47 protein-coding genes (2 of these 47 running past the window's edge) are annotated in these 57,671 nt (G+C 54.0%); 21 read left to right on the top strand and 26 right to left on the bottom strand.

What is annotated here, in order from left to right:
* From L1F30_RS12200 to L1F30_RS12210, 3 genes are all read right to left on the bottom strand, one after another.
* A protein-coding gene (locus tag L1F30_RS12200) for a FecR domain-containing protein (protein ID WP_253356437.1) crosses the window boundary here: on the bottom strand, positions 1-519 show its 5' portion. It extends 468 nt beyond the left edge of the window; the window shows 519 of its 987 coding nt (coding positions 1-519); the start codon lies at positions 517-519; the stop codon falls past the left edge of the window.
* A 34-nt stretch (positions 520-553) separates the two neighbouring features.
* A complete protein-coding gene (locus L1F30_RS12205) occupies positions 554-1,084 on the bottom strand; it encodes an RNA polymerase sigma factor (RefSeq protein ID WP_253356439.1) in 531 nt (176 codons plus the stop codon).
* A gap of 175 nt (positions 1,085-1,259) precedes the next feature.
* On the bottom strand, positions 1,260-2,159 hold the full coding sequence (locus tag L1F30_RS12210; RefSeq protein ID WP_253356440.1) for a LysR substrate-binding domain-containing protein: 900 nt from the start codon (positions 2,157-2,159) through the stop codon (positions 1,260-1,262).
* Positions 2,160-2,350: 191 nt separating this feature from the next.
* Between L1F30_RS12210 and L1F30_RS12215 the strand changes: the two genes are divergently transcribed.
* The 6 genes from L1F30_RS12215 to L1F30_RS12240 all read left to right on the top strand — a co-directional run bounded on the left by L1F30_RS12215 (position 2,351) and on the right by L1F30_RS12240 (position 10,474).
* A complete protein-coding gene (locus tag L1F30_RS12215; RefSeq protein WP_253356442.1) occupies positions 2,351-3,763 on the top strand; it encodes an aldehyde dehydrogenase family protein in 1,413 nt (470 codons plus the stop codon).
* 631 nt (positions 3,764-4,394) lie between these two features.
* Positions 4,395-4,913, top strand: a complete 519-nt coding sequence (locus tag L1F30_RS12220) for a hemerythrin domain-containing protein (RefSeq protein WP_253356443.1) — start codon at positions 4,395-4,397, stop codon at positions 4,911-4,913.
* A gap of 228 nt (positions 4,914-5,141) precedes the next feature.
* On the top strand, positions 5,142-7,148 hold the full coding sequence (locus tag L1F30_RS12225; RefSeq protein WP_253356444.1) for an FAD-dependent oxidoreductase: 2,007 nt from the start codon (positions 5,142-5,144) through the stop codon (positions 7,146-7,148).
* Between the two features lies 1 nt (position 7,149).
* On the top strand, positions 7,150-8,487 hold the full coding sequence (locus L1F30_RS12230; RefSeq protein WP_253356446.1) for an ammonia-forming cytochrome c nitrite reductase subunit c552: 1,338 nt from the start codon (positions 7,150-7,152) through the stop codon (positions 8,485-8,487).
* Between the two features lie 32 nt (positions 8,488-8,519).
* Entirely contained in the window at positions 8,520-9,071 is a 552-nt protein-coding gene (locus tag L1F30_RS12235) for a DUF3365 domain-containing protein (protein ID WP_253356448.1), read from the top strand.
* 221 nt (positions 9,072-9,292) lie between these two features.
* Positions 9,293-10,474 (top strand): GGDEF domain-containing protein, encoded by a 1,182-nt coding sequence (locus L1F30_RS12240; RefSeq protein WP_253356450.1) that lies wholly within the window; start codon positions 9,293-9,295, stop codon positions 10,472-10,474.
* On the opposite strand, the gene L1F30_RS12245 is transcribed toward L1F30_RS12240, so the two are convergent.
* The 4 genes from L1F30_RS12245 to L1F30_RS12260 form a co-directional block, all read right to left on the bottom strand.
* The gene (locus L1F30_RS12245; RefSeq protein ID WP_253356452.1) at positions 10,452-11,636 is read right to left on the bottom strand and encodes a glycine C-acetyltransferase; all 1,185 of its coding nucleotides are present in this window, start codon (positions 11,634-11,636) and stop codon (positions 10,452-10,454) included. The two genes, L1F30_RS12240 and L1F30_RS12245, sit on opposite strands and share 23 nt — an antisense overlap.
* Positions 11,637-11,746: 110 nt before the next feature.
* Positions 11,747-12,772 (bottom strand): L-threonine 3-dehydrogenase, encoded by a 1,026-nt coding sequence (gene tdh / locus L1F30_RS12250; protein WP_253356454.1) that lies wholly within the window; start codon positions 12,770-12,772, stop codon positions 11,747-11,749.
* Between the two features lie 228 nt (positions 12,773-13,000).
* Entirely contained in the window at positions 13,001-13,933 is a 933-nt protein-coding gene (locus L1F30_RS12255; protein WP_253356456.1) for a CvpA family protein, read from the bottom strand.
* A gap of 168 nt (positions 13,934-14,101) precedes the next feature.
* Positions 14,102-14,737: a helix-turn-helix domain-containing protein gene (locus L1F30_RS12260; RefSeq protein WP_253356458.1), complete on the bottom strand. Its 636-nt coding sequence runs from the start codon at positions 14,735-14,737 to the stop codon at positions 14,102-14,104.
* A gap of 267 nt (positions 14,738-15,004) precedes the next feature.
* Here L1F30_RS12260 and gcvP point away from each other — a divergent pair, with 267 nt between their 5' ends.
* The 6 genes from gcvP (at position 15,005) to L1F30_RS12290 (ending at position 22,187) form a co-directional block, all read left to right on the top strand.
* Positions 15,005-17,878 (top strand): aminomethyl-transferring glycine dehydrogenase, encoded by a 2,874-nt coding sequence (gene gcvP / locus L1F30_RS12265; protein ID WP_253356460.1) that lies wholly within the window; start codon positions 15,005-15,007, stop codon positions 17,876-17,878.
* Between the two features lie 256 nt (positions 17,879-18,134).
* The gene (locus L1F30_RS12270; RefSeq protein WP_253356462.1) at positions 18,135-18,920 is read left to right on the top strand and encodes a hypothetical protein; all 786 of its coding nucleotides are present in this window, start codon (positions 18,135-18,137) and stop codon (positions 18,918-18,920) included.
* A gap of 7 nt (positions 18,921-18,927) precedes the next feature.
* Positions 18,928-19,323, top strand: a complete 396-nt coding sequence (locus tag L1F30_RS12275) for a hypothetical protein (RefSeq protein ID WP_253356464.1) — start codon at positions 18,928-18,930, stop codon at positions 19,321-19,323.
* Between the two features lie 25 nt (positions 19,324-19,348).
* Complete coding sequence (locus L1F30_RS12280) at positions 19,349-19,735, top strand: hypothetical protein (protein ID WP_253356465.1); 387 nt, start codon at positions 19,349-19,351, stop codon at positions 19,733-19,735.
* 407 nt (positions 19,736-20,142) lie between these two features.
* Positions 20,143-21,351, top strand: a complete 1,209-nt coding sequence (locus L1F30_RS12285) for a hypothetical protein (RefSeq protein ID WP_253356467.1) — start codon at positions 20,143-20,145, stop codon at positions 21,349-21,351.
* A complete protein-coding gene (locus L1F30_RS12290) occupies positions 21,351-22,187 on the top strand; it encodes a hypothetical protein (RefSeq protein WP_253356468.1) in 837 nt (278 codons plus the stop codon). Before L1F30_RS12285 ends, L1F30_RS12290 begins: the two co-directional genes overlap by 1 nt.
* A gap of 398 nt (positions 22,188-22,585) precedes the next feature.
* Here L1F30_RS12290 and L1F30_RS12295 read toward each other — a convergent pair whose 3' ends face one another.
* Together L1F30_RS12295 and L1F30_RS12300 are read right to left on the bottom strand one after the other, a co-directional pair.
* Positions 22,586-25,105 carry an EAL domain-containing protein gene (locus tag L1F30_RS12295; protein ID WP_253356470.1) on the bottom strand — a complete coding sequence of 840 codons (2,520 nt, stop codon included), beginning with the start codon at positions 25,103-25,105 and terminating at the stop codon, positions 22,586-22,588.
* A gap of 142 nt (positions 25,106-25,247) precedes the next feature.
* The gene (locus L1F30_RS12300; RefSeq protein ID WP_253356471.1) at positions 25,248-25,742 is read right to left on the bottom strand and encodes a hypothetical protein; all 495 of its coding nucleotides are present in this window, start codon (positions 25,740-25,742) and stop codon (positions 25,248-25,250) included.
* Between the two features lie 316 nt (positions 25,743-26,058).
* On the opposite strand from L1F30_RS12300, the gene L1F30_RS12305 reads away from it, so the two are divergent.
* Positions 26,059-29,037 carry a DUF3857 domain-containing transglutaminase family protein gene (locus tag L1F30_RS12305; protein WP_253356473.1) on the top strand — a complete coding sequence of 993 codons (2,979 nt, stop codon included), beginning with the start codon at positions 26,059-26,061 and terminating at the stop codon, positions 29,035-29,037.
* 197 nt (positions 29,038-29,234) lie between these two features.
* On the opposite strand, the gene L1F30_RS12310 is transcribed toward L1F30_RS12305, so the two are convergent.
* Positions 29,235-30,935 carry a hypothetical protein gene (locus L1F30_RS12310; protein ID WP_253356475.1) on the bottom strand — a complete coding sequence of 567 codons (1,701 nt, stop codon included), beginning with the start codon at positions 30,933-30,935 and terminating at the stop codon, positions 29,235-29,237.
* A gap of 370 nt (positions 30,936-31,305) precedes the next feature.
* Here L1F30_RS12310 and L1F30_RS12315 point away from each other — a divergent pair, with 370 nt between their 5' ends.
* A complete protein-coding gene (locus L1F30_RS12315) occupies positions 31,306-31,881 on the top strand; it encodes a peroxiredoxin (RefSeq protein ID WP_253356477.1) in 576 nt (191 codons plus the stop codon).
* Between the two features lie 126 nt (positions 31,882-32,007).
* Here the strand turns inward: L1F30_RS12315 and L1F30_RS12320 are convergent, their stop codons facing one another.
* Both L1F30_RS12320 and L1F30_RS12325 read right to left on the bottom strand, forming a co-directional pair.
* Positions 32,008-32,385 (bottom strand): PilZ domain-containing protein, encoded by a 378-nt coding sequence (locus tag L1F30_RS12320; RefSeq protein ID WP_253356479.1) that lies wholly within the window; start codon positions 32,383-32,385, stop codon positions 32,008-32,010.
* A 90-nt stretch (positions 32,386-32,475) separates the two neighbouring features.
* Positions 32,476-34,173 (bottom strand): DUF1631 family protein, encoded by a 1,698-nt coding sequence (locus L1F30_RS12325; protein WP_253356481.1) that lies wholly within the window; start codon positions 34,171-34,173, stop codon positions 32,476-32,478.
* Between the two features lie 123 nt (positions 34,174-34,296).
* On the opposite strand from L1F30_RS12325, the gene L1F30_RS12330 reads away from it, so the two are divergent.
* Positions 34,297-35,211, top strand: a complete 915-nt coding sequence (locus L1F30_RS12330; RefSeq protein ID WP_253356483.1) for a pirin family protein — start codon at positions 34,297-34,299, stop codon at positions 35,209-35,211.
* Between the two features lie 14 nt (positions 35,212-35,225).
* Here L1F30_RS12330 and L1F30_RS12335 read toward each other — a convergent pair whose 3' ends face one another.
* A complete protein-coding gene (locus L1F30_RS12335; RefSeq protein WP_253356485.1) occupies positions 35,226-35,567 on the bottom strand; it encodes an FKBP-type peptidyl-prolyl cis-trans isomerase in 342 nt (113 codons plus the stop codon).
* Positions 35,568-35,766: 199 nt separating this feature from the next.
* Between L1F30_RS12335 and L1F30_RS12340 the strand changes: the two genes are divergently transcribed.
* The 4 genes from L1F30_RS12340 to L1F30_RS12355 are packed head-to-tail and all read left to right on the top strand — an operon-like array spanning position 35,767 to position 38,957.
* Positions 35,767-36,258, top strand: coding sequence for a DUF4389 domain-containing protein (locus L1F30_RS12340; RefSeq protein ID WP_253356487.1), 492 nt, complete (start codon positions 35,767-35,769; stop codon positions 36,256-36,258).
* 33 nt (positions 36,259-36,291) lie between these two features.
* On the top strand, positions 36,292-37,080 hold the full coding sequence (locus L1F30_RS12345) for a cell wall-active antibiotics response protein (protein WP_253356489.1): 789 nt from the start codon (positions 36,292-36,294) through the stop codon (positions 37,078-37,080).
* 9 nt (positions 37,081-37,089) lie between these two features.
* Positions 37,090-38,190 (top strand): sensor histidine kinase, encoded by a 1,101-nt coding sequence (locus L1F30_RS12350; RefSeq protein ID WP_253356491.1) that lies wholly within the window; start codon positions 37,090-37,092, stop codon positions 38,188-38,190.
* Entirely contained in the window at positions 38,187-38,957 is a 771-nt protein-coding gene (locus L1F30_RS12355; protein ID WP_253356493.1) for a LytTR family DNA-binding domain-containing protein, read from the top strand. Before L1F30_RS12350 ends, L1F30_RS12355 begins: the two co-directional genes overlap by 4 nt.
* Positions 38,958-38,985: 28 nt before the next feature.
* Here L1F30_RS12355 and L1F30_RS12360 read toward each other — a convergent pair whose 3' ends face one another.
* The 3 genes from L1F30_RS12360 to L1F30_RS12370 all read right to left on the bottom strand — a co-directional run bounded on the left by L1F30_RS12360 (position 38,986) and on the right by L1F30_RS12370 (position 40,793).
* Positions 38,986-39,234 carry a VF530 family DNA-binding protein gene (locus L1F30_RS12360; RefSeq protein ID WP_253356495.1) on the bottom strand — a complete coding sequence of 83 codons (249 nt, stop codon included), beginning with the start codon at positions 39,232-39,234 and terminating at the stop codon, positions 38,986-38,988.
* A gap of 130 nt (positions 39,235-39,364) precedes the next feature.
* Entirely contained in the window at positions 39,365-39,829 is a 465-nt protein-coding gene (locus L1F30_RS12365; protein ID WP_253356497.1) for an NfeD family protein, read from the bottom strand.
* 13 nt (positions 39,830-39,842) lie between these two features.
* Positions 39,843-40,793, bottom strand: a complete 951-nt coding sequence (locus tag L1F30_RS12370) for an SPFH domain-containing protein (protein WP_253356499.1) — start codon at positions 40,791-40,793, stop codon at positions 39,843-39,845.
* A 237-nt stretch (positions 40,794-41,030) separates the two neighbouring features.
* Here L1F30_RS12370 and L1F30_RS12375 point away from each other — a divergent pair, with 237 nt between their 5' ends.
* A complete protein-coding gene (locus tag L1F30_RS12375; RefSeq protein WP_253356501.1) occupies positions 41,031-42,524 on the top strand; it encodes a VCBS repeat-containing protein in 1,494 nt (497 codons plus the stop codon).
* Between the two features lie 146 nt (positions 42,525-42,670).
* Entirely contained in the window at positions 42,671-46,399 is a 3,729-nt protein-coding gene (locus L1F30_RS12380) for an ATP-binding protein (protein ID WP_253356503.1), read from the top strand.
* Positions 46,400-46,439: 40 nt separating this feature from the next.
* Here the strand turns inward: L1F30_RS12380 and L1F30_RS12385 are convergent, their stop codons facing one another.
* The 10 genes from L1F30_RS12385 to L1F30_RS12430 form a co-directional block, all read right to left on the bottom strand.
* Positions 46,440-47,495, bottom strand: a complete 1,056-nt coding sequence (locus L1F30_RS12385; RefSeq protein WP_253356505.1) for a GGDEF domain-containing protein — start codon at positions 47,493-47,495, stop codon at positions 46,440-46,442.
* 86 nt (positions 47,496-47,581) lie between these two features.
* On the bottom strand, positions 47,582-48,790 hold the full coding sequence (locus L1F30_RS12390) for an Nramp family divalent metal transporter (RefSeq protein ID WP_253356507.1): 1,209 nt from the start codon (positions 48,788-48,790) through the stop codon (positions 47,582-47,584).
* A gap of 66 nt (positions 48,791-48,856) precedes the next feature.
* Positions 48,857-51,349, bottom strand: a complete 2,493-nt coding sequence (hrpB, locus tag L1F30_RS12395) for an ATP-dependent helicase HrpB (RefSeq protein WP_253356508.1) — start codon at positions 51,347-51,349, stop codon at positions 48,857-48,859.
* Between the two features lie 109 nt (positions 51,350-51,458).
* A complete protein-coding gene (locus L1F30_RS12400; protein WP_253356510.1) occupies positions 51,459-52,865 on the bottom strand; it encodes an alpha-amylase family protein in 1,407 nt (468 codons plus the stop codon).
* Positions 52,866-53,211: 346 nt separating this feature from the next.
* Positions 53,212-53,655 (bottom strand): NUDIX hydrolase, encoded by a 444-nt coding sequence (locus L1F30_RS12405; RefSeq protein WP_253356511.1) that lies wholly within the window; start codon positions 53,653-53,655, stop codon positions 53,212-53,214.
* A 568-nt stretch (positions 53,656-54,223) separates the two neighbouring features.
* Positions 54,224-54,586, bottom strand: a complete 363-nt coding sequence (locus L1F30_RS12410) for a hypothetical protein (protein WP_253356512.1) — start codon at positions 54,584-54,586, stop codon at positions 54,224-54,226.
* 211 nt (positions 54,587-54,797) lie between these two features.
* A complete protein-coding gene (locus tag L1F30_RS12415; protein ID WP_253356513.1) occupies positions 54,798-55,412 on the bottom strand; it encodes a YigZ family protein in 615 nt (204 codons plus the stop codon).
* Positions 55,413-55,425: 13 nt separating this feature from the next.
* Positions 55,426-56,001 carry a hypothetical protein gene (locus L1F30_RS12420; RefSeq protein WP_253356514.1) on the bottom strand — a complete coding sequence of 192 codons (576 nt, stop codon included), beginning with the start codon at positions 55,999-56,001 and terminating at the stop codon, positions 55,426-55,428.
* A 123-nt stretch (positions 56,002-56,124) separates the two neighbouring features.
* Positions 56,125-57,306 (bottom strand): methyltransferase, encoded by a 1,182-nt coding sequence (locus tag L1F30_RS12425; RefSeq protein ID WP_253356515.1) that lies wholly within the window; start codon positions 57,304-57,306, stop codon positions 56,125-56,127.
* A gap of 247 nt (positions 57,307-57,553) precedes the next feature.
* Positions 57,554-57,671 carry the end of a TonB-dependent receptor domain-containing protein gene (locus L1F30_RS12430; protein WP_253356516.1) on the bottom strand. Its footprint extends 2,585 nt past the window's final position, so the window shows 118 of its 2,703 coding nt (coding positions 2,586-2,703); the start codon falls outside the window, past its right edge; it ends in the stop codon at positions 57,554-57,556.

Consider the following 57,671-nt stretch of genomic DNA (forward strand, 5'->3'; position numbering starts at 1 on the left):
AATAAATGGGCGCGCAGGATTCTTGGCCACTTCAACAAACAACTCACCACTCAAGAGCTCTACACGCCGCTCCTGTTCAGTGAATACAAGGTTTACGCGGGTCGCTGAATTGAGTGTCAGCCGGCTGCCATCGGCCAACAGGTGGGTTTGCTGCTCGCCCACACCGGTGCGTAAATCGGGCTGCATCAACAACATCATGAGCGCCGCACCCGCCACCAACAGGCTGGCCACCCGCGCCAAGGGCGCGCGCCGCCACAGGGGCTGCTGCGGTGCATCCAGAGCAATGGCGGCACGCACAGGCAAACTCTGCCCAGCAGCCTTAGCCTGCAGCGCCTCTACCACCTGTGCGAGCTGCTGGCACCGGGCACGCGCTTGGGCAAACGCGCTTCTGTGCGCGGGGCTTGCCCTTAACCATTGGCGCAATAAATGGGCTTGCTCTTCGCTTAAACCATCGAGCTGGCGCTCGGCCCAAATACTGGCTTGCTGGTCGATGTCGGCGCTGTGTACTAACTGGATCATAGTGGCTACTGCATTATTTTTGGATTGGGCACTGTTAGTCTTGCAACAGGCTCCGGCACTGGCGCATTCCTGCGGCCACGTGCTTCTCAACAGTACTTACGGATATGCCAAGCTTTTCCGCAATAGCCTTTTGAGAAAACTGGTGAATTTTGCGCATCACAAACACCCGCCGGCACTGGGGCGGCAAAGCTTCAATCACGCGGTTTAATTGGTCGATGGCCTCTTGGTCGATGGCGCGCTGCTCGGGCGTAGGCAGCGGATCCATGAGCGACTCGACATCCACGCCGGCATCCACCTCGCTCACCTTTTGATGGCGGGCGCGATCGATCACCAGGTTGCGGGCGATGGTAAACAGCAGGCTACGCGCACGGCTAAGGTCTACCCGCTCACCGTGGCGCTGCAAGCGCTCGTAGGTTTCGTGCAACAGGTCTGCTACGTCGTCATCGTGGTGCACCCGCGCCCACAGAAATCGCTTGAGCAGCGGCGTATATTCCTGAAACAAGGCAGCCAACGCCGGATCATGGGCATTCGCTGCCCCACCTTCCGGATGAAGATCACCGGGCAAGGGCACACCTGAGTTTATATATGTGGGCTGTGGCAAAGCACACTCTCTCGTTATTTTGTTAGGTGAATGCTCTGTTCTACCGTGAAAGCCTGTTTCTGGCCAGCATCATTTTTAAAACGAGCGTACCACAGTCGCGCCGCTAACTGAACGCAGCCGCTTAGGCGCGATAAACCCGCTAAGCGGCACCGGCCTTGGCCAACCCCAACAACCACGCACGGCAGGTGGCCGCTGCGGTATTGGCCGGTAAATCCTGATCGGCCACCAGGTAATAGCCCCCCTCGCAAGGCAAGCGCTCACCCAACTGGCACAGGTCGCCCTGGGCAATGCGATCGGCCACAAAGTACCAGGGCAAAACCGTCGCCCCCAGGCCCTGCTGGGCGGCCTGCAGCAATAGCGGGAATGTTTCCAGCCGCTGGCCGGGCAAACGGCTGATCTCGGTGGTACCCAGGCCCGCGGCCCGCCACCAGTAAGCGGTAGAGGATTCCGGGCTTGTGTGGTGCAACAAGGGGTAGCGCACAAGCTCGCCCGGGGTACCCAGGTTGCCGTATTTCGCCAACAAAGCGCCCGTGGCCACTGCCACCAGCTCATCGCCCATTAAAAAGTCTGCCTGCATGCCCGGCCAGTGGCCCTGGCCAAATAAAATGGTGAGGTCGCACGCCACCTGGCGCTGGTAGAGTTTATGAATATCTGTCATTAAATGCAGCGAGATATCCGGATGCTCATCGGTGAAGCCTGCCAGTGCCGGCAGCAGCCAGTGGCTGGCCAGCGCCGGCTCAATACCCAGCACTATGTGGTGGCCCGGGCGAAACTGGCGAATTTCATCGGTGGCCTGGGCCAGCAGCTGCAATACCGGCGCGATTTGCGAGTAGTAACGCTGGCCAGCCGCCGTGAGCTCCATGCGCTGGCGCACCCGCTCGAACAGCGCCTGGCCCAGCAGCTCTTCGAGCTGTTTGATTTGCCGGCTCACTGCACTCTGGGTTAAACACAGGCGCTCGGCGGCTTTGGTGACATTGCCGGTTTCAACCGAGGTGGCAAAGCACTGCAGGCTGGCGGTAGATGGCAATTGACCTTTCATGGTGCACTTCATGCGCTTTTGGAATGGGTTGTTCAGACTAAATCGTTTTCCCCGCCCTGGCTAGGGCGTTTATGCTGAGGGTTTTGGGGCATAGCGTGTTCTATAGCGAACCGCTAGGCTGCACGCACTGGTGGCAGCGGCTTAGCAAGTGCCGGCAACGGCCACCCCGTTGAATGATGAGAGGATCAAGCATGAAAACCTACGACAGCTTCTATATAAACGGCCAATGGGTAAAAGCCCAAGGGCGTGAGACCTTCGACGTGATCAACCCGGCCACCGAAGCCCCCGTGGCGCGTGTGCCCATGGGTTCACCCGCTGACGTAGACGCCGCCGTTGCCGCAGCACGGGCCGCCTTCGACAGCTGGTCTGCCACTTCGGCCCAAACCCGGTGCGATTTGATCAACAAAGTGGCCGAGCTTATGAAAGCACGGGAAGCAGATTTGGTAGAGGCGGTAAGCAGCGCCATGGGCTGCCCGCGCCACCTCACACCGGATTTACAGGTAAAAGGCCCCACTTTTGCCATGGCAAGCTTTGCCGAGCGCGCCTTTGTAATGGAGCAAAGCCGAGAGGCCGGCAATTCGCTGGTGGTAAAAGAACCCGTGGGCGTGTGCGGCTTTATTAACCCCTGGAACTACCCGCTGCACCAGTTTGTGGGCAAAGTGGCACCGGCGCTGGCCGCCGGCTGCACCATGGTAATCAAGCCCTCTGAGCAAACGCCGCTGCAAGATTTGATTATGGCGGAAATCATGCACGAGGCAGGCATACCCGCGGGTGTATTTAACCTGGTGATTGGCGCAGGCCCTGTGGTGGGTGCGGCGATCAGCAGCCATCCGCAAGTTGACATGGTGTCTTTTACCGGCAGCACCCGTGCCGGCAAAATGATCGCCCAAGCAGCCGCTGAAACCGTCAAGCGCGTCACCCAGGAGCTGGGCGGTAAATCGCCTTACATCATCACCGAGGATGCCGACCTTGAAGCCGCCGTTAAATACGGCGTAGAAGACGTGATGATCAACTCCGGCCAAACCTGTACAGCGCTTACCCGCATGCTGGTGCCCGCCAGCCGCTATGAAGAAGCCGTGGCCATCGCCAAGGCGCACACAGAATCTTTGGTAGTGGGCGCCGGCGATGACGCTTTTGTTGGCCCCATGTCGTCTGCGCGCCAATTGGCTGTGGTGCAAAGCTATATTGACAAAGGTTTGGCCGAAGGCGCCCGCCTGGTTACCGGCGGGCCGGGTAAACCCGAGCACCTGGGCGCAGGCTTTTATGCAAAGCCCACCATCTTTGCCGATGTCACCAATAACATGGCCATTGCGCGCGAAGAAATTTTTGGCCCGGTGCTGTGCATGATCGCCTACCACACTGAAGCCGAAGCCATCGCCATTGCCAACGACACACCCTACGGCTTATCGAGCGGTGTTTACGCAAAAAATAAAGAAGCCGGCATCGCCATTGCCCGTAAAATTCGCGCGGGCCAATGCTACGTAAACGGCGGCTCATTCAACTATTTGGCACCCTTTGGTGGTTACAAACAGTCGGGCAACGGCCGCGAGTTTGGCGAGGAAGGCATGCATGAATTTATCGAAACCAAAGCTATGCAACTTTAGGCGCCACTATCCGCCCGAAGTTTGAAGAAACTTTGCTCACACGAAAGCATTAAAGCGGCTCACCAAAGCCGCTTTTTTTGCACCAACATGTTGCAAAAAAATCACACGCGCCTCACGGGCACCGCTTCTTTTTTAAAAAGCCTTAATAAGCTTCCCTTTAATAACCAGATAGCACTATAGTCTGACAGCTTAATCCTTATGCATGCCGTTAATAAGTTGCCAATATACCTTTGCGGTTTATGTCAACAAAACAGCCTAAAAATTAACCACGGCGTCAACGGTTAAGGATTATAGTTAAATCGAGCTGCGAACCAATTGGCACGAAATTATCTTTCTTGTCGCTTAAATCATTTTGCTTTGCTGCGCGCTTGGGTTTTAACACGTAGATAGGCAAATTGCGGGGAAACATCTCCAAAAAAGATTGACGTAAACTTAGAGCCAAGTCACATTTTTTAATTTGTGGCGTTATACTTCGCTATTGCGCAGATCACCGTCAGGGGCATAATGCCCCAAAACGCCCGATGTAGTACGTGGGCACTAAGCAGGGATACCAATGTGAGGGCTTGCCAGGGTGGCAACGAATAGGTTTGTGCGAAGTAGCTCATAACAAAGACACACAAGGTAGCCGTATATGTTTGGATTCATATCCGATTTCTTTTCTGGTCGCGACAACAACCAGAAAGAAGCCCCAAAACTCGCAGAGGCCCCCAAGGCCGGTGCCAACACCATTGCCTACGATCCGAACCTGATTGCAGCGCTCGAGGCAGACCACTCCAAGCTCGTCGAACTTTATGGCAAGATGTGGGACGAAGGTTTTGAGAAGAAGAACTACGTAAAACTGACTCGTATTCTGGGTGAGTTTAAATCGCTGTTTCAAGGCCACCTGCTGAAAGAGAACGTGCGCTTTTACGTTTATCTTGAACAATCGCTCGGTAACGACAAGCACACGCTGGCCGTGGTAAAAGAATTTAGATCCGATATGAACGACATCGCCAATGCGGTTATCGGTTTCTGCAAGCGCTATGGCAAGGGCCAGTTTACGCCCGCCATGGAGCTTCAGTTTAAAAAGGACTACACCGCAATTGGCGAGGCGCTAACCCGCCGCGTTCAATCTGAAGAGCGGGATTTGTACTCTCTCTACCAAGCCTAAAAGGTGGCCCGGCATTAGCCGGGCACAACCTGGCCACTGTGAAGAAGAATAAAAAAAGAAGGGAATCACACAAGCCACTCTAGCAACGTGCAGGCTAACGCGTTGTTGCCTTTGAGTTGCTTGTGACCGTTACAGCCGCACTGGATCTTAAGTTATGGAGCACTTTTTTAAGCGCCCCTGCTTTGTCGCGTTAGCACTTAAAGTTAAACCCACGATCCAGTGAGGAAAATGAATAACACCGCTCGCACCACGCATATGGATGAAGTCAGTTCACCTGCGTCGTCTCTTCGCACCAACTCCGGGCTTAATATCATTGTCATCGGCACAGGGCCCGTTGGCATTCGTGCTGCGCGCATGCTGATGGGCCAAAACCCAAGCCATAAGATCATGGTGTTTGGAGAGGAGCCGGTTACGCCCTACAACCGTGTCCAGCTTTCGCTTTATCTTTTAGGTGAAGTGCCGCGCGATGCGCTCGACACCTTGCCTGCCGTCACATCCGAGCAAGTAGCGCCCGGATTTGAAACCCACTTCGGCCGCAAAATCACCCACATTGACCGAAAGTCCAGAAGCGTAAAAGACGACACAGGCGCCGAGTACCAATACGACAAATTGATTCTCGCCACCGGCTCCCGCGCGCGCTTGCCGGATTTGCCGGGCAATACGCTGCCCAACACCTTTACCTTCCGCACCCTTGAAGACACCGAATCTTTATTAGCGCGCAAAAAAAATAGCCGCTCGGTGTATATCGTGGGCTCCGGGCCACTGGGTATAGAGGCAGCACTGGGCATGAAAACCCGCGACAACCGCGTGTACCTGCAGGCCCGCAACTACCTGCTGGATGCCGCACTGGATGAACGCGCCCAGGAAATTCTGGGCGACAGCTTGCAAACCGCCGGCATAAACGTCATCAACAACGACAACACCCGCGCCATACTCGGGCACGATCACGTCATTGGCGTAGAGCTTGAAAGCGGCCGCATCATCGAATGCGACACCGTAGTATTTTGTACAGGCGTTGCCGCCAACACCCTGCTTGCCCAAAGCTGCGGGCTGGAGGTGGCACGCGGCGTACTGGTGAACGATGTAATGCAAACCAGCGACCCGCACATTTACGCCGTGGGCGAATGCTCTGAGCACCGCGGCCAAACCTACGGGGTAGTAGCACCCGGGTTTGAGCAAGTGAGCTCCATGGTTACGCATATGAGCGGCCAACAAATGCCCTACACCGGCAGCGCTGCCAACATCCAGCTGAAATTCGGCAGCCAGTCCAGCGGTTTGATTGGGCAAGTACGCGATATCAATTGTGAAACCTTGGTGTACGCCAACCGCCTGAAAGGCATTTATCGCAAACTGTTTTTGAAAGATCAAAAGCTTGTGGGCTACATCCATATTGGTAGCTGGAGCGAACTGCCCATGCTGCAGCAAGCACAAAGTACACAGGCGCGCTTAAAACCAAAGCAGCTCCAGCAGTTTGCAGATACCGGATTTCTTTGGGAGGCCGACAAACCGCTGCACATCAAAGACCAGCCCGAAGATTACATTGTGTGCCTGTGTGAAAACGTCACCCGCGGCACCCTTTCAAAGGCCATGGAAAGCGGTAACCGCACCATAGACACCCTTTGCACGGCAACGCGTGCGGGCGTTACTTGCGGTTCATGCAAGCCGCTACTGGCTGAAATGCTGGACGCACCGGCACCCAATCTTGTGATGCGTCATTACAAGTCCATTTACTGGTTTTCCATAGTGGCCATTGCGCTCATGCTTGCCACGGTATTTTTGCGCCCCATTGGCATTGGCGAAAGCGCACAGCTTAACTGGCAACTGGAGAAGCTCTGGTTCGATAATTTCTGGAAGCAAGTCAGCGGCTACACATTGCTGTTTTTGAGCATGCTGGCAGCAGGCCTAGGCATTCGCAAACGCTGGAAAAAACTAAACTACGGCCACCTGGACGACTGGCGCTATGTGCACTCGGTTATTGGCGTAATAGCACTGGTGGTGTTAATGATTCACACGGGCCTGCGCCTTGGCCACAATTTAAACTTTGCGCTTATGATTGTGTTTCTGGCGGCCACACTTACCGGCTCGCTGGTTGGCGTATTCATGGCCCGCAACCACCACTGGACAGATCTAAAACTGCGCCGCCACCGCGCCTGGTGGTCTCGCGTTCACTACACCTTGCTGTGGATGCTACCCGCCCTGCTTACTTATCACATAATCGCTGTGTATTTTTTCTAGCATGACTCAATATAATTTTAAATTCTGGCACTACGGCCTGGTCATTACCGCTGTACTCACAGGCCTGCTTGGCTACAACCTGCTCGCGGGTGACAAAACCTTTTATATTTCAGGCCCGCCCACACACGGTCACCACCAAATTGAGCTGGCCTGTACCAGCTGCCACGGTGACCCCTTTGACGAGCGCACGGTAATGCAAAATGCCTGCGAGTCGTGTCACCTGAAAGCGCTTGAGAAAAAAAGCGACACCCACCCCAAGGCCAAGTTTACCGACCCACGCAACGCTGAGTTGCTGCAACATTTAGACGCCACACAATGTGTGACGTGCCACCGTGAGCACAAGCCGGAAATCACTCGCGATTACGGCGTAACCCTGGCGAAAGATTTTTGTGCGCACTGCCATCAAGACATCGCAACCGAGCGTGAAAATCATGCAGACTTCGGTTTTGAGACTTGCAGCAACTCAGGCTGCCACAATTACCACGACAATACGGCCTTGTATGAAAACTTTTTACGTAAACACGTAAAAGACCCGGAACTTAAAAAGCGCGCATCGGTACCCGCGCTCACAGGCATGGAGCGCTGGCTAAAGGCGAACAAACATCCACAGCCATTAACAGCTGCAGACCAAGATGCGCCCAACGCCACAGAAGCACACATCATGCAGTGGGCAGCCAGCCATCACGCGCAGGCACAAGTCAATTGCACAGACTGCCACGGCACTGAACACTGGCAAGATAAAGGCCTGGATGTGAGTATAAGCAGCTGCCAAAGCTGCCACAAAAAGCAAACGGAAGGATTTTTTAACGGCAAACACGGCATGCGGCTCAATCCGATGCTGGGCGATCAGTTTGGCCCCATGAGCCCGGCACTCGCCACGCTGCCAATGGATGCCGACGCAAAACACAAAACGCTCACCTGTGCCAGCTGCCATGCACCACACGAGCCGGACCTAACCCACGCCGCCACCGAGGCCTGCCTGGGCTGCCACAAAGATGAGCACAGCGTGAACTTTAAAAACTCAAGCCACGGTAAACTTTGGCACGGAGTAACACTTGGGGAAGTAAAGCAGGAAGATGCCGTAAGTTGCGCCACCTGCCATATGCCGCGAGTTAAAAAAGGTCGCAAGGTACACGTTGAGCACAATCAAAGTGAAACCTTACAACCCAACAGCAAAATGATCCGAAGCGTGTGCACACAGTGCCACGGTGTAGAGTTCACCCTCTCGGCTTTAGCAGATGAGTCACTGATACAAAGCAACTTTTCCAGCAAGCCTGCCAACCACCACACCAGCATGGATTTGGTACGCGAGCGAATAGAGCAACGCAAAAAGAAATAATACGCATCATTCAATCGAAAGGAGGCAAGACCATGAAACCTACACTCATCGCAACCGCCCTGTTGGCCGCCGGCCTAAGCAGCTTGGCCAATGCCGAAATCACACCGCAAAAAATGGCCGACGCCATTTACGCCGTGATTGAGTCAGACCGCACGGTTTATACCCGTCAGGTGGTAAACCGCTTGCAGAATGAAGAAGAAGTGATCACCGCCGAAGAGCATTGGAAGGAAGAACAGGCACTGCCACTGCCGGCACAAATGCTGCGCATGGGGGCCGAAGGTGTGGCCAAGAAAAACGCAGGCTTCACCTATGCACTGCTGTCTGAATGGCCTATCAACAAGCAAAACGCCCCTAAAACCCCTATGGAAAAAGAAGGCCTGGCCTTTGTGCGTACCAATGTGGGCAAAAACTTCTATGGCACCGAAGCGCTGGGCGGCAAAAAGTATTTCACCGCCGTATACCCGGATACCGCTGTGTCTGAGGCTTGTGTGAAATGTCACAACGACCACCTGGACAGCCCAAAAACAGACTTCAAACTGGGCGACATCATGGGCGGCGTGGTAATGCGCATTCCGCTCGACTAACCAGATTTGGCAGCCAGCACCGCTGGCGCCACACGCACCCCTGCGCCGGGCCCAGCCCTTAGGCCCGGCGCGCTATTTACGCTAAAATCACTACTGATCAAATATCAACCAACCGGAATGGGAATCTAGGCGCCAAGCTGTTATATTGGCCGCCAAGACAACAAAAACTAGCACCAAAGTACCAACTTGTATTGGCTTTGGATTAGCTCAGGAAGAGCGCAATGAATCAGTACTACCTGCTCTATTTCGTGGTTGCCGGCGTTTTTTGCGCGATGGCCATCGCATTTCATATGACCTGGCGGCTCAACGTGGCCGAAAAAGGCACCCGCGACTGGGCAATATACGCTGCCATTCTGGCAGCAGGCACCGTCACCGTGAGCATAGGCTTTCTGCTCAACGCCCAAAACTCGCCTGCCGAAGGAGCTCTCAGCAAGCTGTGTTGGTATTTGGGCACCGTGGCCAACGGCACGGCCTTTTATTTTATGTGGCGCGGCGTTCGAAGATTCCTCGGCCGGCCGGATGTGCCCGGTATTAACGCGCTCAACACCCTGCTGGTGTGCGCACTCAGCGTGGGCGCACACGCACTCCTGGGCCTGCCAGACAGCACCCTGGCCATGATGATCAGCTTTATCATCGCCACGTTTGCTTCACTTATTTTTGCAGAGTTCTACCGCAGCCAAAACCTCAACAAGGGGCTAAGGCGCATCATGCTCACAACCTTTGGCTATACAAGCCTTATGTGGGGCGCCAGGGCCATTAGCCTGCTGGTTGAACCCAACCGCGATCACCACTCACTGGTAGATTCTGCGGTTATCTTCATGAGCATTTTAATTTCCATACTGAACGCCTTCGGGCTGATACTGCTCACCAATGAACGGCTACTGAAACAACTGCGCACCCAGGCCACACGCGACCCACTCACCGGCCTGCTAAACAGGCGCGCGTTTTTGGATATCAGCACAAGCCTGCTGGCCCACGCCAGCCGCCACCAAAAAGCTGTGGGTGTAGCCATGCTGGATTTGGATCACTTCAAAAATGTGAACGATGAATACGGGCATTTAGCTGGCGATAAAGCCCTCAAACGCTTTGGCGATTTACTGCGCCAATGTTTACGTGAGGAAGACACAGTGTGCCGCTATGGCGGCGAAGAATTTGTGGCACTGCTTCCGGCGGTGAGCCACACGGAGCTCAATAAAATTATGGAGCGCATTCGCACGGAAGTAGCCAAGCAGGCTGATTCAGACCTGCCCACCACCGTGAGCATTGGCAGCTACCTCTGCCCGCCAGATCAACTTGATTTACGCACGATGGTAGCCACCGCCGACAGCGCCCTTTACGATGCAAAACGTGCCGGGCGCAATCGGGTGGCCATGGCAGATACTACAAACCCAACGCTTGCTTAGCGCGACCAAAGGCATCGATGGCGTGATCTAATTCAGCGCGCGTAATGGCAGCCGACATCTGCGTGCGTATACGCGCCCGCCCCTTGGGCACCACCGGGTAAGAAAACGCCACCACATACACGCCGTATTCCAGCATTTTATCCGCCAGTGCGGCGGCTTTTTTGGCATCGTACAGCATCACCGGCACAATGGCGTGCTCGCCCGGCAACAGGTCATAGCCCTGCGCTTGCAGGCCTGCACGAAAATAGGCCGTATTTTCTTTCAGTTGTGCGCGCAGCGCATCGTCTTGCACAAGCTCCATGGCTTTGATTGCCCCAGCCACTACCGGTGGCGCCACAGTGTTGGAAAACAAATACGGGCGCGAGCGCTGGCGCAGCATTTCTACCACTTCCTTGCGCGCGCTGGTAAACCCGCCAGAGGAACCACCCAAGGCTTTACCGAGTGTGCCGGTAATAATGTCTACACGCCCCATCACACCGCAGTGCTCGTGGCTGCCCTTACCCTTGGCGCCCACAAAGCCCGTGGCGTGGGAGTCGTCTACGTGTACCAGGGCGTTGTATTTTTCGGCCAGGTCACACACTGCCTGCAAATTGGCAATGTAGCCATCCATTGAAAATACGCCATCGGTGCTGATTAACTTAAAGCGCGCACCGTTTTTATCGGCCTCAATGAGCTTGGCCTCAAGGTCTGCCATGTCGCTATTTTTGAAACGGTAACGGCTTGCTTTACACAAACGCACACCATCAATAATGGAAGCGTGGTTGAGTTCATCGGAAATAATCGCATCTTCTGCGGTGAGCAGCGTTTCAAATAAACCGCCATTGGCATCAAAACAGCTGGGGTAGAGAATGGTGTCTTCCATGCCCAGAAATTCGGTAATTTTTTGCTCCAGCGTTTTATGCAACTCTTGGGTGCCGCAAATAAAACGCACAGAGGCCATGCCATAGCCCCAGGCCTCCAAACCCTCGGCACAGGCGCGTTTGATCTCCGGGTGCTGGGCCAAACCCAAATAATTGTTGGCACACAGGTTGAGCACCTTCTCGCCTTTTACAGAAATCATGGCGCCCTGCGGGCCCTGAATAAAACGCTCGTGCTTGAACAACCCCGCGTCTTTTATTTCATCAAGCTGGGTTTGTAAATGCTCTTTAAATTTTCCGTACATGATTCAGATCCGGGCTATTTTTTAAAAATTAACAGCTTACAGGTTACAGGAAAAGCCTTTGCGCGCTGCGCGCGCCCTTCCTGTAGGCTGTCAACTGTAAGCTGCTTTTCTCATTCCCAATTCAAAATAACTTTGGCCGCCTCGCCCGATTTCATGGCATCAAAGCCACGCTGGAAATCGGTGTAGTGCAGCCGGTGGGTAATCACCGGCGTAATGTCTAGGCCTGTTTCAACCATCACGCTCATTTTGTACCAGGTTTCGTACATTTCGCGGCCATAGATGCCCTTGATGGTGAGCATGTTGAAAATCACTTTGTTCCAATCTATGGCCATGTCGTCGCCGGGAATGCCCAGCATGGAAATCTTGCCGCCGTGGGCCATGTTGTCCAGCATAGAGTTAAAGGCCGCGGGCGCGCCCGACATCTCCAGGCCAACGTCAAAGCCTTCACTCATTCCGAGTGATTGCACCACATCTTCAAGCTTTTCTTTACTTACGTTAACTGTGCGCGTGGCACCCAGTTTGGCGGCCAGTGCCAAACGGTTTTCATTCAGATCGGTAATCACAATATGGCGCGCACCGGCGTGGCGGCACACGGCGGCTGCCATGGCGCCAATGGGGCCGGCGCCGGTAATCAGCACATCTTCACCCAACAGTGGCCACTGCAGCGCGGTGTGCACGGCGTTGCCGAAAGGGTCGAACAAGGCCGCCACATCGAGATCGATACCCGGGCGGTGCTCCCACACGTTGGCCGCGGGCAGCGCCACGTATTCTGCGAAGGCGCCCGGGCGGTTTACGCCAATGCCGGAGGTGTCGTTACACAGGTGGCGGCGGCCGGCCATACAGTTGCGGCAGTGGCCACACACCACATGGCCTTCGCCAGACACGATTTGGCCTGGCTCGAAATCCACCACGTTGCTGCCCACTTCCACAATTTCGCCCACGAACTCGTGGCCAATCACCATGGGGGTTTTGATGGTTTTCTGGGCCCATTTATCCCAGTTGTAGATGTGCAGGTCGGTGCCACAAATGGCGGTGCGCTTCACTTTTATGAGCACATCGTTGTGCCCAACCGTGGGCTTGGCCACGTCTTCCAGCCACAGCCCTTCTTTTGCTTCGCGTTTAACCAGTGCTTTCATGGAATACTCCTGACAGACCTTACAGTGATAGGCCAAACCCACCCATTTCACCAATGGGCGGGCAGAATTTCGGGGCGGGCAGCCAGCTGCCAAGGCACCGCTGGGCGGCAGATTAGCGAGAACCGGGCACCGGGTAACAGACCCGGGAGTCAAATCACAATAATTTCACAACAAGAGGGGTTTTGCGCAACAAACGCAAAGAATAAGGCTGGCAGGCGCTGGAAGTTACTAGCGCGCGCCGATAATCACGTCACCCAGTTCCAGCACGCGCTTATCTTTGGTAAGCGCCACCAAATCTGCGGTTTGCAAGTGGCGGCGGAACTCGGTATCTGCCAACACTTCGGCCACGCGCGGGTGTGTTTTCACACGCTCTACCCGCCGGTAGGCATCCACCAATTGCGCGGCGGTTTCGCGCTCTAATTGCAGATCTGTGAGGATTTCAAGCTCGCGCTGTAGCGCCCACAAATCTTGCACGGGTGCGGTTTCAATGAGTTGATCAAAGGTGGGGTCTTCGGTAAGGCCAAAGATATCGCCTGCGCGCAGCAGCGCTTGGGCATCGGGCGAGGTTAACAGCGCCGTAAACTCCGGCTGCACCGTTGTTTGCTGCAACAAGCGCACGCCCTTTACGGGCGAGAGCACAATGGCATTAACCAACTGGCTTACCGGTGACTCATTGGGCGTATCAAAGGCGTCTGTTTCATAGCCGTAATCAGACAGGGTGGTTGCGTCATCAAGCAGGTGCGAGGGCTGGCTTGCGCCTTCGAAATCCGGCTTAACGCCTGCCAAAAAGGCCACCAGGCCCGCCATTACCGCGCCGGCCAATACTCCCACACAGGCACCCATGATTTTCGAACCCCAGCCGAGGCCAGGTTCGGTTTCTTCTTGCTGGCGCTCCATGTAGCGGGTCATGAGGGTGCAGGCACCGGAATAGGCGAGCGCGAAAATCAGCCCGCCGAACACCAGCTGGTGGAAATACAGCGGCCAGCTAAACCACTGGCGGGTAAGCCCTAGCACCGGGCCCAGCAAGGCGCCGGTTACCACCAACGCCAATACCAAAAGCTGCAAACGAAACAAGCTGCGCGAGAAGCCCTGCAAAAAACCGCGGGTGCCCATGCCTACAATCAGCGCGCATGCGGCCCAAAAAACCGGTGACTCAATCATAAAATATGGGCCTTTCCATTTCCCTACCCCTTGGCAGCTCTACCTTGAGCTGCAGTGTAATTCCAATATTTGGCAACGCCAGCCTGTTGCCGCCAAGTGCGTGGGGCGTGCGACGACCCGACACTTCCAGCCTAAAGCCTGCATCATTAACGCGGCCTTAACGCCCCGCTAGCGGCTGGTAACCCACAGCACCTGGGCATCGTCTTTGGAAACAGACACCAGGCAGTGGCCCATGCGCGCGTCGTAATAGATGCTATCGCCCTCGCCAAGTTTCACGGGCTCGTAAAATTCTGTGTACACCTCCACCTCGCCATGCAGCACCAGCATGAACTCTTCACCTTCGTGGCGCACCCAGTCTTCAAAATCGTCGAAACTGCGCGCGCGCACCGTACACTTAAAGGGCACCATTTTCTTGTCGCGCATTTGCGTGCACAACAATTCGTGCTCATAGGTGGTGGTGGGGTGCGGCGTGCCTTCACCCGCGCGGGTTATGTCGCGCCGGCCATTGGCCGTGGGCCCGTCTTGCGGGGGCACAAACAGCTGGGGGATGTCTATCCCCAAACCCGCCGTAAGCTTTTGTACGGCTTGGAATGTGGGGGAGATTTGTTCGTTTTCAATCTTTGAGAGCGTAGAACGCGCCAAACCCGTTAACCGGCTGGCCTCTTCCAGGGTGAGATTATTGGCCAGACGAATCTCTTTCAGGCGCTTGCCCAGCTGCAGCGGCTCTACAAACTTGCCGTCGTCTTTGCGGGCCACTTCCAACACTGAAGGCCCATCACCCTTTTTAAGCTCTTGATCGCTCACACTTTCCCCTTTGGCCCTGGGCGCACGTTGAATGCGGCGCCGGGCGGATATGTCTCTGGGCAGGCCCAAAACGGCTGCGATAGTACACTTGAAGGCCGCAGGAAGCCACGTGCCGTAAGGATAATCACAAAAGTTTCCTATAGGAAATTTAAATTGCTGATCAGGAAACCCCCTGCTACTATGCGCGCCTTAATTTCTGGCCGTTTAAGCTGCCCGCACGGCTGCTAGACTTGCCACTTTCTCCAGCTCTCGCGACAGGTAGATCCCATGACCAGCCGTATCCATCAGCTCGCCCATCACCGTGAATTTATCGGCCGTCACATCGGCCCCAACGCCCAGGATACCGAGGCCATGCTGGCGGCTCTGGGGGTTGCCAATATCGACGATCTGATTGAGCAAACCGTGCCTGCCAACATCCGCGGCAATACCGCAGCCGCCCTCGGCGAGCCGGTAACCGAGGCCGAGGCACTCGCCTACCTGAAGCAGGTGGCCAGCCAGAACAAGGTGTTTAAAAGCTACATTGGCATGGGCTACCACGACACCCACGTACCCCACGTGGTACTGCGCAACGTGCTGGAAAACCCCGGCTGGTACACCGCCTACACCCCCTACCAGCCAGAAATCGCCCAGGGGCGGTTGGAAGGCCTGCTGAACTTCCAGCAAATGATTATCGACCTCACCGGCATGGAGCTGGCCAACGCCTCCATGCTGGATGAAGGCACCGCCGCCGCCGAAGCCATGGCCATGTGCAAGCGCCAGATGCGCAAGAACAAGTCCAACACCTTCTTTGTGGCCGACGACACCCACCCGCAAACCATTGCCGTAATTCAAACCCGCGCACATCATTTCGGTTTTGAAGTGGTAGTGGGCAACCCGGAAACAGACCTGGATGGCCTTGAGTACTTCGGCGCGCTGCTGCAATACCCGGGCACCACAGGCGAGGTGAAAGACCTCACCGCCATTATCGATAAAGTCCACGCTGCCGACGCCCTGGCCACCGTAGCCTGCGACCTGATGAGCCTCTTGCTGTACAAATCGCCCGGCGCCATGGGTGCCGACGTGGTAGTGGGCACTAATCAACGGTTTGGCGTACCCATGGGCTTTGGTGGCCCGCACGCCGGCTTTTTTGCCTTCCGCGATGCCTACAAGCGCTCGGCACCCGGGCGCATCATCGGCGTATCGGTAGATGCCCACGGCCGCACTGCCCTGCGCATGGCCATGCAAACCCGCGAGCAACACATCCGCCGCGAAAAGGCCAACTCCAACATTTGTACCTCGCAGGTACTGCTGGCGTTGATGTCTGTGTTTTACGCCATCTACCACGGCCCAGAGGGCTTGAAGCGCATTGCCACGCGCATTCACCACCTCACTAACATGCTGGCCAAAGGCCTGCAGGATGCCGGCTTCAAGCTGGCCCACAGCACCTGGTTCGACACCCTCACCATTGAGGTGGGTGCCAACCAACAGGCCCTGTTCGATAAAGCCATTGCCGCCGAGATCAACCTGCGCAAGGTGGGCACCGATTGCCTGGGCATCAGCCTGAACGAAACAACCACTGCCGACGATCTGGCCGCGCTGCTGGCGGTATTCGGCGTGCAGGCAGATATCGGTGCACTGGATGCCGGCGCCCAAAGCCCCATTACCGGCGAGCTGGAGCGCAAACTGCCCTACATGACCCACCCGGTGTTCAACAGCTACCACTCAGAAACCGAAATGCTGCGCTACTTGAAGCGCCTGGAATCACGCGATCTGGCCCTGAACCAGGCCATGATTCCCCTCGGCTCTTGCACCATGAAGCTGAACGCCACCGCCGAGATGATCCCGGTAACCTGGCCCGAGTTTGGTAAAATGCACCCCTTCGCACCTATCGATCAGGCCAAGGGCTACAGCCAGCTGTTTGAAGAGCTGCAAGAGATGCTCAAGGCCTGCACCGGCTACGATGCCATCTCCCTGCAGCCCAACGCCGGCTCCCAGGGCGAGTACGCAGGGCTTGTGGCCATCAAGAAGTACCACGAAGCCAACGGCGAGTTCGACCGCAACATCTGCCTGATTCCGCAATCGGCCCACGGTACAAACCCCGCCACCGCTATGATGGTGAGCATGAAAGTGGTGGTGGTAAATTGCGATAAGCACGGCAACGTGGATTTGGCAGACCTCAAAGCCAAAATAGACACCCACGGCAAACAAATTGCCGCACTGATGGTGACCTACCCCTCCACCCACGGCGTGTTTGAAGAAGGCATCACCGAAATTTGCGACATGGTGCATGCCGTGGGCGCGCAGGTGTACATAGACGGCGCCAACATGAACGCGCTGGTGGGCGTGGCCGCGCCCGGCAAGTTCGGCGGCGATGTATCGCACCTGAACCTGCACAAAACCTTCTGCATTCCCCACGGCGGCGGCGGCCCGGGCATGGGCCCCATTGGTGTGGGTAAACATCTGGAACCCTTCCTGGCAGGCCACCCGGTGCAACCGGTGCCCGGCACAGACCCAAGCAATGGCACCATTTCAGCGGCACCCTGGGGCTCGGCCTCCATTCTGCCCATCAGCTGGATGTACATTAAAATGATGGGCGGCGAAGGCATGAAGGCGGCCACCGAATACGCCATTTTGAACGCCAACTACATTGCCAAAAAGCTTGGCGAGCACTTCCCGATTTTGTACAAAGGCAAAAGCGGATTTGTGGCGCACGAGTGTTTGCTGGATTTGCGCCCCATGAAAGAGGCAAGCGGCGTTACCGAAGAAGATTTCGCCAAGCGCCTGATGGACTACGGTTTCCACGCGCCAACCATGAGCTTCCCGGTGGCCGGCACGCTGATGATCGAACCCACAGAATCCGAAGCCAAGGTAGAGCTGGATCGCTTCATAGAAGCCATGATCAGCATTCGCAATGAAGTGGCCAAAGTGGAATCTGGCGAATACAGCGCCGATAACAACCCGCTGGTAAAAGCCCCACACACCCAGGAAGACGTACTGGCCGACACCTGGGATCGCCCCTACACCCGCGAAATCGCCGTGCGCCCCACGGAGTTCCTTAAGGGCCACAAATACTGGCCCACCGTGAACCGAATCGACAATGTGTACGGCGACCGCAATTTGATTTGCACCTGCCCGAGCATTGAGAACTATCGGGAAGATTGATTGATTATAGGTTGATTGATTGGGTTTATCCGAAGGGCGCTTAGGCGCCCTTTTTTCATGGCCCTTTTTCAGCCCGTAACGAAGTCACCTTTCCCCCCAAATACCCTCAAAGCAACATAATACATACGTACCAACAAGCGAAATTTTGCTATGTCGCGCCTCAGCAAATCCTTATCATTAGGGCTCAAAACACTAACTGTAGCCACTAGCCAAACCAGTAAACCAATTAATTGGATACACGCCAAAAGGAATCGACATGAACCAACAGGAAGTTTTGTCGTTTACTGCAAATCAATCCGAAGCCTATATATTTTCCCTAGAGAGCCTTTTAAAAGAAGCGTCTGAGAAACTGGGGAAATCACTTGAAGATTTTGACACTGGCACCGCAAAAACGTTAGGCGGATTCTATTCACCCGCTCAAGACCTACTCTTAGCCACTAAAATAATGTCAGAATTAGGGATAAATGGGCAGATCGTAACAAAGCGAGTCAACAATAAAACCTACATTATCCTAAAAGGAAATCCCGGTTTACGTCAGGTACTAAGGGGTACGAGGTATCTTGCGTCAAACCCTAAAATCATTAAATTTGCAATTGGTACACAGGGCGTTAATAGAACCATTGCCAAGGGTGGAATTGTAACCTTATTAGTCACCATCCCCCTATCAGTTGTAGATATCATTCTTCAGGACAGCGTTACTGTAGGCAAAGTGGTTGGCACCATTTCAACAGACATTGCCAAAGTATTAGTTTCCGCTGGCATAGGGTCTCTAGCTGCCATGGCAGTTGGCGCAGTGACAACCCTAGCAGCAGGCCCTCTAATCGCAGCTATATTTGTCGGCATTGCCGCTTCAGTTGCCCTAGAAAGTCTTGATCAAAAATATGGAATCACAGACAAGCTAATCAAAGCAATCGATGATGAGTTGAACAGCCTTTACAACAAAACAATTGGCGAGTTTGTTAGAGGAATCCGGCAAGTTGAAGCCGTTCTCGAATACCAAATTAGAAATGGATTGCCCGTAGGAAGAGGAATCTTCTACTAACATAGTAATGAATAAGAAACTGGCGCACTTAATATTACTAACCCTCGATATAGGTGCAATCCTTGGTGCCTATATTGCCTATCAACATGCTAGAACTACGTTGTCTAGCATTAGCATGGGGGTCGAGGAAATCGCCTTTGAAAGCTCAGTCTTCTACTATTTTTTTGCGCTTATTATTCCAGCACTACACGCTACAACACTTCTCCATAACATTCGCAGAAGAAACACCAAGCACACAGCCATAATTAATACCGGCTTAGCCATCATTATACTAACAATAATCGCAGCAAAGCACATGGCAACCAACAATATAGAATCTGCACTGGCAAACGCCAACTACAAACCTTGCGAATATTTAAACAAAGGAAAATTCGAACGTGCCACTTACAATAAACAGTGCTAATTTGGCATTTTTACTCGTGCTTCTCATGAGCGCCCCTACACTTGCAAGCAGTGAAGTAAATTGCCGGATTGATTCCGACAGTTTCTTAGAGCCTGGTTACCAAGAAATCCAATCTGAAAGCGTCATACTATCTGACGCACCTGGAACGCCTAATGGCCGTAGAAAAATATATTCCGCTGCAAATATCGACATTTTTGTCAGCACATCTGGCTACACAAGAACCAGCGAAGGGATTACCCTAGGCACCTACGACATTCAATTAGTAGACCGCTTAAAAAAGCAATCAATTGCCACAACATCTGCAAGCGATGGTCACAAAATGGCAGTGCTAACACTAACCGAAATGGATGATAAACGATCCCCCACAAACCGCCTGATAGTTACCTGCTTTGGAGCCACCCGCCTCCAGTAGAAATGAAGCAAGCTTGGAGTTCACAGGAGCAGGCAGCCTGATACCGCGTTTGTATAACCTTAAAGCAGCCTGCCCCTTGGTCGTTCGTCTCTACCAGTGGCCGGGTGACAGGGCAGGAATCGCCTGCACGCTAACGTGTAAACTTCGCACTTCAGGTACAGCCACTCTCACTAAGCTAGCGGTGGGCCAAGCCCACAGCAATCTGCGAACCCCACCAAACTGATACGCCCGTGCAGCCACTTTGATCAATATGCAACCAGCATCCCTTCAACTTCTAAGACCAAGGTCGCAATTTTCAGCACATATAAGCCTACACACCAAACCCGCACACAAATCCTTTTATACTCGCGCGAGATTGCCCAGTTATACCCACAGGGCTGGAGCTGTAAGCCTAAAAGGATGTTCCTATGTTGCTAGACGCAAACCCCGTCTCCCGCTGCCACATCATCGCAGGTGAAAAATCAGGCAAGCCTGTCTACATCACCCCGCAAGCCAAAACCATCTACGACGAACTCTACAAGCTGGCCAAGCGCAATAACTACTGGGCACAAACAACGGTCAAAGGCATTCAAGAACTGGCTGCCGGCCGCCTGCACATGAACAACATCTTTGTTCACCCAGGCTCTGCCCGCCGCGATGGCAAGGAAGAGTTTGTGGTGGTACTCCCCGGCTGTAAGGTCACTGCAGAGAAACTGGATGGCGATGGGTATAAACTGTTGTATTTTGAGCCTGATGCGCATTATTTTGAATTGCTGCCAGAGGATGCAAGACCAGGCCTTTATCGAGCAGAGCATAAGAATAGAGGCTGGCTTAGCCGTCCAGTAAAGGATGGATCTGTCAATAAAAGAGACGATTACGTGATTGTGGTCAGCGACAGCGGGCATGGACAAACAGAGGATGCCATAGATGCTGCAGCGGCAAGCGCGGGGGCCACGCCGTTCTTTAGCGGTAAACAGGTAGAGCGAATTGGATTCGATTATCATTACACTCCAGGAGACAAGCGAATCGGCGGGCTTCGTAATTTAAGGAAAGCACTCCGTCCATTGGATATGGAAGACCTGAATGGTTCCGCGCTATTGCTAGCTAAGTCTATGGCCTCTGCGAGTAAGCAAAAGGGTATTGTGTGGGTATCTGAGCGTGGCGGCTCTGCCATACTTTCCCAGGCCCTTAAAATCCTATCCACTCAAGGTGTCAAACTAAAAGATCATCACCTTTTTATGCTTGAACCCACAACAACCACGAAAGATGCTATTGAATCAGCAATCAAACTGGAAATGAAGTTTGAGAGAAATGTGGCCAAGGTTGGATTTTTGAATGTCGTTGGAAATAGCGGTCAACTTGGGGCAATTACGGCCCGACTTAAGGATAAAAGCTATACACGTAAAATGGCTAGCGTTGATTTTGTTAAACAGGGCCTTACAATCCAAGGTGGAATAGCCGCCGTGGGCACGCTTCTTGCGGCCGGAGGAGCCACTGTGAGTGCACCGGCAGTCCCCGCTATTATTAGCTTTATCGCAGCGGTGGCTGGCGGAACCGTCGGTGGCGTTGCGGCTGCCTCAACTGTGACGGAGCAAATTGCACCCAAACTACATCACCGAATAAAGGCGCAACTGTAATGCTTTCAAGTCTAAGCGCTGTTCGAACGAAGCTGAGAACGCCGACATATCCGGTCAACGCTGTCTTTCCTCTTTCATGGTTAAAAACGTCAGTCACCATAAAAGCAGCTGGCAATAGTGTTATGTTCACTGCCCCTATCCACTATCCAAAGGTACCGGCGGCGAGCAGAGAAATCCTAGCCAAGGGAGACGTTTTGGAATATGGGTACTCAGATGACATCCCAAAGGAAGTCGTCGAGCCCATTATTGAGTCCTGGAATGCGTTTGCAAGAACATGGTCATTCAATGCGCCCTGGTGGGGAGGCAGTGTCGCCCAAATCTCAATGGCGATAGAAATAGTAAAACCCAAGAGGCTCAAAGAATCAGCGGATCTCTTGTCCTATCCTGCGCTCAAGTACGCAGCAGCTGAATATATTGAAGCTAACTACCACCATATTTATGTTAATAACGAGCGACTGACGTTATATAGCGGTCCTGAACAATGGGCCGTTGGTCATAGTAAAAATTCGCCGTATATATCCGTTTCCATGCTGCGCCAGGGCGGTCACACAAGGGAGATATTGAATTTTTTCCCGCTAGATCGAGAAAGGCTTTTGTGTTTTGGATTCAACCTCTATCGTGGAGGCAAGGCAGCAAGTGAACAGGAAGTTGAAAAACAGATTCCTGCCGCGCCAATGATCAAGCTGATCAATGACCTAATGTCTTCCGTAGAAATACACCGCAAAGGCGATAATGAGTCAGAAGCTGGATTCTCGGATGAAAAATTCATTGAAGAAGCAAAAGCCAACCCACTTACGACTGACAAACCGGAATCTTTTTCACAGCATGCGAGTTAATATGTACAGCTGCAGGCATTTGACGTTCCCAACAGAAGCGTGAACTCCTTTGAACAAGGTGGCAAGCTTGGTGCAGATTGATTTAAACGGCGCTTCGGCGCTTTTTTGGCTTTTAATATAGAGTTATTTTTTCGTTTCCTGACTATCGAAAACAGCATTTCGAACGCGTTAATCGAGACAAGCCGATGGGCGGACAAAATGAAGCCCATGGTGAATGCTGAGAATGGCACAGGTATAAAGGGTTTAGCAGTAGATAAATGAGCCAAACACACAAGCCTGCACGCGCTCACACAAAGCCAAAGGCTTTAGCCTGAGTAAAATAGTTGGCCGGTTTTGTTTGCGGGCACTTCAAGCCACACATTTTTCACAGTGTTGTAACATGCATCACTAACACCCAGTTAACCTGTGCCCATTTCGGTGGGCGCGGGTGGATGATCGCTCTGTGCGGTGTATTGCGCTAACCACTGCACCATGTCTGCCAGCGGCATGGGCCGGGCAAAATGATAGCCCTGCGCCACAGGGCAACCACTTTCGTGCAGCATGTGTGCTGTTGCGGCGTCTTCTACGCCTTCGGCTACAACAACTATGCCCAGGCTTTTGGCCATGCCGATGGTGGCGCGGTTAATGGTTTGGTTGCGCACCGATTGGCACAGATCCACCACAAACGATTTATCCAGCTTGAGCTCATCCACCGGGTGCTCGCTCACATAACTGAGCGATGCATAGGCGGTGCCGAAGTCATCTATGGCAATGGCGAAGCCCAGCGCTTTCAGCCGCTCGAGGTTACGCTTGAAGGCGCCGGCATCTGCATCCGCCACGTAGTGGGTTTCTGTTACTTCAAGCGTAGTGGCCAGCGGGTCCAGATCGCCGTGCGCGCACAGATCGGCCAGAAAATTACAAAAGCCAGCCGCGCACACATCGCGGGTTGAAAGATTAATGGAAAGCCTTGGGCACACGGCGCGCAATTGCTGCTGTTGAAGAGCAGCCCGGCTAACTACCCAGCGGCTCAGCTCGCCAATAAGCCCGCACGCTTCGGCCAAGGGAATAAATTCATCGGGCGCCACCAGCCCGTGGCGGGGGTGACGCCAGCGCAACAGCACTTCACTGCCATACACCTGCCCATCGTTTAAGCGAATTTGCGGCTGGTGGTAGAGGGCCAGCTGATCTTCGGCGAGCGCAAGCTTGAGATCGGCCAGCAGTTCGGATTTTCTGCGCGTGGCAATGGCGGAGCTTGCGGCGTAGCAGGCTAGATCGCACCCCAATTGATGCGCTTGCTCCAATGCCTGCAGTGCCTCGTTAATGGCCTGCCCAACTTTTTCTGGCGCGGGCGGAAAATGCGTGAGGCCAATGGTGTATTGCATGGTTAGCATCACCTGCGCCACGCGCAAGTTCAGTAGCGCCGGCGCCATATGCGGTTGCAGTGTTTCCATGCACTGCCCGGGTTCGCCGCGCACCACCAGCGCAAGCACACCGGGCCTTAGCAATAAACTGCGGGCTTGCTGCGCTTCCTCAAGGCCAATGGAAACCAAATCAAGATGTTCGCAGAGCTGCTGCTCGAGGCTTCGGCGGGCATCGCGCATAAGCATTTGTTTGTCTGGCTCGCCCAAGTAGGGGGCGAGCGCAGTGAAGTTGCGCAACTCCAACAGCAGTAAGGTGAGCGGTTGATCGCCACCGCTTCTGGCCACAAAGCTCAGAAACGATTTATTCGGCATGTGGTAATCCTGATCGTAACTGGCCAGGTATAATTTGTGGCGCTCTATGCGCCTGAGCCGATCTGCCAGCGCCATGGAAATAAATGTCAGCTCGAAAATCACCGCAAACAGAAACGCGTGGCGGGTCCAGAAGTTGTACTCCAATAGGCCCGTTAACATTAACGGGCCAACCACCGCGCCTGCGTACAGCGGCACCCAAGAAATAAAATAGTAGCGCGCCCAGCGGTAACCTTGCCGCAAGCGCATGCCCAATAGCAGCGCAATCAAAAGGTAAAGCAAGGTTTGAAACAGGAAGAACACTTGTGCTGCGCGATACTCCACCACCAGTAGGCTTGCGAGCCCCGCGCACACCAACAGCACCACAACAGCCAGGCACGCACGGTAGACCCGGGGGTTTTCCCCGCGAAATTCCAGAAAGTAGAGCGCGAACAATAAAGAAAACACCGCTATGGCATAGTTCAGCGATATCACATGCTGATCGAGCCATTGCGCAAGGCTCTGGGGCAGCCAGATAAAGTTGTAGCCGTGCACTACACCGAGTGCCGCCAGCACCGCAATCAGGTAGCCTGCATAGAGCAAGTACAGGGTGTCTTCACTGGCTTGGTACAAAATCACGTTGTACACCGCCAACACCAGGCACAGGCAAACAAAGCCACCCCAAATGAAATAAAGGTATTGGCTGTAGCGGCGAAAATCATCGGCACTGAACAACACCATGGGCAGGTTGGCAGCGCCGGTGGTGTAGCTGTGTACCAGGAGTTCGCCACCGTTGTTGCCAGTGATTACCACCGGCAGGTGGGGCAATGCCCGCTGCTCTTTACTGGTGGCCTGTTTATCCCCTAGCGCCGCCAGCCGCCTGGGCGTTGCGCTTGCCGGGTCAAACACATCAATCCGGCTTTGCATGGGGTTGTCGAACATCAGCACCCAGCTGCCTGCCTGCAGGTGCACCCGATACCAATGATGGAACTCACCAAATCGGGGCGTCGCTTTCGCCTCTGATTGCAATAGTTGCTGCCAGGCTTGCGCCGGGGCTAGGCTCTGATCTTCTGAGATGAAGCTTGCCTGGATGGCAAGGCCCCGCTCGGCGGGCAGGCGCGCGGCCTCCACCACCAGCAGCAGTAGAGCGGCCAACGATAGCAGCGCCAAGGTCAGTGAGAGAGCGCGGAGCAGCTGGGCCACCCCTCGCTCGGCGATGACTTGCCTCATGCGACATCCTTGTTGGATTGCGGAAAATGAGAGTATAGACGGCCTGGCACCCGCTACCTGGCAGCGCTACTCTACCCGGCCTCAAGGTTGGCAAGGGGCTAAACAAATGGCGCAATGAATTGCCGCCACCGGCCCCTACAGGCTACTTCAACATGCCCCGGTAAACCCCGCACACCGCATCTCTTTCCCGAATCAGGCGGGCCTCTGTGCTACCCATTGCCGCTACCGTTGCGGCACTGCACTGGGCCTTGGCCTTTGCGAGGTTCGATTTCTCCGCGGCCGGGCCAAGATCGGCTATGACAGGCTTGTAGCTCACTGCAGCGTTGCAGTACATATTTTTGGTTTTGCTGTGGCGCCAGTGAGGCTTGGGGTTGGCAGTGAGATAGCTACAAAGCTCTGCGAACAGGGCTTTGGCCTTTTGGGTGCATTCAGATTTTTTACCTATATTGGCGTCAAATCCCGCGCACACACTTTGTTCACGAATGCGCCACATCTGGTATTGAAAAGGTATACCAGTGCCTTGGTATTCAATATTGATCGATTTAAGCTCGGTGCCCATGGCATCAGTCAGATGATTATGCACAGTGCTTTGCACGGCATTCAGGTAGGCGCCGAACAGCATAGAAACTGGATCCACTACTCATTCCTTAAGTAATTGTTGGCTACATTTTGCCCAGGTATAGGTTTGAAAAGGTTCTGCAATATGCGTCAAGCGGGGCGCTAGCGTCAACGGTGTAAATGGCGCTCCCACCGAACCGCAAATGCCGGCAAACTCTAGTGCCTGACCTAGGCTAACTGAACGCACAAACTGCACTTGCACAACAAATGCGACCTTGGCGCCTGGCCTTTGCCAGCCACTACTTCACCTTTCACTGGGTAGTCAATCGTGGTTGAATAGCACCAAAAAATCGTACCCAACCCCAAGTTCAAGGACTCAGAACGAATCTTTCACTATGAAACGTTTAATTTTTACCACCCTGCTTCTGCTCATGGCCTCAACGTCCACCCTGGCCACTGATGCACCACTTACTACGCCGCGCCCACATTGGGTAACCCCTACGCCAATAGCTACCCAATTCAGCGTGCCCGAGGCAGATATTCGCAGCGGCGCTTACTATTTGCTGGTTGATACACAGATTTCTGTACCGGCTGAAGGCGAGCGGGAAATCTATCAGGAATTCGCTGTACACATAACCAACCCCTCTGGCGTAGAGCAGCAATCACAAATATTTATAGAATACGACCCAAGTTACGAAACCATCGCGTTGCATGAAGTGTTTGTACTGCGCAATGGGGAGAAACTCGACCGTATCGCATCGGCCAAGTTTGAAGTGCTACAGCGGGAAACCGATCTTGAAAATCTGATTCACGATGGCCGAAAAACCATCAGTCTGGTGCTCAGTGATGTACGCGCAGGCGACAGCCTTACCTACAGTTACACCCGAACAGGGCAGAACCCCGTTCAACAGGGGTATTTTAACTATACAACCGGGCTGAACTGGGCTGTGCCGGTTGAACAGGTGAACCTTGATGTTTACTGGTATAAAAATACACCGCTGCACCACAAGTTTTTTAATTCTGATCTAAAGCTTGAGATTCGCAAAATACCCAATGGCCAGCATTATCACGTGAGCGACTCCCGCATTGCTGCGGTAATTGAGCAAGAGCGCACACCCAGCTGGTATACACCAAGAGCCCATATTCAGCTCAGTGAATTTTCAAACTGGGCGGGCGTTGTTGAGTGGGCCACCCCGCTCTACCGCGCCGCAAGCAAACCCAACCAGGAAATCAGCGCGATTGCAAAGAAAATTCAGCTCGAATATAGCGACCCAAAAGATAAAATTGCGGCAGCTTTAAGGGTAACCCAAGGCGACATTCGCTACCTGGGCTTAGAGCTGGGTGAAAATTCCTTTAAGCCAACACCTGCCAGTGAAACACTCGAGCGCCGCTTTGGTGACTGCAAAGATAAAACCGTTTTATTCATTGCCCTGTTAAATGCACTTGAAATAGAAGCCCAGCCCGCTTTGGTGCACACCGAGAACGGCCCGCGCCTGCCTAAGAAACTTCCCACCATCAACGGGTTTGACCACGTTATTACGCGAGTCAAGCTAGGCGGGCTAGACTACTGGCTAGACCCAACCCGCAGCACACAATATGGTCACCTGGATTCACTGCACCAACCCCAGTACCACTATGCATTGGTATTGCAACCCGGCCAGAGCGAGTTAACCGCGATTAAACCCGGGGCCGAGTTGAATAGCATAATCACAGAAGATCGCTTTACCCTCCAGAAAACAGCCACAAAGGCCGCCAACTACCAGGTAAGCACCCTTTACTCGGGCCGTGAAGCAGAATTCCAGCGCGATGGATTTTCGCGTGACGGGCATAAGAATATTGCAGAACAATACCTCACCTATTATGAAAACATGTACGGAAAGGTTGAGGCTGTAGAGCCACTTGAAATTGAAGACCAACAAACCACCAATCAGTTTCAAACCCAAGAGCGCTACAACCTTGCAAGCTTTTGGGAAGATGCGGGCAACAACAGGTATGAAGCCAACTTCTATGCAAACGCAATATCCTCAGAACTTGAAATTCCGGACTCAAGCCGCAGAACACAACCCTACCAGCTAAACCACCCCAAGCGGCTGAGCCAAACCATTGTTATCAACTTATCAGACGAAGAATGGATCTTTGATGATGAAACCTTTGAAGAATTCAATCCATTCTTTGAATTCAGCTATAACTCCAAATTTGACGAAGCTGCAAACACCTTAACACTCACCTATCACTACAAATCGCTAACGGGCCATATAGAAAGTGCGGAATTTGGCGAATACATTGCGCGCCTGGAAGCCGTAAATGAGCAGCTTTCATACGGCATTTACCAGTACATAAATACACCAGCCGCAGAAACCCCCGGACTCTTTGATGACATCACTGTGCTAAACGCCACGCTCTTTATCTTTGCCTGCTATAGCCTGCTAATTATCGCGTGGCGAATAGAGGCGCGATTCAGCAAGAACAATCACCCGCAGGAGTTCTACCCTGTTGCCATTCCAAAATTGATGGCGATGTGGATACTCACGTTTGGAACCTATGGGATTTACTGGTTTTACAAGAACAACCTTTACCTTAAGAAAAAGAACGACGATGCCTCAATGCCAGTTGCAAGAGGCATTTTCAACTGGCTTTGGTACTTCCCCCTTTGGAAAGCACTGAAAAACGACAACAGCGAGCGATTTGAGCAATCGCATCTACCCCTGGCACCTATCGCCCTACTATGCGCGGTGCTCTACGCCATGCTTTCTTTCGCGGGATTCAAGTACTACCCGATGGGGTGCTTGCTGGCGTCTTGCCTATTGATTATTCCACTGGCCAACTACATCAACCACGCCAACAAAGATAACACTGCTGCAATAGATGCCAACTCCCGATGGAACTACCGCCACTACTTACTCAGTTTAATAAGCGTGCCCATTCTTCTGCTAAGCATAGGCTCCGAGCTTGGCTTTATGCCATCAGATAAAGTTGTTAGCGGAAACGCCCTGCACGCACACACACTAAACGACCTGCGGCGCAAAGGTGTGATTGAACCTAAAGATCAGATTCAGTATTTCTATAGCGACGCCCTATTCAAGTTTCTTGAAGATGGCAATGGCTTTACCAACAGGCACATATTTTCTTACTGGGCCGACGAAGAAAGTGGATTTCAAGTTGAACTTGCAAATTTTGAAGACATTGCAAACATCGAATTTGAACCCGCCAACGGCTGGGGTGAAAACGCCATCATCACCATCACCCGCAAAGACGAGAGCAGCTTTCTATTGTTCGCATCATCAATGGAGGGCGGCGACAAACAATTCTTCAAAGCACTCAATGAAAGATGGCAGGCTGCACAGAAAAAGATAACGCCACCAGAACAGGGCTAGCAAGATAAGGGGCAAAGCAATGCCCCTTGTTAACGCTGTATGCACGTGGGCATGGGCAAACTCAAGCGCGCCACACCACTTGCGCATAGCCCGGCAAGCACACACTTCAAGCTATAAGCCTGCGCGCAGCCCACGGCACAACCACTGGCTTTGCAAGATGTGATTTCAAGCAACTGGCCTTAAGTGTATTTACCCCACTATTGGCTAAAGCTCGGCGCAACCACCGGCGGCTTTTGATGCAATACATCAGGGTTGGCAGACTTTGGGGTTGGCGCGTAGGCATTGCCGATATGCCAGGAAAAATCGTAGGCAAAGTTTTTGTTTGTCAGGCAGCTGTTATCTCGCGCCACGTACCCATTGCCGTAGTACCCAAAACCCTGTGGTAAATTACATGCGGCCGTTCTCTGATTATCGGCCACTGCGCCGTTGTAACTGGCCTGACCGTGGCAGCTCATGCAATTGGAGTTAAGGCCAGTATCCGAGAAATGGCCTTTTAATGTATCGAATGCCGTTTCCAACCATGGGTTGTAACAAATCTGCGGGAAGGCATTGGCATTGGAGCCGCCGTTATCTGGCTGCACCGGGTAAACCGCGCTGTAGGCCGTACACATGGCGTAGTTTTTTGCCCAGCCAGGAATATTCGCGTGCGACTTAGAGGCCACTTTAAAGGGGTTATCATAAGATGAGCCTGGATAATTTGGCCCTGCGGTGTAGGCCGCCCGCTTTGGCGGAAACTCAGGGTAACCTGTATCCATGGCAACCTGCGTTAAATTACCCGGGCTCCAGTACATGGTTTGCCAGACCCAATCTTTCGATTCGCGTGCAGTGAGGTGCATGCCCACCAACACAGCCACATCGCCCACTTGCGGCTTTGCATCGTCGGAATAACCTAGCGAGATAATGCTGGAGGCCTGTAAATTCGAATTGGCTTTTGCATATAGCAATTCATCCAGCATGGCTTGGGTTAAAGGTACGGCCAAAAAATCCGATAGCGCCACTCGCTGCCAACCGCCCTGTGGCGCCTTCGCGTTAGCATTACCCTCACCTGGGTTACACACTTGCGGAGGGCTATTGCGCGGTGTACCCACCGTTACCAGCACACACTGCCGCCAGGTGTTTGGCGTGGGCGATTTAACATTGCTGGTGGTATTTGCCTGCATGCCACCCCAGTAGGGCAAAAGGTTATGCGCGTTGTTTTTTAGCAGGTAGTAAACAGGCTTAAGTGAAATGGAAATATTTTCAGTGGTATTGCCCTTGAACTCGCTTGCATTAAAGGGCGGTAAATCGAGCGCTGTTGGATTGGTTTTTACACGCTGAGTGAGGGTTGATAGATCATTGAGCTTTTTATCAATGACATACTTTGCCTCAACCAGCGTGAATTTATTGAAATCCAGCAAAGAGCCCGATTTGCAACGCTTTATGCCGTATTTATCTGCTATTGCAGGCTGATTTTGGGCACACGCATTATTGGCCGTGCTGTTAGCGCCATATACTTCATAGCTTGAATACCATGTCATAAACGCCGGCAATTTTCCTGCACCAATGTTTGCACCAAAGGGGTTCTCCAGCGTGTAGTCGGTTAAGCTTGTTATTCCCCCCCAAATACTCCAACTGTGCGAGCGTACAACGGCGTTATTTTCAAACATTTGCTTTCGCCATAGCTCTATGTCCGGCCCCTGGGAAGGAAAGCTTGTATCCAACTCCGCAATTTGAAGTCGCCCACTGGGTGCAGCGCTCGCTATGGCCTTGGGCGGTGCATATTCATAGCCATACGGGCTAAGGCCCGCCCGCAATTGCGATTCACTGGCAGGCTCCGCCTCACTGCTCACATTACCCGGCTGATTACAACCTAATAAAAGTAGCCCGCCCACACCTATCACCACAGCTGCATATTTCATCTCAATCCCCTGATTTAAGTTTCCGTATTGTTGCAGACGTATTTCCGCCCATGCGCTGGCAGTATAGCTACGAGCAGCGGCCAGCCAGTGGCGCGCAATGATCGCCATGCCACTAAATGCCAAATCAGTTAATAGCACTAGCTCGCTTGCCACAGGCGCTTGGATTATCGATACAAAAGCACTAGATGGCCCTTGTCGCAAAGGGGATTTAAGGCACTCAGCACTACCACAGGCCGTATTCAGGGGGCGCTTGTTGCCTTAGAAGAAAACGGGATTTTACCGAGAAAATTACCGCCAAAAGGCATCCAAATACGCCGCCACGCCGTAGCCCTATTATGGTGCATAACAACATAGCCACTAAGGGGTGCTCATGCGTATTACCACACCAAACCAGAATATGGGCTTTAGCGCGAAAGATATTTACGACAATCACTTCAGTTTGAAGAAGTTCAGGGGCAAACGGGTACTTTTGGCCTTTTTCAGGGATGCAGCCTGCCCTTTTTGCCACCTGCGGGTATACGAAATCACGCAGAATTATCACAAGTGGCAAAAGCAAAATCTTGAGGTGGTGGCGGTATTCAGCGATACCAAAGAACAGGTAAAGCGCTTTGTGACCCAACACCCACGCCCGTTCACTATTCTTGCCGATCCGAACCTGAAGCTTTACAACCACTTTGGCGTTGAAACCTCGGGCGCGGCGCTTTTGAAAGCCCTGCTATTTAAATTGCCACGCATCGTGAGGGGGTTTTTTCTGGGCGCAAAACCCAGCAATAACCCGCATGTCACCTTGGTGCCCGCAGATTTTCTGTTTAATGAGGCAGGTGTTCTGGAACATGCGTGGTATGGCAATAACACCAGTGACCATTTGCCGCTGGCAGATATTCAGCAATACGTAAACGAAGGCAGAAGCCGCATTTCACTCAGCGGCAAACCGGTTAGCGCCTGAGCCCGCAGGCTTTATTGTTTACAGAATTATGGGCGTGAGGTTTACACAGGTTGAGCTGATAAAATTGAGCGCACAATGGTTAGGCCTGTTGGCAAAGATTGAAGGCGCACGCTATGTAGGCGGGCCTCAGGCAAGGTAGAGCTCGGCTACAAAGGTTTTCCATTGGGCGATATCCGAATCTTCAGATTCATAAAGTGCAAGCCCCATCAGCCATTCCCCGCGCTCACCCTGCGGCCTTGCCCACTTGGTTTCAGCAACTAGCGAACAGCGCTTGGATGCAATAGCGGCGCCATTTTTTGGCAGCTGTACGCTGGCGCGCACTATTGCCCCTTGGGCCAGGGCTTTATCTGCAATAACCCGCAGCCCATTGGCTGATATATCAAAGCAGCGGCTGATTACAATCTCGGGCTCTTGATCCATGGGCGCCGGCAGCTCAATAAACACCGTCAGCGCCTTATCCAGCCTGAATTCCTGACGCTGTTCGTGGGTGGGCTGGCTACTCATAAGCTAACCCTCTGCGCTGTTGTGCGCGCATGTAAATGCGCACCGAATTTTGTAATGCCACATGTTCACCTCGGTATTCAATGATTTTGGCTAGACGCTGTCGCGCCTTAGGCCGCGAATGACTTTTACCAACTGGTCATCAAAATTATTGCCGTTGCGCACGATTGTCGCTTGGCCTGAATCCAGCAGATTGATTAAGCCCGTGCGGTCGAATTCGGCGAGCTTGCGGCCTAACTCATCAACAAAAATGTATTTGCCGGTTTTGGCAATTACAACAGAAAGTTTTGCCCGCTTGCCTGCATGCTCGCTGCCCTCGGCAAAGGTAAGCCAGGCACCTACTTGCATGGCATCTACCAGGCCCACGGCTTGCTCGTGTTTTTTATGCTTGGCCGCTGTTTCGGCCAGGGCCCGTGCCGTGGCACGGGCCTGTTGTTTTTTGGCCTTGGCCTCATCTAGTGCACGGGCTTCGGCCAAGGCCTTTTCGGCGGCGGCCTTGCGGGCAGCCTGCTGCTTTTGTGCCTCTGCTTGCTGGGCCGCCTTTTCTTTGGCTTGGGCCTCGCGCAGCTTCCTTTGTTGGGCACCGGCGTCTGCTGCACTTGCATTTAATGCATCAAGCAAAATTGTGACAGGCGCGGTGTGCACCAGGGGTTGCGCAATGCCCGTTGAAAGGCAGGCGGCAAAATCTTGCTTGGACTTTGCAAATAATTTCCGGCCGTTGCGATCTACAAAAATGAGCTGGTCAACACCCCCATCATTAACCACCAGCTGGCAACGCTGGGCGCTGGCATGCTCGCCATCAAAAATAAACCAGTCGCCGGGGCTCAAGCCATCAAGCTCGGCCAACAGCGCCTGGGTAACGCGCGCCGCACTGGCAGGCAAGCCCAGGGTTTCAGCCAGCGGCGCCAGTTTTTCGCACTCGATATCGTCTTTTCTAATGGCCTGCATCAAGCAGTGGCTCAATTCATTCACCCAGCTTTCATAGGCAGTGGCATCTACCATGGGCAGCGCCAGGCTTTGCTCCAGCTCCTCCAGCAAGGGGGGAATGGTTTGGTACAGCAGTTGGTCGCCCACGGTCATGCCTGCGCCGGAAAAACAGCGCCCCAACACAGGCAGCAACCGCTCCCACATCTGCCAGAAGGGCTGTTGGGTATAGACGGCCTGTGTGAGGGCCAAGTGCTGCAGCTCGCCTTTGAGGGTGGTGTTCAAGTGGGGGATAAGCTGAACGGGCATCGGGCGGTGCGCCAGATGGCGATCAAGCAACTCAACCACCCGCGCCTCGGCAGTTTGAATACGCAGGTTACTGAGTTCATTTTCACGCAGCCGCTCGGCCGCAAGTGTTGCGCGCTGGCGGCTCTTTTCAGCCACCTTCAGCGCCTCTTGCACAGCCTTACCCAGCTCATCGTCTTTGGGGGAGCGTTTTGCAGTCAGGGCTGCCAGGGCTTGGGCTGAGGTGAAGAAGTCGCGGCTGGCTTTATCTTCCGCCGGGTGCCACAGGCAGGCCTCGGTATGTAGCCATTGCGCCAGCTGCCGTAGCGCGTGATCTGGGCTTACAAAAAAACGCAGGTCGCCTGCTGCACACTTGGCCAGCTGCACTGCCTGTGGTTGCCACACAGCGGCCAACTCAGGGTGTAATTGCGCGGGGGCAAACAGGGCGCCTGCCAGGCTTGCCATTAGCGCCGTGCGGTAGGCCTCGGGGGTTTGGTTGGCGCTTTCAGCGGCCAACATAAACAGACGCTTGATGGGTTCAACCTGCCCACTGGTTAACAACTTGGTTGAAAGCCCTGCCATTGATACACACCCGAATACGTGATTGAGTAACCACTATAGTTAATGGGCGCCGCCAGTGCTGGCAATCCACCGGGGGCCTGCTCCCGTAGTTAAGCCACAAGCGGCACCACAGCAGGAGGATTTATGAGCAACACCAGTAATACCCTGGAGCACGAGTGTAACGAAGGCCCGGGCCGCGGCGCCGTGGTGCGCACCCTCAACGCCAAAGGGAAAGATTTGGGCGGGTTCAGCGTGCGCCGGCTGCTACCCAGTGCACGTCAGAAATCCGTGGGGCCCTGGGTATTTTTTGATCACATGGGCCCGGCCGAGTTTGCCCCCGGTGATGGCGTGAATGTGCGCCCGCACCCGCACATCAACTTGGCCACTGTTACCTATTTATTTAGTGGCGAAATTTTGCACCGCGATTCCGTAGGCAGTGTGCAGCCCATACAACCGGGCGACATTAACTTGATGGTGGCCGGCAGCGGCATTGTGCACTCAGAGCGCGAACGGCCGGAAGTGCGCAACCAAACGCACGAGCTACACGGGCTTCAGCTTTGGCTGGCGCTGCCAGAGGCCGATGAAGAAACAGCGCCTGCGTTTTACCACTACCCGGCCGCAGATCTGCCCAGCCTTGAGCTTGACGGCGTGCGCCTGCGGGTGATGATTGGCGAGGCCTACGGCCAGCGTTCGCCGGTAAAAACCTTCGCACAAACCCTCTACATTGAGGCCACCCTTAAGCAAGGCCAAAGCCTGAACTTGCCAGAAGCCCCGGAGCGCGCGGTATATATGGTGGCCGGTGAAGCCTGCATAGGTGCCACCACGCTGGGCGAGCAACAAATGGCAATTTTGCAACCCGGCGCCAACGCCCGGCTTAAGGCCACGACCGACTGCCGCATTGCGCTGGTGGGCGGAGAATCCGTGGGGCCACGCTATATTGATTGGAACTTTGTATCCAGCAGTAAAAACCGCATTACCCAAGCGAAAGCCGATTGGGTGGCCGGTAATTTTGCCAAGGTGCCCGGCGATGAGATTGAATTCATTCCCTTGCCGGAGTAACGGGCGGGGGGTTGCTAGTCGTCGCGGGTAAGCACTTCCAACAGCTCGATCTCAAAAGTGAGGTCGCTGTTGGCGGGGATTTTCTCGCCCATGCGGCGCTCGCCATAGGCCAGATGCGCTGGCACCTGCAGCTTGCGCTTGCCGCCTACACGCATTCCCATTAGCCCTTGGTCCCACCCGGCAATCACCCGGCGGGTGCCAATCACACATTGAAAGGGCGCACCGCGGTTGTAAGAGGCATCAAACTCGCGGCCATCGGCGCTCAACCAACCGCGGTAGTGCACGCTGATCAGCGCGCCTTTTACCACCTCTTTACCCTGGCCCAGTACCAGATCTTCAATGATTAACTCGCTCATAGGTGTTCCGTTTGCTGGCCGCAGGCCCCTGCCTGCAGCGTTTGTTTGGGCGCAATGGTAACCGAAACGGCCGAATCCGGGGCAGATTACCGCCGGCACCACTCACCGATACGCCACCGCCATTAGCCGAATAGCGGCCTGTGTGCCTGCCGGGCTCAATTACTATGAGGCTGTCTATTACTTAATTAAGGATTTTCACATGTCACAGGCCCAAGAAAACCCCACCTGGAACAACCTGACCAACCAAGATACCTGGTTTAGGCTCATCTACATGCTGATCTATGGCATTATGCTGCACTTTGCCGGTGTGGCGATGTGGATACTTTGCGGCGTTCAATTTATATTTACGCTGATTTTCGGCGAAGACAATAAAAACGTCCGGGATATGTGTGCCACCTTGCGCAATTACATACATGAAGCCTTGGCGTTTGTAAGCTACAACAGTGAACACAAGCCATTTCCCTTCAATGGCCAAAATGCAGCTACAAGCCAGGCCGCAGATACGCAGGCAAACCACACGGCCGAGCGCTCGGGCAGTGAAGTGATTGACGCCGAAGCCGTTAAAGAAACCACGGCTGAACCCGAGACACACACTAATGCGCCAAGGTCAGAATCTTCAGAGGCGGCTTCCTCCAAAGAGGCACCCAAGCCCGATGCGGATTTTGACAATACCGATAAAAAGCCGGAATAAAACGTTAAACGATCACGCCAGCGGGAATTGATCATGAGTAAACATAATGGAAACCTGTCGCCACGCACCTTGTTCGGATTGGGACTGGTCGCCTTTGCCGTGCTGTTATTTCTGAACAACATCGGCATACCCTTTTTGGGCATAGCACTTAGCAACTGGCCCATTCTTATGATCATTGCCGGTGCCATTATGTTGTACAACCGCAAGCACGTGAGTGTAGAAGGCCGCATGAAAGCCTACCTGCCCCACGCGCTTATCGGCTTTGGCATTTTGTTTCAGCTGTCGCGCATGCACATTTTGAACTTCAGCGTGGGCGCCATCATTATTCCCCTGGTGTTGCTGGTTGTAGGTATTAACCTGCTGCGCCCAAACCGCGAGCGCCACAAAACACAGGCCGATGCCCAAGGCAACATCATTGATGGTGAAGCCATAGCCGATGCCGATTTTGATGACGAAGGCCAACAGCAAAGCAACCCAAACGACACAACCATAGATGTATTCACCATCTTGGGTGGCGGCAATTTTTCTACCCGGTCTAAAAAACTGAGCGGCGGCAGCATCATTGCAATACTGGGTGGTGCCGAGGTGGATATTCGTGAAGCCGATGCGCAAAAGCAAACCATAGAGCTGGACGTGCTGGCATTTATGGGCGGCGCAGAAATAAAAGTGCCCGCGCACTTTAACGTTACCGTAAAAGTACTGCCTTTATTAGGCGGCGTAACCAACAAAACCACCTGCCTTGCCGATAAAATGGGCGTACCGCAAAAACACCTTGTGATTACCGGCGTTGCTCTGTTGGGCGGCCTGGAAATCACCAACTAAGGGCGCAGGATGCACCCCCTATTTAATTCAAACCGCAGCCTGCTCACCCTGATTTTTACCTGGGTGGTGCTTTGCTGCCTGATAGCACTGCTGCTTTGGGAGCTCACCGACGATGCCCCACTAGAGGCACGTGGCCTGCTCATCAGCCTGTACGCGCTGCCTTTGTATTTGTTGTTGCTGTTTTTTTGCTCGGCTAATTACTACCTGTGCATGCGCTTGCCTGCCAACCAGTATGCGCTCAATTGGCTGTTTATTGCCCATGCCAGTGCGGCCCTGCTCACCGTTGGCCTGTGGTTAATGCTGGGCCAGGCCTGGAGCCAGCTCTTGGAAAACACAGGCTTAACGGGCGCGCGCACTCTGCATGAGGAAACCCTTTGGATCAACGGCCTGTTGGGGCTGGTGCTCTATTGCGCGTGGGTGCTGGTGCACTACACCTACCTGATTGCCAAGGGCGACGAAGCCAACAACGCCCAGGCGCTGGCCCAAAAACTGTTAATCAGTGATATAGAGCTGCAGGCTGTAAAGGCCACCGTACACCCGCATTTCATGTACAACAGCCTGAATATGCTGGCTAACCTTTCTGTGGCGGCACCTGAAAAAATACACGACATCTGCGTGCAGATGTCTGAATTTTTGCGCTACAGCGTGAACTATGCCAAGAAAGACACTGTCACCATTCACGAAGAACTCACCCACATTGAAAACTATTTAGCCATTGAAAAAGAGCGCTTCGGAAAAAACTTGGCGGTCACCATTGATGTAGACCCGGCCTGCCTATACCGCCCGGCCATGCCACTACTGTTATTTCCGCTGGTAGAAAACTGCATCAAGCACGGCATCCAATCACAATTGGCGCCGGGGTACATTTCGCTTGTGATGAAACCTCTGGGCGAGCATATGGAGATTCAGGTTGAAAACAGCTTTGACCCAGAAGGGCAAAAAGCCGAGAGCACCAATCATGGCCTTGCGTCACTTAAAAAGCGCATGGGCGGCCACTATGGGGCCGGCGCCACGCTGAACATTGCCAAATCGGCCAACACCTTTAAAGTCACGCTAAAGCTGCCTCACCTTACACAACCCTCCACCTTGAAACTGGGAGTAGATTCATGAGCGATACCATTAACGCCATTGTGGTAGATGATGAAGGCCACGCCCGCCAGACACTCATCACGCTTTTGAAAGCCCACCCGGAAATCAACCTGGTAGCGGAATGTGAAAACGGCATGAGCGCGGTTAAAACCGTGAACGATTTACAGCCTCACCTGATGTTTCTAGACATTCAAATGCCAAAGCTCAATGGCCTGGAAGTGCTGGAACTGCTGGGCGATACCGCGCCGCTAACGGTGTTTGTTACCGCCCACAACGATTACGCCATTCAGGCCTTTGAAAAAAACGCCGTTGATTACCTGCTAAAACCCGTAAGCAAAGCGCGCCTTGCCCAAAGTGTTGAACGCATTCAACAGCGCCTTACCCGTGAACAGCCCACCCATTACCGCCAGCAACAACAAACCGCCGCCCAACAGCTCAACCAACCCAGCGGGCCCATTCAGCGTATTTTGGTGCGCGATAAAGGCGATGTGCATGTAATTCCCGTGGCGGATATCAGCGCCATTGAAGCGGCAGACGATTATGTAGTCATTCACGCAGGTGGCCAATCACACATCAAGCAAGAGCGGCTGTCGCGGCTGGAAGCCCAGCTGGACGCACAGCAGTTTTGCCGTATTCACCGCTCTACCCTGATTAATCTGGATTACCTGCAGGGCATAGAAACAGAGGCGAAAGAAACCCGCTTTGCCAACCTGAAACTGGCCGACGGCAGCAGCAAGCAATACGCCATTAGCCGCAGTGGTTACAGCAAGCTTATTGAGCTGCTTTAACGCGCAGCCCTAAAAATGTAAAGACCTGCTAGCCTTTCGGCGCGTCAGCCACCCAGGGGTTGTCGGTGTGAAAGGTAGCGATATACAGCGCCTCTATTTTTGCTCTGGCCCACTCGGTGCGGCGTAAGAATTTGAGGCTGGATTTGTGCGAGGGGTTAGATTTAAAACAATTAACATCTATGCGCTGGGCCAAGCCTTCCCAACCATAGTGGGCTTGTAGCCGTTCCAGCATAGCCGCCAGGGTAACCCCGTGCAGCGGATTATTTTTTTGGCTCATTGCCCACCCCTGTCATTTAAATCTTTTAGCTGGAATTTTCTCTCGGAAGAATCTTAGCGCATCACTAAAAATATTTGGAGTGAATAAAAAAGGCGCCACGGCCAGGCGCCTTAATGAAACCCACAAATTACTAAGCCGGGCGCACCTTAAAAACACCCACCTCCACAGACACCACAACCACCCGTGTGCCTTTGGCAACGGCATCGACACCGGGTACCAGTTCCACCCGCCATTGAATACCTGAAAACTGCAACTGGCCCGGCGCGCCTGGAGCAAGATCTTGCTCAACCACAAATTCATGGCCTACCAAGTCGCTGCTGTTGTCTTTTTCGATGGGCTTATCGCCCTGCAAATTGCGCAGCGGCTGCCACAGTGCGAGTGCCGAAAGACCGGCGGCAATACCCGCGCTGGATATTCCGGCAATCCAGGTTTCTGGCAATACGCCAAAATACATAAGCGCACCGGTAATCAGCGCGCCAAGGCCTGCAAAAATAAACACGCCGGCGGCAAAACTTAACAGAATTTCCAGCACCAAAAGCGCAAAACCTGCCGCCAACCAGAATTCTGTTTGATGCTGATTAATGTACTCAACCATAATTGGCCTCCGTTCAGCCTGCAGACTTGTTGGTATTCAAGGTGCCAATAATGGTCATGGCTTCTGCTACCACGTTAGCTGCACTGCTGCGATCATCGGGCAACAGCACTACAGTTGAATCTTTGGCAATGGCGCGCTTGGCCTCAATGGCTTTGTCGGCCAAGTCCAGCTGAATGGCCTTTTGGCCCTCGGCAGTTGCCGCTACGCGCCCTACGGTATCCAGTGCGGTGGCTTTTGCATCTGCCACCGCAATGATCGCCTTGGCCTCACCTTCGGCGCGCAAAATTTGCTCTTCTTTATCGGCCTCGGCTGCCAGTACCTGCGCACGCTTATCGCCTTCGGCCACGTTAATGGCAGATTGGCGATGACCTTCAGATTCCAAAATAGTGGCGCGTTTTTCACGCTCGGCTTTCATCTGGCGCTCCATGGCCTCCAGAATGGTACGCGGCGGCTCAATATCCTTAATTTCGTAGCGCAACACCTGCACACCCCAAGGCTCGGAGGCTACGTTAATGGAGTTAACAATATTGGTGTTCAGGCTTTCGCGTTCTTCAAAGGTTTTATCCAAATCGATTTTACCAATTTCGCTGCGCATCGTGGTTTGCGCCAATTGGGTTACGGCGTATACGTAGTTATCTACACCGTAAGAAGCCTTGTATGGGTCCAGCACTTTCAGATACAGCACGCCATCCACAACCAGGGAAATGTTGTCTTTGGTAATCGCCGCCTGGCTTGGCACATCGTAGGCGTGCTCTTTCAGAGATTGGTCGTAAGACACCCGATCAAAAATAGGTACCAGCCAGTTTAAACCGGCCACCATGGTTTTATGGTAGCGGCCAAAGCGCTCAACCACATAGGCGTGGTTTTGCGGCACAAATTTAATGGCAGACTTAAGTACAAAGAAAACCAGTACGGCTAATCCTGTCCAAAAGTTAAAAATAATATTTAATAATTCTTCGCTCATGCTAACTCCTTGTTAAGTTACTCGCCCGGCATCCTTTCGGTTTTTTGTGTCGAATGATTGCGACACCGGAACAGGGCTTATCATACGGCAAATTTTTGCCGGCTGTGCAGATTTCGGGCCAGCCCCACCCAACGAGCGCCCCGCTCTGTTCAGCGGATTTAACTGCAGGCCCAATTGTCAGCGCAGGCCACCCTGTGCACAATAGGCCCGCGGCCCTTATAACAAAAAGGAAACAAGATGCACGCTCACATCCAGAAGATGACGGCCACCCTGTTGCTTTTATGGGCAGAGGCAACACTGGGGCAATCTTTTGATGAGTACCTGATTCCAACACCGGGGCCTTTGATTCAGCCACCAGTCACCGCCGATGTGATACCCGGGGCCGGAGATGAGCTGTTATTGTTCAGCCAGCAGGGCGAGCTGCGCTACCTGCACGTTTACCAGTGGCAGGCAACAGGCTTCAAGGCGCGCCACACAGTGGCGCTGCCAGCGCAATACTTTGCCTACGATATTTCCAGTGCCGAGGCAGGCGCCCAGCAAACCCTTTACCTGTTAGCAAGTCACGCCCTGGCACGGCTCGCATTGAATGAAGATACAGCCCAGGTGCAACACCTGGTGGAGGTAAACCACCTGATACGCGAGCCCAAGCCGCCGTTTATTTACCGCGATCGTTTTCTGGTGGCATTGCCGCCCGCACACCCGGTGGCCGCTTTTGTACCGGGCTTTAGCAGCGTGCAATTAGTTACAGGGCTCGCACAGGCCAAGCCGCGCATTCAGGCATTACCCATCACCGCCAATGTGGTGATGGATGACCGGGGTGCGCGCTACACGCCACCGGCCTTGTTTACAGCGCCCCTGGGTGCCAATACCCAGCAGTCTGTTATCTGGCCCGCGCCGGGCGCGCTGCGGGTATTTACCCCCGATGCCAGCCACACCTTCAGGCCCGCGCCCGCCGTTGCCATTGCGCCGGATATTCGCGGTATCGATTGGTGGTTCCAGCGCGATGAGCGCGGCGAGGGGCTTGATCAAAGCAATCTCACCTACCGCAAGCTCGAGCGCGTGCAAGACATCAACGGCGATGGCCGCCCGGATCTTGTGGTGCGCTTCACCCGCAGCCAAGGCGTGCTGGAGCGCGTAAACGATTACGAGATTTACCTAGGCCGCACCGGCGAAATCGCGCCGCTGTACTACAGCGAGCAGCCGGATTCCGTGGTGCGCGCCGATGGCACCCTAACAGACTTCGAGTTTGTGGATATTCAGGGCGATGAGCGCCCGGAAATATTGCTCTCGGGCTTTAACATTGGCCTGGGGCAGGTTATTGGCGCGCTACTTTCAGGCAGTATCGACCAGCAGGTGTACCTTTTCGCCCAGGATGCCCAGGGCAACTACGGTGAACAACCCGCTGTGCAAGAGCAAGTAACCCTGAAATTCAGCTTGAGCTCCGGGCGCTCTGGCAGTGCTGTTACCCTACTGGCAGACATCACAGGCGACGGTATTAAAGACCTGGTGCTCTCCAAGGGCGCAAAAACACTGGAGGTGTATACCGGCCTTGCCACGGGCGACCTCATGGCCAAAAAACCCGCAAAATTTAAAACGCTGCTGCCAGAAGATGGCAGCCAGCTGAACGCGGCAGATCTAAACGGTGACCAAAAAGCCGATTTGATTCTCAGTTTTGGCAAGCTCGACGCCCCGGAACAACTGAAAACCGTGAAAATTCTCATCACCCAATAGCCAGCTGGCGCCTAAATTCACATCAATGCGGGCGTCAATACCCACGGTGCCACGCTTTTCAGCTAGGCGTGCGAAATTGGCGGCAGCTCTGCTGCACTTGTCTAAACTGATTTAATCTCGGGTTTGGATATTAAGGCTGATTTTCAATGCCGGTACAACGCAGCACCGCCACCACTGCATGGCCTAACTACCTAGGCCTTACCGCAGCACTGAGCCTTCTTGGTTGGCTTGGTAACTATACGTCGCTGCCACTGCTGTTTGGTATCGATTTCATTTTCGGCTCTATTGCCAGCGTGCTGGCACTGGCACTTCTGGGCCCGGCCGCAGCCATTGCGGTGGCCGCCATCGCTTCCAGCTACACTTGGCTTTTGTGGAGCCACCCCTACGCCATCATCATTTTCACCGCCGAAATCGCCTTTCTAAGCCTGTGTTACAGGTACAGACCGAAAATGAACCTGGTATTCGCCGATGTGGCCTACTGGTTTGTTATTGGCATACCGCTGGTACTGCTGTTTTACCAATACTTCCTGAAGCTGGGCTTTGATCAGTCACTGTTTATTGGCACCAAGCAGGCCATGAACGGCATTTTTAACTTGCTCTGTGCCAACCTGCTGATTTTGTTTGCCAGAAGCCGTGGCCTGGCACTGCTGGAAAACTCGAACTTCTGCCCTATTACTATTCGCAACCTCACCTTTAACCTGGTGCTGGGTATCGTCTTGCTAGTGGGAGCCCTGCCCGTTGTCATCAATCAGCACCAAACGGGCAAGCTGCTTGAGCGCGAGATTGGCGACGAACTGGCTATTGTAGGCAATCTGATTGCAGGGGATGCTCAACACGCCCCCACGGGCGAAGACATTCAGGCACGCCTTGCCAACCTGCCAATTACTGGCGCGCTGTTTGTTGAAGCGATGCGTGAAGATCAGTACTTTAGCCGTGGTGACGTACCGCCCTTGGCCCACTTTGAAGCGGTAGCACTCAAACACAAACAACAACTGACACTCTATAAAGACACCCGCCAGAAATCTGCCATACAACGCTGGAACAAGGGCGTGTACGTGTATCAAACACAGGCGGGCGGCTGGAAAATAAATGTTGGTAAATCCGCAAGTACACTGGTTACCAAATTGCAAAGCGCAAAGCAGGATGCCTTTGTATTGCTCAATGTATTGCTGGCGCTGGCTATTTTGCTTTCCCAAATTCTGGGCCGCATTGTAGAGGCCCCACTGTTACAGTTGCGCCAGCTCACCCATCGCATTGGCGCCGAAGATGCCACTCTGGAAGCAGAATCTACCCCCAGCCAAATTAAAGAATTCAAATTGTTATTTGAAGCTTTCAGCGACATGGCAAGCCGGCTGGATCAAAGCGTACGCAAATTACAGGAAGCCAACGACACCCTTGAGCTACGCGTAGAAAGACGCACAAGAGACATACAACGGCTCTCTATGGTGGCCAGCACTACCACCAATGGCGTCACTATTCTCGACAATCAACACAATATCGTGTGGAGCAACCGGGCCTTCCATAAAATTTTGTTGGAAGATAACCAAACGGTTGAAGGCGCTGATTTTGCATCACTGCTGCGCATTAGAAATACCGAAGCCGAAGCGGAGTTTCTACAAAACGTGCAGCACAAAAGGCGTTTCACCCAGGCCCTGGAAGTACTTAACGCCCAGCACGAAAAAGTATGGCTGGCCGTTGAATGGATTACCACCAACCAGCAGGAGCATGGGCACGACGGCTATATTGCCTTGATTACAGACATCACCACCGAGCGCCAGGCAGCCGACGAATTGGCACGCTACGCGGCGCGCCTGGAAGACATCAACCAAGAGCAAGATAAAGCCCGCCAGTCTGCTGAAAATGCCGCACGCGTTAAGTCAGAGTTTTTGGCCAGCATGAGCCATGAGATTCGCACGCCGCTCAACGGCGTGGTGGGTATGCTGGGCCTGTTACAAAGAGGCGAGCAATCTGAACAACAAGCGCACTACACCCAGCTTGCGCTGAGAAGTGCAGAATCGCTCTTGGGCATCATCAATGAAATTCTGGATTTCTCAAAAATTGAATCTGGCCAACTGGCACTTGAACACCTGGATTTTGATTTGGTAAAGCTGTTGGCTGAGTTTGCCGCCAGCAGCTCGCTGCGCGCACAGGAGAAAGGCATTGCGTTCTACCTGGATGCCACAGCACTTGAATACACCCTCATCAATAGCGACCCAAGCAGAATTTTGCAAATTCTGAACAACCTCATCGGCAACGCCATAAAATTTACCGAACAAGGCCACGTGCAGCTGGATGTGCGCCTGGTAAGCAATGGCACGGGCAAATACCAGCTTGAATGCGCGGTAACTGATACCGGCATTGGCATTGAGCAGAGTGTACTACCCAATCTGTTCAATGCCTTTACCCAGGCCGATGCCTCTACCACGCGCAAATACGGCGGCACGGGTTTGGGGCTTGCCATTACCAAGCAACTCTGCGAGCTTTTGGGTGGTTCACTCACTGTCACAAGCAAGCCAGGCCAGGGCTCATGCTTTACCGCCTGCATTCCTATTGAGATGCCCGATAACAACCAGCGCGCTGCAGATGCCTGGCCCGAACTTGAGGGCCAAAGGCTGGTGATTGTTGACAGCAATGCCCATCAGCGGGCGCTCACCGAGCGCTACCTGCAGCACACCGGCGCCACCATTGCCGCAGCCGAAGAATTTCCCGAATCCTTTTCGCCTGAACCCCAGTGGCTGATATTGTGCCCGGAATCCATTACCGCCCTGGAGGCACAACACGCTGATGGCAAGCTGCGGCAATGCCGCGCACTGGTGCTGTGCTCACACGCAACGCGCGCTGATTTAGTGAGCCTTGGCCACTGGCAAAACGTGCTGCATTTATCTACCCCGCTCACGGGGCTTTCTGGAAAAGAACTCACCCCGGAAAACGTCAGTGCCCATGATAAAACAGACAACCTCGACAAGCCCTACCAATACGTGGGCAGGCTACTGTTGGTGGAAGACAACCACGTAAACCAGGAACTTGCCCGCACCCTGCTTGAAGACATGGGCTACCACGTGAGCATGGCCGGTAACGGCGCTGAAGCGCTGGATCACCTCATGGAAACACCCCGCCAGGATGCCTTCGATCTGGTGCTGATGGATTGCCAAATGCCTGAAATGGATGGCTACACCGCAACGCGGCTTATTCGTAACGGCAAGGCGGGCAGCCTCAATGCGGACATCCCCATCATTGCCATGACAGCCAATGCCATGAAGGGCGATCGCGAGCAATGCATCGCCGCCGGCATGAACGACTACATTTCCAAGCCGCTGGATTTTGATGTGGTTGAGCAGGTACTCAGCACTTGGATGGCCAACAGCCAACGCTACAAGCGGCGCATGCCAGAGCTGGTAAAAGGCAATGAGATTGCCCAAGGGGAAGCCAACCTGGCCACTGGCACACAACCGCTCAATGATGCGGCCGAAAATAGGCCAGTAGAAAAACCGGATGCATCATCAGCCAAGGAAGATACGGTACAAGGTGCGCCCGTATGGGATAAAGCCGAAGCACTCAAACGCGTGCGCCAGCGCGAAGACAGGCTGGTGTCGCTGGTAGAATTGTTTGTGCGCGACATGCCGGCACGCTATGAAAAAATGGAAGCCCAAATGCAAGACAACAACCTTGAAAGCATTCAGCATCTGGCCCATGAAATAAAAGGCGTGGCGGGTAATATAAGTACTAAATCGCTGTACAACACCGCCCGCAATCTGGAAACTGCTTGTAAAGAGCAGCGCGATGTAAAAGCACATGTTGATTTATTAAAAACAGAAATGGCTGCGGCTCAATCTACGCTTGAAACTTACCTTGCCGAGCAACGCCAACAAGCCTGACCACCCGCCAATCGGGCATTAAAACTTTGGCCACGCTACACTAACCCACTACGCAATTGCGGCCGGCGGCTTTTGCCCCATACAGGTTTTTATCGGCAAGACTTAACAATGAATCGGCGGTCATCTGAGGGAGAATTTCGGCCAGGCCAATGCTTACGGTGACAGGCTCTGACAAATCATCAAAGGCCACCTGACCCAGCCCCTCTCTGATTTCATCAGCCCGATTCCAGGCGCGCTGGAGGTTTAACCCCGGCAGCAACAGTAAAAATTCCTCTCCGCCCCAGCGCACCACTACGTCTTCATCGCGGGTAACCGTTACCAGATACTCGGCGAAACTGCTCAACACCTGATCGCCGGCCTCGTGGCCGTACTGGTCATTTATTTTTTTGAAGTGATCAATGTCAGCCAGCAATAAGGTGCCGCCTTCAAAAGAGCGATCAAAGAAACCCCTGCGAATGCAGCTTTCACTCACAAACCGGCGATTAGGCAGCCGTGTTAGCGCATCGGTTACAGATGCCCGCTGCACAGATTCGTGCAGTGCGCGCACCCTGCCACGGGAGTTCACATACACAAACTCGCAGCCCAAGCAGGCCACCAATAAACTAAACAGCGATGCTAGAAAACGGATTTTTATTTCCGGCGCATAAGACGCCTGCAACAAGGGCGTATTGGGCCAATACAAAATTACTACACAGGCAAGCAAGGTAAATAGCGATAAATACAAGCCTGCACGAAAGCCTGTAATAAACACCACAATGGCAGCCATGGGGTAAACCCACAAAAGGCCAGAATCACTTACTCCGCCCGTGGCCACCAGCACAAGGTTGAGCAGCGTCACGCAACTTGCAAGAATGAAGGCGCTGGCATTGTAATTGCGTTGCACATGCAACCACACCATATTCAACACACACACCACTGCCACACCAATCAGTAACAGGGCAAGCTGCATAAGGCCCTGAGACAAGCTCAGTAAACCAAAAGCGAACAGCATGGCAACACCCACGAAACTCAGCAGCTGGAACAGCTGAATACGGCGGTTAGATTCAAGCTCTGTTAGCTCCAGGCCCGGTTTATTGCGGCCTGCGGTTCGCCCCATGCCCTGCATAAGCACTCCCACAATTGCTGAATGCAGTGTAGCAGCAGTTGGTGGGCCTATAGCTCCGCGGCTCAAGCGGCAATGCGCTAGGCAGGCAACAGCGAGGCCAGCTTCCATAGGCTTAAGCCCGTAACAAAAATCACCACCAGGCCGCCCAACAGATTTGCCAGCCAACCGTTAGCGTGACTGCCCAGAAGTGCGCGCTGGTTCATCACGTACAACAGGAATATGGCCACTATGGGCAACAAAAAACCGTTAAAGGCCTGAGCAAATACGATGGCCACCAAAGGCTTGGTACCGAGCGCGGCAAACACCGTGCCCACCAACACCACCCCCAGGCTCACCCAGCGCTGGGCGCCAATAGCAGCGGCGCCTTGTAAACCCAGCGCACCTGATACCGCAAACCCTGCAGCCATAGGTGCGGCAATTGCGCTGGTGAGGCCCGCAGCAAACAAACCCAGGCCATAGCACCAGCGGGCGCCCTCACCCAGCAGGGGCTCCAGTTGTTGGGCCATAGTGGCTGGCGAGAACGGGTGCCCGGTTTGAAAAAAAGCCACAGCTGCAGTGGATAAAATCGCGAGCGTAATCAGGCCACCCAATGAAATAGACAGGCCTGTGTCCCAACGCGCCTGGGTTAAGGCCTGGGGCAGCGGCGTGTGGGCCGGCCATTTATTGGCAACACTCGATGCGTGTAAAAAAAGGTTGTAGGGCACAACGGTTGTACCGATAAGCGCGATGGCGAGCATGGCACTGCCATCTGGCAGCTGCGGGCGCAAAATACCGGCGGCCATACTTGCCCAATCGGGCTGAACCATTGCCAAGGTCACCACAAAAACCGTGCTCATCAACACCACTAAAGTCACCAACACCCGCTCAAGCAGCCGATAACGATGCGTCCACAACAACAGCGCCGCCAAAGTGCCAATCAAAAGCGCCCATAGCACCGGCCCGCCGGGCACCAAGGCGCTGATGCCGAGGGTGGCGCCCATGATGTTGCCGGCTTCGTAAGCCGCATTACCCAACCCAATGGCGGCCACCACTAGCACCAGCGCCGGTTTGATTAACCACGCAGGGCGCAGATGCGCACGCAATGCCTCGGCCAGGCCTTGGCGCGTCACCAAACCTAACCGCGCAGCCATTTCCTGCAGCACCCAGGTGGCGGCGATGGAAAAAACAAGCGCCCACAGCAGTGCAAAACCAAAGCTCGCACCGGCTTGGCTCGCCGTGGCCAGGGTGCCCGGCCCAATGAACGCCGCAGCAACCAACAGGCCGGGGCCCAAGGTGATTTTTTTCATACACGCCTCTGCACTATTATTTTTCTGTTTTCGTTATTTAAATGGGCTGCCCCAAAAACACTCCCGCTAGTTTAAGTGACGTTTGGTTTTGTGGGTGGCCACGGCCTGCAGTGGGTCATCAGGCCAAGGGTGTTTCGGGTAGCGGCCTTTCATTTCTTTTTTTACTTCTACATAGGCGCCGGCCCAGAATGCGCCCAAATCTTGTGTAACCTGCAAGGCCCTGCCAGCGGGTGATAGCAAGTGCACCGTAACCGGCATTTGCCCGTTTAGTATGCGTGGCGTTTCGGTGCAGCCGAACATCGCCTGCAGTTTCACCGCCAGTACCGGTGGCTCTGCGGTGTAATCCAATGCAATGCTTTGCCCCGAAGGTACATCAATGTGCGTAGGCGCCAAACGGTTTAGCGCCTGTTGCTGCGGCCAATCCAACAGGCTCTGCAACATGCTTTGAAGATCAAGTTTTTTAAAGTCGCTCAAGTTTTTAACATCGGCAAGATAGGGTGCCAGCCAATGCTCAAGTGTTTCACCAAGGCCTGCATCACTCATATCTGGCCAGCCTGGCTCTGTGCCCGCCACGAGCTTTACGCGTGCGCGCAATTGTTTGGCAGGCGCCGTCCAGTCGAGCAGCCCCAACCCACGGTTGCGCACTAACGCCAACAGCGCATCAATTTTTTCTTGGCCCTGGGGCACGGCCAGGATTTGGGTTTTTAATATAAGCGCACCAATGCGCGCGTTGCGCTCGCCCACAAAGCGCTCGCGGGAGTCATCCCACCCCATGGTGATATCGGATTTCACGCAGTGGGCCAAGGGGCCATCAAACAATGCAGGGTTAAGGCTTGCGGCCATGAAGATGGTATCTTGCTGGCGATTTGCAGCGCCACCAATGGCTGCAACCGCAAGCCAGGGCGATTGCCGTAAGCGATCTGATTCAAACAGCTGGCCTGCCCGCCCGTTGGCCAAACGGTAGTGCAAACCATTGGCCGACCGGCTTTGCGCAAGACGATCGGGAAAGGCCTGCGCCAATAAAAAGCCCGGTGCATCCGCCTCGGGTATGGTAGCGGTTGGCTGCACTTGGGGTAATTTTGCTTTGACGGTTTGTAAAAATTGTTGAGCCAAATTGGCGAGCCGCCCGGGCCGCTCGCACAGGTTTAGCCGCAACTGGATATCCGCAGACTGGGCCCGGCCCAAGGGGTCGCGCTCACTTAACACTGCGGCCATTTTTGCCGCCAGTGGCAACAACCGGTAGTTGTTGGCGCGAGCCATCATGTGTGCAAGGCGCGGGTGCATGGGCAGCGCTGCCATAAGCTGGCCGTGCGCGGTAAGGCGCCACTGCTGCTGGTGTTTTTCTGCACCGCCAAGCTGGGCCAACAGCTCCAGTGCCGCAGCCCATGCACCCGCCGGAGGGCTCGTTAACCAACGCAGTTCCGAGGGCGAGCCCACCCCCCATTGCAGCAGCTGCAATGCCAATGGCGCGAGATCAGCCTGCTCTATTTCCGCACCGCTGTGGGCGGCCAGCGCCTGCTGTTGTGATTCGCTCCACAACCGATAACAACACCCGGGCCCAAGGCGCCCGGCGCGACCCGCGCGCTGGTCGCTCGAGGCGCGCGAGATGCGTTGGGTGTGCAGGCGGGTCATGCCGGTGTTCGGGTCGAACCTGGGTTCGCGGCAGAGGCCTGCATCCACCACCACCGAAATTCCTTCAATGGTTAAACTGGTTTCAGCGATATTGGTGGCCAGCACCACCTTGCGCTTGCCTGCAGGTGCGGGCTCTATGGCCTGGCGCTGCTCGCTTAAGCTTAAATCGCCATACAAGGGCGCCAATAAGGTGTTGGGGTTCAGGCGCTCGGCCAGGTTGCCTGCGAGCTTTTTAATTTCACCTGTGCCCGGTAAAAATACCAACAGGCTACCTGCATGATCTGCCAGGGCTTGTTCTATGGTGGCCTGGGTGCGGGCAACAACGTCCTGCTCACGCAACCAAGGCGCGCCATAGCGGATATCTACAGGAAAACTTTTGCCCGCGCTGCGAATTCTTGGGGCGTCATTTAGCAACTTCGCCACTTGCTGCCCGTCTAAGGTGGCAGACATCACCAGTAATTTCAGAGGCCCCGCCCGCAAATCGCCATACACTTCTCGCGCCTGCAGTGCCAAGGCAAGGCCTAAGTCTGCATCCAGGCTGCGCTCGTGAAACTCATCAAAAATCACAATGCCCACACCCTCAAGGGCGGGGTCGTCTTGCAGCATGCGGGTTAAAATACCCTCGGTTACTACTTCAATTCGGGTGCTGGCAGACACCTTGGATTCAAGCCGCACCCTGTAGCCTACGCGTGCACCCAAGGGTTCGCCCAATACATCGGCCATGCGTGCAGCGGCCGCGCGCGCGGCAATGCGCCGGGGCTCCAGCATGAGTATTTTTTGAGTGCCAAGCCAGGGGGCATCAAGCAAGGCCAGAGGCACACCCGTGGTTTTGCCCGCACCCGGGGGCGCTTCCAATACACATTCATGGCGTGCGTTTAGGGCAGCCTTGAGCTCGGGCAATACAGCATTAATGGGTAAATCAGACATGGGGCACTGGTTGGCTAAACTGGCCGCCAGTGTACCGGAATTAAAAAGGGGCGCCAAAGCGCCCCGTTAAACAGCACAAAGTACCTGGATTGAAACCCTGATTGAAATCCTAGTTGGCATACCACATGCGTGCGGAGCGCCCGGGAATACGCACCCACTTCACAGAACTGTCTATGGAGAAGGTTTCGCCACTGAGTGCATCGCGGTAGTTGCGGTACCAGTAGTAGTTGCCATCGGTATTGAGCTTGATCCAACGCTCTTCACCGCATTTGTTTAAGCCCACCAAGCCTTCTTTGCCCCGGCGGAAGGCCAGCACACATTGATCGGCCCATACACCGGCCTGGCCCTGGCCGCGCACGCGGTTGTGGAAGAACACCATGGATTTGATGTCGCCTTGCTTGTAGTCATCTACCCAGCGATTGTTATCGGTGCCGGTTTTATCACTGAACACCATAGGCGCGCCGTCTTTACGGCCCAGCACATAGGCGTAAGCAAGATGTTCATCTGTGTGATTCATGATGAGGTAGCGAAAGCCGTCGTTGGTGGGTATGTCGTGGGTGATGGGCATGGTCACTGCCCGATGGCCGGGTAAGGCATCACCACTGCCCTGGGGGTTTTCCAATGACGACATCCAGCCGCTGGGCTTTAAGGCATTGCGCATGGCATTTAACAGCGGAAAGTCGTAGGCATCGTGATCAGTTTCATTGAGGTAGGGGCCCAAAAAGTTTTTGTAATCACTCGAGCCCGTGCCGCCACCGGTAATGACTTCACCAAAAACATGCATGCCGTTTTTGATGCTACTAGTGAACACCTGATTGATGTGCCAGTTGGTCATGTGCTTGGCGGCATCTACGCGGAAACCTTTCACGCCCAGGTTTTTTAAGGCCTGCAAATAGGCACGCTGCTGATCTACCACATAGCTGTTGGGGTTTAAATCCGGCAAGCCCTTATCCGGGTAGGCGCCGCACAAGCGCCAATTTTGCACTTGCCACACATTGTTGTAATCGCTAATGCATTTGGCTTCATGGAAATCCCACGAGCTGAAAAGGCCGTAGTCCAGATTGCCAAACAGTTTTTGGTTGTTCCAATAGCTGCGATTGTTGGCGTAGGTATTTAGCGTACTGTTGCCGGGGAAATCCGTGGCACCATTGCGTTCATTGGCCATGTGATTCAACACAATATCGGCGTATACCACCACGCCTTTCGCCTTGAGTGCATCAACCATGGCTTTAAAGGATTGCTTGTTGCCCAGGCAGTGGTCGATTACCCGCAAATCTTGCGGTTGGTAGCGCGACCACCAGGCACAGCCAGAGGACTTCAGCGGCGGCGCAACCAATACCGCTTTGTAGCCGATGTTGGCAATTTCATTGGCTTTGTTTTTGACATCGTTGTAGTGCCAGTTAAAGGCATGGAGGATCACATCGGCACTGGCAAGGCCCGGCAGTGAACCCGCAAGTGCCAAGGCACCCACACAAAGTACGCGCTTGATGCGCGAAGAGCTTTCATTGCATTTCATTATTATTCTCCTTTTACGAGTTGGGATAACCCGCGCCTGAGTAAAGGAGAAGCACCGGGGCGCGGCAATAGTTATGCATACGTATTCAAACCCTGCAGCCACCAGGCGTGAACAAGGCCAACCTAAAAACTGGCCACTTTTCAATCAATTAAGCCACTCTGAAAAACCTGTGACAAACTTCTCGAAAAACCAAACCGGGCCAGACCAAAAGCCATTGCCGCAGGCCAAAGGCACAAGCGCACCCCAAACTGGAACGGGCGTACAGCGCAATACCGCACGCCCGCGCCGCTAAAAAACACGGGCGCAAAATAAATAAACAAAGATTAATAAGGCAGGTTCGCGGATATTACCGGGCAGCTTTTGCCTGTGAGGGCAACCGGGCGGCAAAATAAGCCCGCAGAAAATCGTGCTGGTCCGGAAAACGCCAGGCGGATGCATCTGCCTGCAGGTTTGACGCCTTGCGTGGATATTTGTCTGAAAACGCAACCCAATGCAGGGCGCGCACCTCCATGTTGAAGGGCAGGTTTATGCCATCGCCCAGGGCTTGCGCCGGCGACAGCAAAGTGCATTGGTACAATTGAAACCCATTGGTGAAGGTGTGCTGCAATTGTTCAACCATGACGGCCATACCGGTTTCTTCATAGGTTTCGCGCGCGGCCGTGCAGCTGGGCGATTCACCCACGTTAAAACCGCCACCGGGAAACGCCAACGCACCTCCCCACTGCTCAACTACCAGTACCCGCCCCTGATGGACAATCAGGCAACCTGCATTGGCGGGTGGTAAAGCCACAGCACTTGGGGAATGGGCAGCACAGGGCCCGAGCGCGTGATCAGGGTTCGTGACCGCCGCGCTGTAGATAAACGCGCCAAGCACGGTAAAGCCCCCGGCAATCAAAAACCACTTAAGGCCATGGCCTCTGTGTTTATCAAACCTGCACCGCAAAATATATTTCGCACCCAAATGAACAGCCAAGCCTTGGCCACTGCTGTCCCATAGTTTAAGTTTCCATGGAAGGCAGACGTTGATACTACCTATATCTCAGAGTTTCTAAGCGATATCTGGACATGAAATCTGGGGCGCAGTTTGTGACACGACGTAAATGCCCTTCGGGACCGGCCTGCGAGCAAAGCTCTTGGCGTATGACGGCACGCAAAGCTGCGCTTTGCAAACGTTTGTCAAACCCATGTAGTCTCGACACCCGCCCTTCGGGGCCTGCTTGCAAACCTAGTTTGCAAGCGTTTAAGTGCCCGCAAAGCAATGCTTTGCCAGCGGGCGCTTAAACCCATGCGGGTGACGGTCACAAACTCCGCCCCATATTCCATGCCTGTAGATTTGTGGGACAGCAGTGAAGCCTTGGCTAGTTTTGTGGCATCAGCGGGTTACAGTTTTTAATCACCACCTTGCCCTCCAACAAATTGCCCTTGGAGTATTCGTAGAAATAACAGGTATTGGTGGCTGGATCATAATTTTCCACCCAGAGGTTGTCGTCTTTCCAGGTGGTGGCAATATGGCGCTGCCCCTTGGGAATGCTGATGGTCATCACACCGCCAAAGCGCTTAACAAAAACCTGTTCAAAGTGAAAATAATAAGCGCCCCAACCCACCAACATAATTGTGGCAGCCAACCCGAAGGCGAACTTCCAGGCGCCGCGCTGGCCCAGCAAATAGAGCACGCCACTGGCAGCTGCAATAAAAACAAACCAATAGATATAGGTAATCATGTGACGCTCCTGAAATTATCACTTGCAAAATTTGGGGTGAAGCAAGCCTACCATGCCTCGGCACAGGGCCTGCGCCCCAATCTGGCCATTATGCCAACAGCCACTACCGGCAGGCCCTGCATTCGGCGAGGCTACACCTGATATCGGCCAGTAACTATGGCCTGTAAATACGCCTATACACTAGCCGCGCACGCTCAACCACACCGGGAACTTAACCGTTTAAAGGGGGCGGCTGAATATGCCCGTCTTGCGCACCCAGCCATTCACGCAGCAACGCCAGCTGCGCCTCTGGCAGCACTACCGTAAACAGGCAATGCGCGCCGTATTCAACGGTTAACACTTCGCCGTGATGCAGGCTCAGGAAATGCCGCAGGGCTTGCTCTAAGGCGTAGCCACCCACAATGTGCAGCTGCGTTTTTGGCGTAACTTCTGCGAGTGGTAGTTGTGCCATGGCCAGTTGTGCCGCTTGGCTATAGGCGCGCACCAAGCCGCCGGCGCCTAACTTGATGCCACCAAAATAACGGATGACTATCAGCATGACATCTCCCACTTGCTTGTGGCCCAGCACATTCAATATGGGCTTACCTGCAGTACCACTGGGCTCACCGTCATCGGCGCAAGCTGCCAGGCTTGGCGAGTAAGGGTCACCTATAACATACGCCCAGCAGTGATGGCGCGCATCGGGGTAGTCGTGTTTGGCTTCGCCCAACTGCGCGAGCGCCTGTTCGCGGCTGGCCGCAACCGCTGCCCGCGCGATAAAGCGGCTTTTTTTAATTTCATACTCCACCTGCACCTGGCCGCTCGCCACTGTGTAGGCACCAGTCACAAAATCACCTGCATTAGTTTTTCATTACGTCTTTATTTGAATTCGCACGCAAATTGGCTTTCGCGCGGCAGCCAATCGGCCCACGCGCCCAGCCACTGACAATAGTTACCAGCTGATCAATGCGCGCGTTGGTTAACTGGCGATAATCAAAGTAAGGGCATACCAGCCAGGGCTTGCCGGGGTAAACAGCAAAATGCGCATCCAGCCATTGCAATTTACCCCCCAGGCCCAATGCCTGGGCCCAAGTTTTGCCGGCAATCAGCGTGACCGCTGTATCCGCAACCGGCGGCGCGCCGAACAAGAGCGCTTGGCGGCCACCGGCTTGCAGCAATTCACCATCGCGAAATGTTTGCCAGCTCGGGTAATCGCCGCCAATCCAGCCGGGCTCTGCGGTATTTAGTGCGTAAAGCAGTTTGGCATAGACGTTAAATAACTTGCGCCAATGATTACTGCTGTTGGCGGTAATATCCTGTAATTCGCCAGGCGCCAGTGGCGTTATTTGCGCCATGGTTTGGTAGCGCGCCTGGGGCGGGCAATTGGCAATGCTTACCCACATGCAGGCATCGGGTGTGCCCAAGCCTTTAGCCACCCTAGTGCGCCTTTCCCAAATTGCAAAACCACAGAATGTCACACAAAAACAACTTCACACACATATACAGCAACATCTAAACATTCACTCCAATGTATTGCACCATCAAGCGGGCTAACCCACTCACACTTTACCTGGCATACGCGCCTGAATCATAAAATTTCGAGGAGTAAGCGCAAAGTCGCAAAAAGCGTGCACGCGAACATCGGCACCAGCCTCTTGCAGAAAACACGCGCGATCCAGCACAAGCCATAACTCCAACGAACGCCGAAAACACTTTGCCACCAATTCCATGCGGCGCACCTTGGCCGCTCGCAATTGGCCGCGCTGCTCGTATTCTTCAAACGCGCGCGCCTTTCCTGCCAACTGTTTTTGTGCCAATGCCCAATCGATGAACTGTTTAAAATCACCGCTCAGCAGTAATTTTGGCACAGTGGGTAATGGCAGGTAGGCATCTACTCCGCGCAGGCTGCGTTGCAATTCATCGAACGCCATTCGCCAGTGCAACTCCCGGTCGCGCAGGCGGCGCTCGCGGGCACCGGCGGTGACTGTTTGCTGCATGGCCTGGCTTAAGTCTGCCCGGGTGAGCTGCAATGGGCTCTGGCGACCCTGGGCACTGAACGGCGTGTAGTGATCATCGCGCTGCAGGTGGAAACAACAGGGCGCCAGGTGCAAAGCGGCAGTGTTGCCGCGAGCAGCCCACAAGCGCAACAGGTGGCCGTGTAAATCGCCACAGGCGTGCAGTGCTACCAGTTGCGCTGCGGCCAAGGCATCGGTGCCCAGTTGCATCACATCGGCCTGCACAAAGTTTTGCGGCAAGCGCGCAGCTTGTGCCAGGGCCTGACCGCTTTCGCACAGCGCTCGCTGCCACTCAATGCTGGTTACTGAACTTGCGCCCCGGTGCGCCAACAGCCGCCCCAGATGCCCTTTACCGGCACACCACTCCACCACGCTGCCCCGCACCTGGCCCAGTGCACCGGCAAAGGCCTGGATTTGGGCCCATTTCCGGCCTGCAATACCCTGCCCCAAGCGTGCATTGGGCTCTGGGTTAAAAGGCACTACCTCGCCGTATTCGCGGCACAGGGCCAACAAGGGCGCGGCATCCACCCAAGGCGCCATCGCCTCGGCCAGCGCTGCGGGGTCGGCATCGAGGGCCCAGAGTTCTTCATCGCGCAATGTTGCAAGCCACTGGGTGAGTTGCGCGTTAGCCCAGGGGTAGTCGCAGTGGTGAAAAGGGCGAAACTGCCACCAGTGGCGATGCCCGTAGAGTGCGGAATCTAAAATTTGAAAATGCTGGGCAATCACTGGCGGGTCACAAAGGAGTATTCAGGCTTATGTTACCGCCAGTTGCAAAGATCACAAAGCCCGCCACAAAAAAACGGGCCAGCGGCCCGTGAATGTGCAAAAGGACATGTGCGATAAACGCCCAGCGTGCGCGTTACCCCCGGTGGCGGCCTATAACACCACCGGGGCACCCTCGGCTAATCGCGGTGCCATCCTGGCAGCAATGCTCCGTTTATGATCGCTATGCTGCGATTAGATTAAAAATACCTTACAAATCCCACTTAACGCCAAGGCTTAAGGTGCGATCGGCCACTTCTTCCAGAATACGGTTGCCGTCCTGGGTAATGGTGCGCTGCTCATTAAGCAAGTTGGTTAGCCTTAAACGC

The sequence above is a fragment of the Simiduia sp. 21SJ11W-1 genome, assembly GCF_024138675.1.
Classification (GTDB): Bacteria; Pseudomonadota; Gammaproteobacteria; order Pseudomonadales; family Cellvibrionaceae; genus Simiduia.

Excerpts from the sequence above, each read along its gene's own strand:
- gcvP (WP_253356460.1), top strand. The coding sequence starts at position 15,005 with ATGACCAGCCGTATCCATCAGCTCGCCCATCACCGTGAATTTATCGGC.
- L1F30_RS12325 (WP_253356481.1), bottom strand. The coding sequence starts at position 34,173 with ATGGCAGGGCTTTCAACCAAGTTGTTAACCAGTGGGCAGGTTGAACCC.
- L1F30_RS12275 (WP_253356464.1), top strand. The coding sequence starts at position 18,928 with ATGAATAAGAAACTGGCGCACTTAATATTACTAACCCTCGATATAGGT.
- tdh (WP_253356454.1), bottom strand. The coding sequence starts at position 12,772 with ATGAAAGCACTGGTTAAACGCGAAGCAAAAGAAGGGCTGTGGCTGGAA.
- L1F30_RS12225 (WP_253356444.1), top strand. The coding sequence starts at position 5,142 with ATGAATAACACCGCTCGCACCACGCATATGGATGAAGTCAGTTCACCT.
- hrpB (WP_253356508.1), bottom strand. The coding sequence starts at position 51,349 with ATGTCTGATTTACCCATTAATGCTGTATTGCCCGAGCTCAAGGCTGCC.
- L1F30_RS12220 (WP_253356443.1), top strand. The coding sequence starts at position 4,395 with ATGTTTGGATTCATATCCGATTTCTTTTCTGGTCGCGACAACAACCAG.
- L1F30_RS12365 (WP_253356497.1), bottom strand. The coding sequence starts at position 39,829 with ATGGTTGAGTACATTAATCAGCATCAAACAGAATTCTGGTTGGCGGCA.
- L1F30_RS12410 (WP_253356512.1), bottom strand. The coding sequence starts at position 54,586 with ATGATTACCTATATCTATTGGTTTGTTTTTATTGCAGCTGCCAGTGGC.
- L1F30_RS12375 (WP_253356501.1), top strand. The coding sequence starts at position 41,031 with ATGCACGCTCACATCCAGAAGATGACGGCCACCCTGTTGCTTTTATGG.
- L1F30_RS12270 (WP_253356462.1), top strand. The coding sequence starts at position 18,135 with ATGAACCAACAGGAAGTTTTGTCGTTTACTGCAAATCAATCCGAAGCC.
- L1F30_RS12345 (WP_253356489.1), top strand. The coding sequence starts at position 36,292 with ATGAGTAAACATAATGGAAACCTGTCGCCACGCACCTTGTTCGGATTG.
- L1F30_RS12230 (WP_253356446.1), top strand. The coding sequence starts at position 7,150 with ATGACTCAATATAATTTTAAATTCTGGCACTACGGCCTGGTCATTACC.
- L1F30_RS12240 (WP_253356450.1), top strand. The coding sequence starts at position 9,293 with ATGAATCAGTACTACCTGCTCTATTTCGTGGTTGCCGGCGTTTTTTGC.
- L1F30_RS12320 (WP_253356479.1), bottom strand. The coding sequence starts at position 32,385 with ATGAGTAGCCAGCCCACCCACGAACAGCGTCAGGAATTCAGGCTGGAT.
- L1F30_RS12360 (WP_253356495.1), bottom strand. The coding sequence starts at position 39,234 with ATGAGCCAAAAAAATAATCCGCTGCACGGGGTTACCCTGGCGGCTATG.
- L1F30_RS12315 (WP_253356477.1), top strand. The coding sequence starts at position 31,306 with ATGCGTATTACCACACCAAACCAGAATATGGGCTTTAGCGCGAAAGAT.
- L1F30_RS12290 (WP_253356468.1), top strand. The coding sequence starts at position 21,351 with ATGCTTTCAAGTCTAAGCGCTGTTCGAACGAAGCTGAGAACGCCGACA.
- L1F30_RS12255 (WP_253356456.1), bottom strand. The coding sequence starts at position 13,933 with ATGATTGAGTCACCGGTTTTTTGGGCCGCATGCGCGCTGATTGTAGGC.
- L1F30_RS12380 (WP_253356503.1), top strand. The coding sequence starts at position 42,671 with ATGCCGGTACAACGCAGCACCGCCACCACTGCATGGCCTAACTACCTA.
- L1F30_RS12245 (WP_253356452.1), bottom strand. The coding sequence starts at position 11,636 with ATGTACGGAAAATTTAAAGAGCATTTACAAACCCAGCTTGATGAAATA.
- L1F30_RS12235 (WP_253356448.1), top strand. The coding sequence starts at position 8,520 with ATGAAACCTACACTCATCGCAACCGCCCTGTTGGCCGCCGGCCTAAGC.
- L1F30_RS12210 (WP_253356440.1), bottom strand. The coding sequence starts at position 2,159 with ATGAAAGGTCAATTGCCATCTACCGCCAGCCTGCAGTGCTTTGCCACC.
- L1F30_RS12370 (WP_253356499.1), bottom strand. The coding sequence starts at position 40,793 with ATGAGCGAAGAATTATTAAATATTATTTTTAACTTTTGGACAGGATTA.
- L1F30_RS12310 (WP_253356475.1), bottom strand. The coding sequence starts at position 30,935 with ATGAAATATGCAGCTGTGGTGATAGGTGTGGGCGGGCTACTTTTATTA.
- L1F30_RS12390 (WP_253356507.1), bottom strand. The coding sequence starts at position 48,790 with ATGAAAAAAATCACCTTGGGCCCCGGCCTGTTGGTTGCTGCGGCGTTC.
- L1F30_RS12400 (WP_253356510.1), bottom strand. The coding sequence starts at position 52,865 with ATGAAATGCAATGAAAGCTCTTCGCGCATCAAGCGCGTACTTTGTGTG.
- L1F30_RS12295 (WP_253356470.1), bottom strand. The coding sequence starts at position 25,105 with ATGAGGCAAGTCATCGCCGAGCGAGGGGTGGCCCAGCTGCTCCGCGCT.
- L1F30_RS12385 (WP_253356505.1), bottom strand. The coding sequence starts at position 47,495 with ATGGGGCGAACCGCAGGCCGCAATAAACCGGGCCTGGAGCTAACAGAG.
- L1F30_RS12285 (WP_253356467.1), top strand. The coding sequence starts at position 20,143 with ATGTTGCTAGACGCAAACCCCGTCTCCCGCTGCCACATCATCGCAGGT.
- L1F30_RS12215 (WP_253356442.1), top strand. The coding sequence starts at position 2,351 with ATGAAAACCTACGACAGCTTCTATATAAACGGCCAATGGGTAAAAGCC.
- L1F30_RS12280 (WP_253356465.1), top strand. The coding sequence starts at position 19,349 with ATGAGCGCCCCTACACTTGCAAGCAGTGAAGTAAATTGCCGGATTGAT.
- L1F30_RS12335 (WP_253356485.1), bottom strand. The coding sequence starts at position 35,567 with ATGAGCGAGTTAATCATTGAAGATCTGGTACTGGGCCAGGGTAAAGAG.
- L1F30_RS12355 (WP_253356493.1), top strand. The coding sequence starts at position 38,187 with ATGAGCGATACCATTAACGCCATTGTGGTAGATGATGAAGGCCACGCC.
- L1F30_RS12340 (WP_253356487.1), top strand. The coding sequence starts at position 35,767 with ATGTCACAGGCCCAAGAAAACCCCACCTGGAACAACCTGACCAACCAA.
- L1F30_RS12330 (WP_253356483.1), top strand. The coding sequence starts at position 34,297 with ATGAGCAACACCAGTAATACCCTGGAGCACGAGTGTAACGAAGGCCCG.
- L1F30_RS12305 (WP_253356473.1), top strand. The coding sequence starts at position 26,059 with ATGAAACGTTTAATTTTTACCACCCTGCTTCTGCTCATGGCCTCAACG.
- L1F30_RS12350 (WP_253356491.1), top strand. The coding sequence starts at position 37,090 with ATGCACCCCCTATTTAATTCAAACCGCAGCCTGCTCACCCTGATTTTT.